A 41,307-nucleotide genomic window follows, 5' to 3' on the forward strand; every position below is an offset into this window, starting at 1 on the left:
GGCCGGTACGGCCATGCTGGCCCAGGCCAACCAGGTACCGCAGGGCGTGCTCAGCCTGCTGCGCTGATCCACGGCAAGAAGGTACCGCTGCCGCCGGTCGAACCGGCGGCAGCGGCAACCCGACAGCCACGGCGCACGCAGGCGCGGGCCATGCCCGGCCCGGGACGCTTCCCGAACCGGCTTGGCATCGCCCGCCCCTGCGGACCTCTGTTTCAGCGCTGTACCTTTGACTGTACGCACCGGGCGGCTTCGTCTCCCCCCGATTGTCAGTAGCCTGATCCCTCCCCTGCTTTGGGGGAGGGTTTTTTGCAGACTCCCGGCAGCCTGCGTCGTCGCGACCGCACCCTGCCCTGTCACTCCTGCAACCTGCATGCCAAACCTGCCGTCCGGCACTGGCACGGCGCATGCATCAACGAAGTCCTCAAGACCCAGCGGCGCAGGCCGCTATTTTCGTTGACGACGGGCGGCCGCAGCGCGGCGCCCGGATTACCAGGAGAAACGACGTGGCAGACTTTGGATACGGTGGCATCGGCTCGGGCCTGGACATCTCCAGCATCGTCAGCCAGCTGGTCGCGGCCGACCGCAAGCCCGCCGACAATGCGCTGAACCTGCAGCAGTCCAAGACCAAGATGCAGCTGTCGTCGATCGGCACCGTCACCGCGGCCTTCGACAAGCTGAAGACCGCACTCACTGCACTGAAGGCCACCACGGCCTTCGACACCCGCACGGTCACCGCCAGCAAGGGCGGCAGCGGCGGTACCGACGAGATCCTGACGGCCAGCGTGGCGCTGTATGACGTCGGCACCACCAAGGCGGCAGCGTCCAATGGCACGCACATCATCGACGTCAAGTCGCTGGCGACCGCACACAAGCTGATCGCCGACACCTCCGTGCCCAAGACCGATACGTTCGCCGCCGGAACCTTGACGTTGACCGTCGGCGTCGGCGACAAGGCCAAGACCATGAACGTGGAGGTCGAGGAAGGCGACACGCTGACCACGATCCGCAACAAGATCGACGCCGCCGGCCGCAAGGAAGGCGTGCAGGCCACCCTGATCAGCTCCGGCGACAACCAGTACCTGTCGATCGCACAGGAAAAGACCGGCGCGGCAAACGCGATCAAGCTCGAATACGCCGGCAGCGACCCGAAGTTGGGGGCGCTGGTCGGCAGCCTGAAGCAGAACACCGCGGCCGCCGATGCCAAACTGACCATCGACGGCGTTGAAGTGGTGAGCGCCAGCAACACCGTGGCCGACGCCGTGCCGGGCCTGACCCTGAACCTGAAGAAGGAAGGACAGAGCACGGTCACGATCAGCACCGACACGGCCGCGGCGACCAAGGTGATGCAGGATTTCGTGACCGCGTACAACGCGGCCATCGCCGCCATCAACACCGAAACCAAGTACGACGCCAAGACCAAGGAAGCGGCAGCCCTCACCGGCGACGCACAGATGCGCGGCGCCGCCAGCCAGCTGCGCTCGGTGATGTCGGGCGTGCTCAAGTCGTTGTCCGGCGATGGCCTGGACGCCAAGGCCATCGGCCTGCAGACCCGTGGCTACCCCAATGCCGATGGCAGCCTGGTGCTTGATACCACCAAGTTCGCTGCCGCGCTTGCCAGCCAGCCGGAGAAGATCCGCCAAGCGATCACCGGCGATGCCGGCGGTGCGGGCCAGCTGTACTCGCTGGTCGACGGCTACGTGAGCACGACGGTCGGCAAGGAGGGTGCGTTCGTTGCCCGCACCAAGGGCCTGAACAACACCCTGGACAGCATCGACAAGCGCCGCAAGGACCTGGATACACGCATGGTCGGCGTGGAGGCACGGTACAAGAAGCAGTTCCTCGCACTGGACAGCCTGATGGGCAAGCTGCAGCAGAGCAGTTCGGCGCTGCAGCAGCAGCTGGCGCAGTTGAACGGTTGACGGACGCGCGCGGCACTCAAGTTTGGTGCCGAACGCACCGATAACGGACGCAACAGCAATCATCGCGGTACTGCCGGCAGTGATCGTCACGATCCTGCTGCAGCACCCAGCGCAAGGAGAATCACGAATGTACGGTTCCAGCCGTCAGTACGCCGAGCAGTACCGCCAGGTGGGTGTGACCAGTGCGGTCACCGATGCCGATCCGCACAAGCTGGTGGCCCTGTTGCTGGCGGGCGCGCTGGAGCGCGTGCGGCGCGCACTGGCCAGCCTCGAGCGCGGCGACCATGCCGGCAAGGGCAAGGCGATCGGCGAGGTCTGCGCCATCGTCGGCCACCTCAACGGCTCGCTGGACCATGAGGCCGGCGGCGAAATTGCCGGCAATCTTTCGTCCCTCTACGACTACGTGCTGCAGCGCCTGACCGAGGCCAACCTGCACAACGACCGCGCCGCTCTGGACGAATCGCTGCAGCTGCTGGGCGAGATCGACAGCGCCTGGAACGCAATTCCGCACGAGCAGCGCCGTACGGCAGCGGTGGCACCATGAGCCTGCAGGCACTGCATGCGCAGCTGGATGCTTTCGAGAAGGCGCTGGGTGAAGATGCCTTCGACACCGCCGACAGTCTGCTCGAAGGCCATGACAGCAAGCTGCACGCGCTGTTGAGCCAACCGCTGGCGGCCGCCGACCATGCGCCCCTGACCGCGCTGTTCGAACGCCAGCAGAACCTGCTCACCCTGCTGCGCCATCGCCGCGACGCGGTGGCCGTGCAGCTGCACGATGGACGGCGCTCCCTTCGCGCCGCGCACGCCTACCTGCAGGCAGAATCGCTGGCATGACCCTCCTGCCGACCACGTCGCTGCATCACCCGGCCGAAAGCGAGCTGTTCGACGAGACGCTCAGCTGCGAACTGGCGCTGCCGGTCGAGTTCCAGGCCGGCAATGCGGCGGGACGTACCAGCAGCGCCGAAGGCCTGCTGCGCAGCCTGGCGCTGGTCGAGGACAGCCGTGTCGATGAACACGAGGAGCGCAGCGAGGCCAGCCTTCCGCTGCAGCGGCTGGAAGCCAAGCTGGATCTGGCCATGGTGCTGCTGGGCCGGCTCGTGCGCCAGCAGGGCCCGGCATTGACCCTGCGCCCGGTGCGCTGGTCCCGGCGCGGCATCCGCCTGCAGCTGGGCCCCCGCAGTGGCGCGGCCCCGGGCCAGGCCGGCGTGGTCCGCGTGCAGCCCAGCGACTGGCTGCCCGACCATATCGATCTGCCGGTGGAAGTGGTTGCCGAGGCCGCCGATGGCAGCGGAGGCCACTATCTCTGGCTGCGTTTCCATCGCCTCGGCGACGGGCTGGAAATGGCCATGGAGCGGCATCTGTTCCGCCTGCACAGACGTCAGGTGGCCGAAGCAAGGCGGGCGCGCTGAACCCTGGCACGCCCGCCCGCAACGGACGACGCTTGGCTCGCCCGTTCAGCTAAGTTAAGGTGGACTCCCCTCCCGGACCTCCAGCGTGCCTGTGCGAGTTCTCATCGTCGACGATCACACCCTGGTCCGCGCCGGCCTGGCGCGGCTGCTGCAGGGGTTTGCCGACGTGCAGCTCGTGGCCGAGGCCAGCAACGCCGAGCAGGCGCTGCAACTGGCCCTGCAGCACGCGCCGGACGTGGTGCTGATGGATCTGTCCCTGCCCGGACGCACCGGCCTGGAAGCACTCAGCGACATCCGCATGCGCGCACCCGGCACCCGGGTGGTGATGATGACCATGCACGATGATGCCGCCCACGTGCGCGACGCACTGGATCGCGGTGCCGTCGGCTTCGTGGTCAAGGATGCCGCTCCGCAGGAACTGGAACTGGCGCTGCGCGCTGCACACGCAGGCCAGGTGTTCCTGAGCCCGCAGATCTCGGCGAAGATGCTGGCGCCCATGCTGGGCCGCGAGAAGCCCACCGGCATCGCCGCGCTGTCACCCCGCCAGCGCGAGATCCTGCGCCGCATCGGCAAAGGCGAAAGCAACAAGGAAATCGCCGCCGATCTCGGCATCAGCGTCAAGACCGTGGAAACCCACCGCGCGCGCATGATGGAGTCGCTGGGGTGCCGCCGCGCCAACGACCTGCTGCTGCTCGCCGCCCGCCACCAGCACGAGCTGGAGTGACCAAGCCACCCGGATGACGGGTTCCCGTCACTCCCACAGGCACTGACGGAATCCCGTACACGCCGGCACGACGCCCCGACCGCGTACGCAACAGGAAATCAAGGACTTGCGACCGGGGAACGTCAACGTCCCGCGCCGATGTCGGGAAAACCCCTACACGCTGTCGGGTAATTCACCAACCATCTCAGGAACCCCCTGATTCCGCACCTGCCGGATCAGAAGCAAGATGCGTTCCACAAGGCGTCGGGGAGCGGCGCCGGGGAACCACGATGAAGGCTGCACTCTCGGCCCAGCTGGGCCAACAACTTCACCTCACCCCGCAGTTGCTGCAGTCGATCCGGCTGCTGCAGCTGGACGGGCTGCATCTGGAACAGGAAATACAGCGCCTGCTCGACTCCAACCCGATGCTGGACATCGAGGATGCCGAAGCGCCTGCGCCCGAACCCGTCGACGCCGGCGCCACCACGCTGGAAACCGCGGCGTTCGACGAGCTGCCCGAATCCTCGATGTGGGACGTTGCCGGCGCCAGCTGGCAGGACGGCGACGATGACCGCATGGCACGCATCGCGGCGGGCGAATCGAGCGATCCGCAGCTGCGCGTGCTGCAGCGGCTGGCACTGGACCTGGACGACTGCGAGCTGGCGGTCGCCGCCTTCTGGCTCGAGCATTGCGATGACGCCGGCTATCTGCAGGCACCGCTGGCACAGCTGCAGCTGCTGGCCAGCGCCCAGTTCGACATCGCCGCGGATGGCGTGGAAGCGGTCCGCCAGCGCCTGCTGCATGGCGAGCCCGCCGGCATGGCCGCGCGGGACCTTCGCGAAAGCCTGCAGGCCCAGCTGCGCAGCCTGGACGGCGTGGTTCCCGCGCGGCACCTGGCCACCCGCATCCTTGCCGGCGCGCTCGAGCCGCTGGCCGCGCACGACTACCCCGCCCTCGCCCGCCTGCATGACGCCGAGATCGGTGACGTGCGCGAAGCAGTGCGACTGATCCTCTCGCTGCAACCCCGCCCGGGTGACAACCTGCTGCCGGAACGCAATGCCGTGGTGGTACCGGATGTGGTCGCCTGGCACGCCGACGGCCAGTGGAAAGTGGCCCTGAATCCGGCGACCAGCCGCCGCGTATCGATCAACACGCAGTACGAACAGGCCCTGGCCGACAGCAACGAGGCTGCACCGGCGCTGCGCGAGATGCTGCAGGAAGCGCGCTGGTTCAGCCGTGGCCTGTCGATGCGCTATGACACCCTGCTGCGTACGGCGCGGGTGATCGTCGAGCGCCAGGCCGCGTTCCTGGTCCGGGGCGAGGAAGCGATGGCGCCGCTGACGCTTAAGGAAGTGGCGGAGGAGATCGGCATGCACGAGTCCACCGTCTCGCGCATCACCACCGGCAAGTACCTGCAGACCCCGCGTGGCACCTTCGAGCTGAAGCACTTCTTCGCGGTGCGCCTGGAAGGCGCCAGCGTCTCCGGCCAGGCGGTGAAGGCCATGGTGCGCCGCCTGATCGATGCCGAGCCGGCCGGTCGGCCGCTGGCCGATGAGGCCATCGCCGCCCTGCTGTCGCGCCAGGGGGTGAACATTGCCCGCCGAACCGTCGCAAAATACCGAGAACAACTGGATATCGCCCCGGCCCGCGAACGGCGCCGGCTCAGCGCCAGGCAACCGCAGCTGGCCCGGGTGGGCTGAAAAGGATGTTGGACATGAACACGCTCACGGTCCTGCTGGTCGACGACCACGAAGGTTTCATCAACGCAGCGATGCGCCATTTCCGCAAGATCGACTGGCTGCAGATCGTCGGCAGTGCCGGCAACGGCCTGGAAGCGATCGAGCGTTCGGAGACGCTGCGCCCGCAGGTGGTGCTGATGGACCTGGCGATGCCGGAAATGGGTGGCCTGCAGGCGACCCGCCTGATCAAGTCGCAGGATGACGCCCCGTACATCGTCATCGCCAGCCACTTCGATGACGCCGAGCACCGCGAGCATGCACTGCGCGCCGGCGCCGACAATTTCGTCAGCAAGCTGTCCTACATCCAGGAAGTGATGCCAATCCTGGAAGGCCTCAGGGAGGATCGATCGTGAGCGAGTCGCGCATCCTGGTGCTGGACAACGACGCCGTGCGTGCCGAACGCACCGTTGCCCTGCTGGAATTCATGGACTTCAATCCGCGCTGGGTTTCCGACGCGGCAGACTTCGACCTGGGCCGGCAGCGCCAGAGCGACTGGATGGCGGTGATCGTCGGCAGCCTCGACGACAGCGCCGCCAGCACCGCCCTCTACGCATGGCTGGGCGGCAGCAGCCTGCCGCCGCCGGTGCTGCTGGCCGATGGCGAGGCCAGTGCCTTCGCCCACCGCCACGGCCTGCATGAAGCCAACATCTGGCCGCTGGAGACGCCGCTGCGCCATGCGCAGATGGAAGCCCTGCTGCGCCGTGCCAGCCTCAAGCGCCTGGATGCCGAGCACCAGGCGGGCGCGGTGCAGGAGCAGGGACCCACCGGCAATGGTGCCGCTGTGAGCGCGCTGCGCACGATGATCGACCAGGTCGCGGCATTCGACACCACCGTACTGGTGCTGGGCGAGTCGGGCACCGGCAAGGAAGTGGTCTCGCGCGCCATCCACCAGCGCTCGCCGCGCCGCGACGGGCCATTCGTGGCGATCAACTGTGGCGCCATTCCAGCCGACCTGCTCGAGAGCGAACTGTTCGGCCACGAGAAGGGTGCCTTTACCGGCGCGCTGACCGCGCGCAAGGGCCGCTTCGAAATGGCGGAGGGCGGCACCCTGCTGCTGGATGAGATCGGCGACATGAGCCTGCCGATGCAGGTCAAGCTGCTGCGCGTGCTGCAGGAGCGCAGCTTCGAGCGTGTCGGCGGCAACCAGACCATCCGCTGCAACGTGCGGGTGATCGCAGCGACCCACCGCGATCTGGAGAGCCGGATCGCCGACGGCAAGTTCCGCGAAGACCTGTTCTACCGCCTCAATGTGTTCCCGATCGACGTGCCGGCCCTGCGCGAACGGCGCGAGGATCTGCCGGCACTGGTGGAAACCATTGCCGCGCAGCTGGCGCGCACCGGCCGCGGCGAAGTCCGTTTCACTGCCGAAGCCCTGCAGGCGCTGGCGGGCTACGAATGGCCAGGCAACGTACGCGAGCTGACCAATCTGGTCGAACGCCTGGCGGTGCTGCATCCGGGTGGTTCGGTCCGCGTGCAGGACCTTCCCGCGCGCTACCGGGGCGACGCCCTGCTGGCCCCCGTCAGCACCCCGGCGGCGGTACCGGCAGCACCCAGCGAAGAGCGATTGGACCTGCGCAGCTTCTCCTTCCACACCCCCGGCAGCGGCGGCCAGCCGTCGCTGGAGCACGGCATCGCGGTCAACCGCGCTGCGGCTGCCACGGCCCTGCCCGACGACGGCCTGGACCTGCGCAACCACATGGCCAGCATCGAGCTGGGCCTGATCAATGAAGCGCTGGAGCGGACGCAGGGGGTGGTCGCCCACGCCGCGCAGCTGCTGGGCCTGCGCCGAACCACCCTGGTGGAAAAACTGCGCAAGTACGGCATCGAACGCGAGCAGGCCGAACTGGCCAGCTGAGCGTGATCGCCAGCATGAAGGGGGCACGGACGCCTGGGCTTGCCCGGGCGTTCGTGTATCCGGCGGCCGCCGGCAAGGCCAAAAAACCGACGCCGGTTCACTGACACCGGCAGATGACGACAGCGTATCGGCACGCCAGCTCGCCCGTCCTCCGCCGAACGCAAACTTCCGTCACGTTTCTGAACCACTCAGGCGTTCCGGCACGGCACTTGCAGTGATCCCTGCAGATTCCCCATCCCTGTTCCTGGAACCGTTGCAGATGTCCCACTCCGTCACTTCGATCCTTTCGCAGATCCGCACCTACCAGTCCCAGATGGGACAGCCGGTGCTCAATCCGCTGGCTGAAGCGCCGCGCAGCAATGCCCTTCCTGGTGCGGTGCTGGATGCGCCGCAGGTGCAGCCGGCCAGCTTCACCGAGACCCTGCGCGGTGCGATTGCCGGCGTCAACAATGCGCAGCAGACGTCCGGCGCGCTGGCCAAGGCGTTCGAGATGGGCGAACCCGGCGCCGATCTGGCCAAGGTGATGGTCGCCTCGCAGCAATCCCAGATCGCCTTCCGCGCCACCGTGGAAGTCCGCAACCGTCTCGTCCAGGCCTACCAGGACGTGATGAACATGCCGCTGTAAGGAACTTGACGCATGGCACTGACGCTTTCCAAGGACAGCCTGAACGCCGAGAAGGCGGGGCAATGGTTCGACCGCCTGCAGAGCCTGCAGATCACCCGTCGGCTGGGGCTGATGGCGATGATCGCAGTGGCGGTGGCGGCGGGCCTGTTCGTGTTCTTCTGGTCGCAGAAGCCCGGCATGGTTCCGCTGTACACCGGCCTGGACCAGAAGGCCACCGCTGAAGCGACCGACCTGCTGCGTGCAGCGCAGATCCCGTTCGCCCTGGACCCGGCAACCGGTGGCATCACCGTGCCGGAGAAAAACCTGCATGACGCCCGCCTGAAGCTGGCCGGCTCCGGCCTGACCGACAGCGGCAAGCTGGGTTTCGAGCTGATGGAGCGCGACCCGGGCTTTGGTGTCAGCCAGTTCGTGGAAAGCGCGCGCTACCAGCACGCGCTGGAAACCGAGTTGTCGCGCACCATCAATACGCTGCGACCGGTGCGTGACTCACGCGTACACCTGGCCATCCCCAAGCCCAGCGCCTTCACCCGCCAGCGCGACGTCGCCAGTGCTTCGGTGACCCTGGAACTGCGCGGTGGCCAGCAGCTGGAACGCAGCCAGGTGGATGCGATCGTGCACATGGTCGCCGCCAGCATTCCGGACCTGTCGCCGGAACGGGTGACCGTGGTCGACCAGAGCGGGCGCATGCTCAGCATCAGCGACCCGAACAGCGAAGCGGCGGTCAACGCCGCCCAGTTCGAGCAGGTCCGCCGGCAGGAGACCTCCTTCAACCAGCGCATCCGCGAGTTGCTGGAACCGATGACCGGCCCGGGCCGCGTCAATCCGGAAGTCAGCGTGGACATGGACTTCTCGGTCACCGAGGAAGCGCGTGAGCTGTACAACGGCGAGCCGGCCAAGCTGCGCAGCGAACAGATGAGCGAGAACACCACCAGCACGCCCGGACCGCAGGGCGTGCCTGGCGCCACCAGCAACACGCCGCCGGGCCAGGCTGCGCCGCCGCAGACCGCGCAGACGCCGAGCGAAAGCAGCAAGAACGCGACGCGCAACTACGAGCTGGACCGTACGCTGCAGCACACCCGCCAGCCGGCCGGCCGCATCAAGCGCGTGTCGGTGGCGGTGCTGGTGGACAACGTGCCGCGCCCCGGCGCCAATGGCGCACTTACCCCGCAGCCGCTGTCGGCCGCCGAACTGACCCGCGTCGAGGCGCTGGTCAAGCAGGCCGTCGGCTTCAGCGCCGAGCGGGGCGATACGGTCTCGGTGATGAATGCCCCGTTCGTGCGCGAGACCACACCGGTGGAAGGCCCGGCTTGGTGGGAGCTGCCGTGGGTGCACGATGCCGGCCGCATGCTGCTGGGGGCCATTGTGGTGCTGGCGCTGCTGTTCGGCGTACTGCGTCCGGCGCTGCGTGCCATCACCGGCCAGGCGAAGAAGCACGACCCGCTGGCACTGGAACCGCATACCGCTGACGTACAGCTGGTCGATGACGATGGCAGCCCGCTGCCGGCCCTGGGTGCCGAGCGCGCTGGCCTGGGTGGACCGGAGGCGCTGGCCCTGCCGGTGGACTCCTACGAGGAACGACTGCGGATGGCCCGTGAAGCCGTGAAGACCGACTCCAAGCGCGTGGCCCAGGTGGTCAAGGGTTGGGTGGCCAATGACTGAGGTACCGTTGACCGGAGTGCAGCGCGCCGCCGTGCTGCTGCTGTCGCTGGGTGAACTGGACGCGGCCGAAGTGCTGCGCCACATGGAACCCAAGGAAGTCCAGAAAATCGGCATCGCGATGGCCACCATGTCCGACATCACCCGCGAACAGGTGGAACGGGTGATGGACCAGTTCGGCCAGGAGCTGGGCTCCAAGACCTCGCTGGGCGTGGGGTCGGACGACTACATCCGCAACATGCTGGTGCAGGCACTGGGCAGCGAGAAGGCCGGCAACCTGATCGATCGCATCCTGCTGGGCCGCAACACCACCGGCCTGGATGCGCTGAAGTGGATGGATCCGCGTGCGGTCGCCGACCTGGTCCGCAACGAGCACCCGCAGATCATCGCCATCGTCATGGCCCACCTTGAAACCGACCAGGCCGCCGATGCGCTGAAACTGCTGCCCGACCGCACCCGCGTGGACGTGCTGCTGCGCATCGCCACCCTCGATGGCATTCCGCCGAACGCACTCAATGAACTCAACGAGATCATGGAGCGCCAGTTCGCCGGCAACCAGAACCTGAAGTCATCCAACATCGGCGGCGTGCAGTGCGCGGCCAACATCCTCAACTTCATGGACAGCGGCCAGGACCAGGCGATCCTCGGCGAGATCGCACGCATCGACGCGCCCTTGAGTGGCCGCATCCAGGACCTGATGTTCGTGTTCGACGACCTGGTGGATCTGGACGACCGCGAGATGCAGCTGGTGCTGCGTGAAGTCAGCGGCGAGCGGCTGGGGCTGGCCCTGCGCGGCGCCGACATCAAGGTCCGCGACAAGATCACCCGCAACATGTCCCAGCGTGCCGCCGAGATCCTGCTGGAGGACATGGAGGCCCGTGGGCCGGTGCGTCTGTCCGACGTGGAAGGCGCGCAGCGCGAGATCCTGGCCATCGTCAAGCGCATGGCCGATGAAGGCACCATCACCATCGGCGGCAGCGCGGAGGCCATGCTGTGAGCACGGTCGTGCGCTGGCTCGCCCCTGACCTGCTGGCCCAGCCGGAACCCGTGCTGGAACAGGAGGACGCGTCCGGGCACGCCGGGCCGGATCCGGAGCACGAGCCGGAACCGCCGCTGCAGTTGCCGACCCTGGAAGAGATACAGGCCATCCAGGACAGTGCCGAGAAGGAAGGCTTCCAGCACGGCCATGCGGAGGGCTATGGCCAGGGCCAGGCCGAGGTGCGCCGGCTTGCCGCGCAGATCGAGGGCATCCTGGACAACTTCAGCCGCCCGCTGGTCCGCCTGGAGAACGAGGTGGTCGGTGCGCTGGGAGAGCTGGCGGTCCGCATCGCCGGTGCCCTGGTCGGTCGCGCCTACGAGGCCGAACCGGCGCTGCTGGCACAGCTGGTCGGCGAAGCCATCGATGCGGTCGGCGGCAGCACGCGCGAAGTGGAAGTGCGCCTGCACCCGGACGACATCGCTGCCCTCGCCCCCTTGCTCACCCTGCCACCGCAGCAGCGGCTGGTTGCCGACACCAGCCTCAGCCGCGGCGACCTGCGCGTGCATGCCGAGGCCGTGCGCATCGACGGCACTCTCGAAGCCCGCCTGCGTGGCGCGCTGGACGCAGTGATCCGCCAGACCGGAGCGAACGCATGACGGCCGAAACGCCACTGCCGCCGCCTGCGGCCGACTGGGCCCTGGCCCGCAATCTACGCTTGGCCCGTCGCCTGGACGGGCTGCGCGTGGACACCGCACACGGCCGTGGCCTGATCCGCGAAGGCGTGCTGCGCCGCGCGGTCGGGCTGACCCTGGAAGCGGTCGGCTGCGAAGCACCGCTGGGGGCCAGCTGCAAGGTCGAAGTGGTCGACGGTGGCTGGGTGGATGCCGAAGTGGTCGGCTTCGCCGGTGAGCGCACCTACCTGATGCCCAGCGCCGAACTGCATGGCCTGTTGCCCAACGCGCGGGTCGTGCCATCGGCACGGCGCGGCGGCGTGGAAGTGGGCGAAGGCCTGCTCGGCCGGGTGATCGACAGCGATGGCGTGCCGCTGGACGGCAAGGGCCCGATCCGTGCCGAAGGCCACGTCGGCATGGCCGGTGTGTCGATCAATCCACTCGCGCGCGAGCCGATCACCCAGCCACTGGATGTGGGCGTGCGCGCCATCAACGCACTGCTGCCGATCGGCCGTGGCCAGCGTGTCGGCCTGTTCGCCGGCTCCGGCGTCGGCAAATCGACACTGCTGGGCATGATGACCCGCTACACCGCTGCCGACGTCATCGTGGTCGGGCTGATCGGCGAACGCGGCCGCGAAGTGCGCGATTTCGTCGAAACCACGCTGGGCGAGGAAGGCCTGCGCCGCGCGGTGGTGGTCGCCAGCCCGGCCGACCGGCCACCGCTAGCGCGCCTGCATGGCGCCTACCGTGCAACCGCCATTGCCGAATGGTTCCGCGACCAGGGCCTGAACGTCCTGCTGCTGATGGACTCGCTGACCCGCTTCGCGCAGGCACAGCGCGAGATCGGCCTGTCGGTGGGCGAACCGCCGACCACGCGCGGCTACCCGCCGTCGGTGTTCGCCAAGCTGCCCGCGCTGGTCGAACGCGCCGGCAACGGCGCCAAGGGGCGCGGCTCCATCACCGCGTTCTACACCGTGCTGACCGAAGGCGACGATCCGCAGGATCCGATCGCAGACGCCGCACGCGCGATCCTCGACGGCCACATCCTGCTGTCGCGCCGGGTCGCGGACAGCGGCCTGTACCCGGCCATCGACGTGGAATCGTCCGTCAGCCGCGTGGTCACGGAAATCGCCGACGAACCGTGGCGCCTGCGCATCCGCAAGCTCAAGCGGCTGGTGTCGGCCTACTCGGCCAACCGCGACCTGATCGCCATCGGCGCCTACCAGCGCGGCAACGACGCAGCCACCGACGAAGCCCTGGAACGCTGGCCGGAAATCATGGAATTCCTGGGACAGGACGTGGCCAAGGCCGCGGATCTCCCGCACAGCCAGGCGGCGCTGCAGCGCCTGGTGGAAAACGAGGTGTAAGCGATGAACCAGTCCAAGCGTATCGACCCTCTGCTGAGGCGGGCACAGGAACATGAAGATGCGGTCGCCCGCGACCTGGCCGAGCGCCAGCGCCTTCTCGACACTCACCTGTCGCGTCTGGACGAACTGCGACGTTATGCCGAGGAGTACGCCAACGCACAGATGGCCGCGACCAGTCCCGCCCAGCTGTTGAACCGGCGTGCGTTCCTTGACCGCCTCGACAGTGCGGTGGAGCAACAGCAGCGCACCGTCGACGGCAACCGCGAGAAGGTCGAAGCCGAACGCGCGCGCCTGATCCTGGCCAGCCGCGACAAGGCGGTACTGGAGCAGCTGGCCGCCAGCTATCGCGCACAGGAAAAGGTGGTGACAGACCGCCGCGACCAGCGCGAGATGGATGACATCGGCGCGCGCCGCTCCCGCCTGGCGCAGGCCGAGGACCAGGACGGCGCAGACACCGGAGGCCGTTCGTGACGCCCGCCGCGCTTTCGGGCAGCAGCACGACGGCCACTCCGCCCGGCGTGGGCAGCAGCCCGTCGCGCACGGCACGCAGCGAAGGCGGCAAGGACTTCGGTCAGCTGCTGCAGGGCGGTGCGACCGTCCCGCCCGCGGACAGCCCCGCGCCGACCGGCGTTGCGGCCACCGGCAGCGATGACGCCGCCAGCGTGCGGCCCCCCGCCAGCGAGCAGGCTACGGGCGAGGCCGCTGCGCCACCGGCCGGCAAGGCTGCGACCGACCAGGACGCGACGACGGAAACCGACGAAGCGCCCTGGCCTCCATTTGGACTGGCCGGGCTGGTGCTGGCCACCCCACTGCCCGCCGACCCTGCGGCCAGCGTCCCACCGTCCGCAACGGGCACAGCGCCTCCGGCCCTGGCGGCGACCACCGCCCCCCCATCGCCGGTTGCCGCGTCGCCTGCCGCCGTGGTGCAGTCACCCGCCACGGGCGTCGATGGCGAGGACGGCGCACTGTCCCTGCCTGTGCTGCCGACGGGCGACGCCGCGCTGGAGCGCAGCGGTGACACCGACAGCACGTTGCAGGGTGATCGTGCCCCGCCTGCACCCCTGCAGGCGCCCCTGCCCGCCGCACTGCAGGATCTGAAGGCGGCGCTGTCCAGCAGCGCGGTCTTCAACGGTGAACCGACGCCGAAGCCGGTGCTTGGCGACGATGGATTCGACCAGGCCATTGGCGCCCGCCTGGGCTGGCTGGCCGACCAGAAGATCGGCCACGCCCACATCCGACTGAGCCCGGACGATCTGGGGCCGGTGGACGTACGCCTGCAGCTCAACGGCGACAAGGTCCACGCCAGTTTCAGCAGCCCGCACGTGGATGTCCGCCAGGCGCTGGAAAGCAGCCTGCCACGCCTGCGTGAACTGCTGGGCGAACAAGGCTTCCAGCTGGCCCACGCCGATGTCGGCCATCAGCCGGGCGGCGGTGGCGCACCTGCCGGCCAGGCCGGGCAGGAGGCAGGTCGGGGTGACGGAGAACCGACGCGGGGTGATGCCAGCCTGCCGGCCACCCCGTTGATCCGCCAGCGTGGCCTGCTGGACGCATACGCCTGACAGGTGTGCCAACCAAGGTTGGCACCCACCAGAGCGGAGCGGTTGGCACCCACCAGAGCGATGTGGTTGGCACCTGCCAGCATCGCGTTGGTGGGTGCGGAGCTTGCTCCGCACGGCCCCACCGGCACCCCGACGGAATTCCGTCGCACCCTGTTCCCGGTGCATCGGCACACCCCTTGCATATCCCGGTGAAGCAACCCTCAGGAGCTTCACCTCGTGGCCGCAGCCGCTGACAAAACCAAGAAGAACGTCGAAAAGGACAAGGCCCGCACGCCGCGCAGTCCGATCCTGATCACCGCGCTGGTGGCCGTACTGGCTGCCGCTGCCGCCGGTGGCGGCGTGTGGTTCTTCACCCAGTCCACGCAGGAAGAAAAGACCAGCCAGGCGCCGAAGAAGAAGAACGCCACGCCGGCACCGGCGCAGTACTTCGCGCTGGAGCCCGCGTTCGTGGTCAACCTCAATGGTCCCATCGACGGCCCGCGCTACCTGCAGCTGGAAGTGCAGCTGATGACCCGTGATCCGGCCGCGCTGGAGGCGATCAAGACCCACGCCCCGGCCCTGCGTGCACGACTGCTGATGCTGTTCTCGCAGGTCGAGCCGGCACAGATCGCCGATATCGCCGGCAAGAAGAAGCTGCAGGCCGATTCGCTGGCCGAGGTGCAGAAGGTGCTCAAGGCCGAGACCGGCAGCAATGGTGCCGACGATCTGCTGTTCACCAGCTTCGTGACCCAGTAAGGGCCCACCGATGAATGATCTGCTGTCCCAGGACGAGATCGATGCCCTGCTCCACGGCGTGGACAGCGGCGCGGTCGAGACCGACCCGGAGCCGCCCTCCGGCGAAGCCCGTTCATACGACTTCGCCAGCCAGGACCGCATCATCCGCGGCCGCATGCCGACGCTGGAAATGGTCCACGAGCGCTTTGCACGCCTGTGGCGCATCGGCCTGTTCAACCTGATCCGGCGCTCGGCCGAACTGTCGGTGCGCGGCATCGAGCTGATCAAGTTCAACGACTACATGCATTCGCTGTATGTGCCGACCAACCTGAACCTGATCCGTTTCAAGCCACTGCGCGGCACCGGCCTGATCGTGTTCGAGCCGACCCTGGTGTTCGCCATCGTCGACAACTTCTTCGGCGGCGACGGGCGCTACCCAACCCGGATCGAAGGCCGCGAGTTCACCGCCACCGAGATGCGCGTGATCCATCTGCTGCTGAAGCAGACCTTCGCCGACCTGCGCGAAGCGTGGGCACCGGTGATGGACGTGGAATTCGAGTACATCAACTCGGAGATCAACCCGCACTTCGCGAACATCGTGACCCCGCGCGAATACGTGGTGGTGTGCCGCCTGCATGTCGAGCTCGACGGCGGTGGCGGCGACATCCACGTCACCCTGCCGTACTCGATGCTCGAACCGATCCGGGAGCTGCTCGATGCCGGCATCCAGAGCGATCGCAACGACCGCGACGAAAGCTGGGGCCAGACCCTGCGCGAGCAGCTCAACATCGCCGAAGTGACCCTGTCCAGCGTGCTGGCCAGCAAGCGCATGACCCTGCGTGACCTGACCCGGTTGAAGGTCGGCGACATCCTGCCGATCGAGCTGAGCCCGCAGGTGCCGCTGTGTGTGGAGAACATCCCGGTGTTCACCGGCGAATTCGGCATCGCCAACGGCATGAATGCCGTGAAGATCACTGCTACCCATCCGCCGGGCACCCGCCCGCGCGTACCCGTCATCCAGGAAGACCCGCAATGAACGATACCGACGCCCTCGAACCGACTCCGGCCCAGTTCGGCACCCTGCACGCCGACGAGGCCTCCGGGGTCGATCTGAATCTGGACGTGATCCTCGACGTGCCGGTGACCCTGTCGCTGGAAGTCGGCCGCGCCCGCCTGCCGATCCGCAACCTGCTGCAGCTCAACCAGGGTTCGGTGGTGGAGCTGGAGCGTGGCGCCGGTGAATCGCTCGACGTATTCGTCAACGGCACCCTGATCGCGCATGGCGAGGTCGTGGTGATCAATGACCGCTTCGGCGTGCGCCTGACCGATGTGGTCAGCCCGAGCGAACGCATCCGGAGACTGCGTTGAGCCTGCTGGCGTCCACCCTGCTGGGCGTCGGCAAGGCCGCCGCCCCGGTCGGCCAGCACGCGGCCTCGGCACCGGGCCTGTTCGGCGCGGTGCTGGCGCTGCTGGCCGTGCTGGCCCTGGTGGTCGGCCTGGGCTGGCTGCTCAAGCGCCTGCCCGGCAGCGGCTTCCGCCCGGCCGACGGCATGAAGCTGGTGGCCAGCCTCAGCGTCGGCGCCAAGGAACGCGTCGTGGTGGTGGAGGTCAACGGCCAACAACTGCTGCTGGGCGTCACCGCCGGCAGCATCAACGCCCTGCACACCCTTTCCGAACCGCTGCCGCCGCCCGCGCCGGTGCGCGTGCCGGACCTGAAGAACCTGCCGAATTTCGCCCAGCTGCTGCAGCAGCGGCTGCGCAAGGACCCCTGACATGCGTGTCATCCGTACCCGTCCAGCTACCCTGATCGCGTGGCTGCTGCTGATTGCCCTGTGCCTGCTGCCCGCGCTCGCCTTTGCCGCGCCGGGCGCTGCTCCGACCACGCCACTGCCGGATGTCAACGTGGGCAGGATCGGTGGCCAGCCGGTCAGCCTGCCGCTGCAGACACTGCTGCTGATGACGGCGATCACCCTGATCCCGTCGATGCTGCTGGTGCTGACCTCGTTCACCCGCATCATCATCGTGCTGGGCCTGCTGCGGCAGGCACTGGGCACCGGCCAGACCCCGTCCAACCAGGTGCTGCTGGGCCTGGCCCTGTTCCTCACCGCGATGGTGATGATGCCCACCTGGGACAAGGCGTGGAGCAGCGGAATGGCGCCCTACCTCAACGGCCAGATCGACTTCCAGACCGCGTGGACGCTGACCACCCAGCCGCTGCGCGGCTTCATGCTGGCGCAGATCCGCGAGACCGACCTGATGACCTTCGCCGGCATCGCCGGGCACGGCACCTACGCCAGCCCGGATGCGATCCCGTTCCCGGTCCTGGTCGCCTCGTTCGTGACCAGCGAACTGAAGACCGCCTTCGAGATCGGTTTCCTGATCTTCATCCCGTTCGTGATCATCGATCTGGTCGTGGCCAGCGTGCTGATGTCGATGGGCATGATGATGCTGTCACCGATGCTGGTCTCGGCACCGTTCAAGATCCTGCTGTTCGTGCTCGTCGACGGCTGGGTGCTGACGGTGGGAACGCTGGCGGCCAGCTTCAATCCGGCGTGACCCGGACCGGCGTGATTGCAGGGGCCTCCCGCCATTGCCGGCGGCCGCATTGACCACCGCCGGGCAGGACCCGGCGCTACCGATGGAAAGACGATGTCTCCCGAACTTGCCCTGACCGAACTGCGTGGCGGCCTGATTGCCGTACTGTGGGTGGCTGGCCCGCTGCTGCTGACCGTACTGGTGGTAGGTGTGGTGGTCGGTGTCGTGCAGGCCGCGACCCAGCTCAATGAGCCCACCATCGCCTTCGTCGCCAAAGCGGCAGCGTTGACCGCCGTGCTGTTCGCCCTGGGCAGCCTGCTGATCGGCCATCTGGTCGAATACACCACGCTGCTGTTCCAGCGCATTCCGCACCTGATCGGCTAGGACGCGCACCGCGATGGATGCCGCCACCCAGATGGCTGCCGACGGCCTGCAGGCCTTCGGCATGATCGGCACCGTGCTGTGGACGATGCTGCGCATCGGCGCGGTAGCCATGGCCATGCCCATGGTCGGCACCCGTGCGGTGCCGGCGCGGATCCGCGTGGTACTGGCCGGTACCCTCGCCATCGCGCTCGCCCCGCTGCTGCCGCCCGTGCCGGAGTGGACCGGCTTCGATGCGGCCACCGTGCTGACCATCGCCCGTGAGCTGGCCATCGGCGTGGCCATCGGCTTCCTGCTGCGGCTGGTGTTCGAAGCTGGCGCGATGGCCGGCGAACTGGTGGCACAGGGCACCGGCCTGGCGTTCGCGCAGATGAGCGACCCCCTGCGCGGCGGCACCTCCGGCGTGATCGGGCAGTGGTTCTACCTGTTGTTCGGCCTGCTGTTCTTCACCGCGAACGGCCACCTCGCGCTGATCTCGCTGGTCGTGGACAGCTACCGGGCACTGCCGATCGGTGCGCCGCTGCCCGATCCGCACGCGTTCTTCAGCATCGCCCCGACGTTCCTGCTGACCGTGCTGCGCGGTGCGTTGACACTGGCCATTCCGTTGACGGTGGCGATGCTGGCGGTGAACCTGGCGTTCGGCGTGCTCGCCCGTGCGGCACCTGCGCTCAATCCGATCCAGCTCGGCCTGCCGGTGTCGCTGCTGCTGGGCCTGTTCCTGCTGGTCCTGCTGGCCGGCGAAATGGGGCCCCCGGTGCAACGACTGTTCGATGCGGCGTTCCAGGCTGCGGACGCGGTCACACACTGACGCTTCCATCACGCTTTGCTGCTTGCCGTCCCCCCGGGGACGCGCGTTAGAGTGAATACGCGGCAACCGGGGGGATGCCGCACCTGGCGGCCGCTTCTGGCTGCCTGCCACATGCATGCCCCACCGTAGTTTCCGTCGACAGGCAGGTCCGGGAGACTGACGAATGCTGGTAGGCACGTACAACGCATGGCTGGTGGCAGTCTCGCTGTTGGTGGCCGTGATGGCTTCCTACACGGCATTGGCGATGGCCGGACGCACGGTCACGGCACCCGGCAGGGGCGCGACCTGGTGGTGGCGGCTCGGTGGCGGCTTCGCGATGGGCCTGGGCATCTGGTCGATGCACTTCATCGGCATGCTGGCCTTCGACCTGCCCATTCCGCTGGGCTACGACCTGCCGATCACCCTGCTGTCGCTCGCCCTGGCCATCGCCTCGTCGGTGTTCGCGCTCTGGCTGGTCTCGCTGCCCACCCTGCCACATCCCCGCCTGGCAGGGGGCGCCTTGCTGATGGGCACCGGCATTGCCGGCATGCATTACGTCGGCATGGCCGCGATGCGCATGCAACCCGGCATCGACTACCACACGGGCTGGCTGCTGCTGTCGCTGCTGGTTGCGGTCGCTGCATCCTGGACCGCCCTCTACGTCGCCTTCCGCCTGCGCGCGCAGCGCACCCGGGTCGGTGACCGGCTGGCCGCCGCCGGCCTGCTCGGTCTGGCCATCGTGGGCATGCACTACACCGGCATGGCCGCCGCACGCTTTCCACAGGGCAGCATCTGCGGCGCTGCGGTGGGCGATGGCCTGCAGAGCACCTGGCTGGCGATGCTGGTGGTGGTGCTGACCGTCGCGATCCTGGCGGTGGTGCTGGTGGTGTCCTGGCTGGACCAGCGGGTGGAAGCGCAGCTGCTGCGCCTTCGCAACGCGATGCTGAGCACCTCGCTGACGGATGCGCAGGAGGAATTGACCCAGGCCGCGCTGCACGACCCCTTGACCCGCCTTCCGAACCGGCTGCTGCTGCAACGGCGCATCGTGCAGTCACTGGCCGAAGCCGAACAGGGCGGCAGCCGCTTCGCGGTGATGTTCATGGACCTGGATGGCTTCAAGCAGGTCAACGATGCCTATGGCCACCAGGCCGGCGATGCCCTGCTGGTGGCCGTCGCCGAGCGCACCCGCCAGCTGCTGCGGCCGAACGACCTGCTGGCGCGGCTCGGCGGCGACGAGTTCGTGCTGGTGGTGCGCATCGACCATGACGAGGACCTGCCGACCCTGGCCCGGCGCATCCTGCAGGCGGTGGGAGGCGGCCCGCTGCTGCCCGACAACGAACTTCAGGTGACTGCCAGCATCGGCATCGCCATCTGCCCCGACCACGCCGCCAGCGAACGCCAGCTGATGGCCTTCGCCGACGCTGCGATGTACCAGGCCAAGGAATCCGGCCGAAACTCCTTTGTCCTGTTTGCGGATTGGATGAACGACAGCGCCGAACAGCAGTTCCGCCTGCTGGCCGACCTGCGCAGGGCGATCGGCAGCGAACAGCTGTTCCTGCACTACCAGCCGAAGATCCGCGTGGCCACCCAGAAGGTCGCCGGCGCCGAGGCGCTGATCCGCTGGCGTCATCCGGAACAGGGCCTGATTCCACCGGATCGCTTCATCCGCCTGGCCGAGCGCAGCGGCGCGATCAACGAGATCGGCCGCTGGGCGCTGGACCAGGCGTGCCTGCAACTGCGGCACTGGCACGACGCCGGCCACGAGGGCTGGTCGATATCGGTCAACCTGTCGCCGGTCCAGTTCAGCTCGCCGCACCTGCTGCGCGATGTGCGCGACGTGATCGAGCGGCATCGCATCACGCCGCGCAACCTGGTGCTGGAGATCACCGAAAGCACCGTGATGCGCGACACCGACACCAGTTTGCGGCTGCTGCAGGCGTTGTCGGTGCTGGGGGTCGGCATCTCCATCGACGATTTCGGCACCGGCTACTCCAGTCTGCTGTACCTCAAGCGCCTGCCGGCCACCGAGATCAAGATCGACCACGCCTTCGTGCGCGATCTCGAACACAGCGCGGAGGACGTGGTGATCGTATCGGCGATCGTGGCGCTGGGCCATGCACTGGACATGGACATTGTTGCCGAGGGCGTGGAAACGGCTGCCCAGCGGGCCTACCTTGAGCGGCTGGGGTGCGATTACCTGCAGGGCTACCTGCTCGGCCGCCCGGTCGATGCGGGCCGTTTCATGCAACTGCACGACCTGCCGCGGCCACGGGTGGAGCTGGCGCAGACCCCGCCCCCACCGGCCCCGCCGGGGTAACGTCGGACTCTCCGCGGCGGGCGGCCACCCACCGTATGATGGCCACGCGCCCGCCATTGCAAGGAACACCCCGTGACCTTACGCGCTCTTCTTGCTGGCCTGCTGCTGGCGCTCACCTGCACCCGCGTGGCCGCCAGCGATCTGCGGTGGTCGCTGCCCCGCGATGCGCCGCCAGCACAGGTGGATACGGCACTGCAGGCGCTGGGTACGGAGCTGTTGCAGTCGGCAACGTTGACCGATGCACAGCGCTGCCATGCGCTGCTGGCCACGGGCCGCTACGCCGAGGCACGCGCCATGATCGAGAAGCTGCGCGCGACGCTGGCCGCTGCCGGCGATGGCGCGGCGGCCCAGCGCTGGATGCCGATGCTGCTGGCAAGCACTGGCGCGCGGGATGCGGAAGCGTATTCGCGCGCCTTCCATTCGGCCTTTGCTGGCCTGGATGATGTTGCCGCCGTGCAGGCCGATGCAGCGCTTGCCTTGCCTCCCGCTGCGGTACAGGCGCAGCTGACGCAGGCGCTTGCGGCACAGGCCGATGCCGCCACCGTGCCGCAGTCAGCCGCGCTGGAGCTGGTGCGCCTGCAGGCTGTGTTGCGCGCGCAGACCCTGGCTGCGGCACTCGCCCCTGCACTGCTTGACGCAGAACAGCAACGCCGCTTCGTGATCGACAGCGGATTGCGTATCCCCGTGGCCGAAGGGGTGGTGCTGTCCGCGCAGCTGGCACGGCCCCGCAGCGCGTCCGCGCCGCTGCCGACGGCCATGCTGTTCACCATCTACACCGACCCGCCCAAGAACCGTCTGAAGATGCTGCTGGCCGCAGCCCACGGCTACGCCGGCATCGTGGTCGACGCACGCGGAAAAGGTCAGGGTACCGGCACCATCGCCCCCTACGAACACGACGGGGTGGACGCCAATGCCGCGATCGACTGGGTCAGCCGCCAGCCCTGGAGCGACGGTCGGGTCGCCATGTATGGCGGCAGCTATGAAGGATTCACCGCATGGGCGGCAGCGCGCCATCACCATCCGGCACTGAAGACCATCGTGCCCTACGTGGCTGCCATTCCGGGCCAGGGCCTGCCGATGGAGAACAACGTATTCCTCAGCGCCAACTACGGCTGGGCCTTCTACGTGGCCAATGGCCCGATGCTGGATACCGACACCTATGGGCAGCAGGACCGGTGGTCACAGCTGCCCGGCCGCTGGTATGCCTCCGGCCGGCCGTACCGGCAGATCGACCAGATCGACGGCACCCCCAATCGCTGGCTGCAGCGCTGGCTCGCCCACCCGGCCTATGATGGTTACTGGCAGGCCATGGTGCCGTACGCCGAAGACTTCAGGGACATCCGCATTCCGGTGCTGACCATTACCGGCTACTACGACGACGGCCAGATTTCCGCGTTGCAGTACTTCACCGATCACATGCGCTACCGGCCGGACGCCGATCATGTCCTGCTGATCGGGCCGTATGACCACGGCGGTGCCCAGGCCGCCAGCAAGCCGATGCAGCTGCGCGGCTACACGGTGGACCCGGTCGCGCAGTTCGATACGCCTGCGCTGACCTTCCAGTGGCTGGACCACGTACTTCGCGGTGCCCCGCGCCCGGCGCTTCTGGCCGACCAGGTCAACTTCCAGCTGATGGGCAGCAACACCTGGGGGCATGCAGCCACCCTTGATGCCGCTGCGGGCGGCCACCGCACGTACTACCTGTCGGCAGCCGCTGAGGGCGACCATCACCCGTTGCAGGAACAGCGGCCAACGCCGGGAACACTGCGGCAGACGGTGGACCTCGCTGACCGCACGGAGGTCCGGCATGGCTACTATCCGTTCCCGATCGTGGCCGCCGGGGACGAGCCGGACACGGCACTGACCTTCCTCTCCGAGCCCTTCCCAGCACCGATGGACCTGATCGGACGCTTCTCGGGCGATCTGAAGGTCCGCATCAACAAGCGCGACATGGACTTCACGGTCACCCTGTACGAGCTGCTGCCCGATGGGCGCCGGATGCAGCTGTCCTACTACGTCGGCCGGGCCAGCCACGTACGCGACCCGACCACGCGGCAGCTGCTGGTGCCGGGGCGATGGACCGACCTGCCCTTCGATCGCACCCGCATGGTCGCCCGCCGTGTGGGCGCGGGCAGCCGGCTGCTGGTGAAGGTGGACGTGCTCAAGGACGCCATGCACCAGGTGAACCACGGCACCGGACGCGATGTCAGCGACGAGTCAGCCGCCGATGCCGGTGAGCCCCTGCAGGTGGACTGGCACAGCGACAGCACGCTGAGCATCCCGCTGCGGCCGGCCCTGCCCGGCTAGCGTCGGGCGTTGCCCCGGCGGTGAACCACGCGCCGCGGAACAGTTCTTGCAGGCAGCCCGGCATCCCCTGCCGCAGTGCCCGTGATGTCCGAGAACGAATCCGCCGGCGAAAAGACCGAACAACCCACCGAAAAACGCCTGCGCGAGGCCCGGGAACAGGGCAACCTGCCGCGTTCCCGCGAACTGGGGACCGCCGCGGTGTTCGGTGGCGGCGTGCTGGCGGTGATGGCCATGGGCGGCTCGATCGGCCGTGGTGCCACGCAATGGATGAAACAGGCGTTGAGTCCCGAGCAGGGGCTGCGGCAGAACCCGAAGGAACTGTTCGGCCACTTTGGCGACCTGCTGCTGCAGTTCATGCTGGTGATCACCCCGCTGGTGCTGGTCTGCCTGCTGGCCAGCTTCGTCGCCCCGCTGGTGATGGGCGGATTGCGCTGGTCGGCCAAAGCGATGATGCCCGACATCAATCGGCTGAACCCGCTGACCGGCCTCAAACGTCTGTACGGGCCGGAAGCCATCGCTGAATTCACCAAGTCACTGCTGCGCGTGGCGTTCGTGGGCGTCGCCGCCGGACTGGTGGTGTGGAGCGGCTTCGACACCCTGCGCGGGTTGATCCACCACCCACTGGAAACCGCCATCACCGATGGCCTGGGCTTCACCCTGCGACTGCTGCTGGCCACCGCCGGGGCAATGCTGGTGCTGGCGGCGATCGACGCGCCGTACCAGCGCTGGAACTGGATGCGCAAGCTGAAGATGACCCGCGAGGAACTGCGGCGGGAAATGAAGGAAAGCGAAGGCAGCCCGGAGGTGAAGGGCCGCATCCGCCAGCTCCAGCAGCAGATGGCCAACCGCCGGATGATGGAAGCGGTGCCCACCGCGGACGTGGTGGTGGTCAACCCGACCCACTACGCCGTGGCCCTGAAGTACGAGGGCGGCGCCATGAACGCGCCCACCGTGGTGGCGCTGGGCGTGGACGAGACCGCCCTGCGCATCCGTGAAGTCGCCGATGGCAACAAGGTCGCCATCGTCTCCGCCCCGCCTTTGGCACGCGCCTTGTATCGGGAAGGCCAACTCGGAAAGGAAATCCCCGTGAGACTGTATTCGGCCGTGGCCCAGGTCCTGTCCTACGTCTACCAGCTGCGCGCCTGGCGCACCGGCCCGATGCCGGGCGCCCCGCACATCGAGGTGGATGAATTCGGCAAGGGAGGCCGGGCATGAGCGCGCAGGCCTCGTCCGGATTCAACACCCGCCGGCTGCTGGAGATGATCCGCCAAGGCCTCGGCGCACCGCTGATCGTGCTGGCGCTGCTGGCGATGGTGGTGGTGCCGCTGGCGGCGCCCGTGCTCGATGCGCTGTTCACCTTCAACATCGCCATCTCGCTGATGGTGCTGTTGGCGGTGGTGTACGTGAAGCGCCCGCTGGATTTCACCATCTTCCCGATCGTGCTGCTGGTCACCACCATGCTGCGGCTGGCACTGAACGTGGCCTCCACCCGCGTCATCCTGCTCAATGGCCAGAACGGCCACGACGCGGCTGGCAAGGTCATCGCCGCGTTCGGTGAATTCGTGATCGGCGGCAACTATGCGGTCGGCATCGTGGTGTTCGCCATCCTGACCATCATCAACTTCGTGGTCATCACCAAGGGCGCCGGCCGTGTCTCGGAAGTGACCGCGCGCTTCATCCTCGACGCCATGCCCGGCAAGCAGATGGCCATCGATGCCGATCTCAACGCCGGCCTGCTGACGCGCGAAGAAGCCAAGCTGCGCCGCGAGGAGGTCCGCGAGGAAGCCGACTTCTATGGCGCGATGGACGGCGCCAGCAAGTTCATCCGGGGTGATGCGATTGCCGGCATCCTGATCCTGTTCATCAACATGCTCGGTGGCCTCGCCGTGGGCGTGCTGCAGCATGGCATGCCGTTCGGCGATGCCGCTGCGACCTACACCCTGCTGTCCATCGGTGACGGTCTGGTGGCGCAGCTGCCGGCCCTGCTGGTTTCCAGCGCAGTGGCGATGCTGGTCACCCGTGCCTCGCGCTCGCAGGACATGGCACAGGCGATGACCGGCCAGGTGTTCGGCCAGTACCGTGCCCTGGCCATCACGGCCGGCATCATCGGCCTGGTCGGCCTGGTGCCCGGCATGCCCAACCTCGCTTTCCTGACGCTTGCCTCCATTCTCGGCTTCATCGCCTGGAAGCTGTACCGGAAGGGACAGGCCCCGGCCCCGAGCGACGCTGCCGGCAGCGACCCCGGCGCGGTCAGTGCGCTGGGCCGACCGGCGGCGCCGGCCCCCACCGCGGAACTGAGCTGGGACGAACTGCGCCCGGTCGACCCGCTGGGGCTGGAGGTCGGTTACCGGCTGATTCCGCTGGTGGACAGCAATCAGGGCGGCGAACTCATGGCACGCATCAAGGGTGTGCGGCGCAAGCTGACCCAGGACGTGGGATTCCTGATTCCATCCGTGCACATCCGCGACAACCTGGAACTGCCGGCCAACGGCTACCGCGTGCTGGTGCATGGCGTGCCGGTGGCAACCGCCGAGATCCATCCCGACCGCGAACTGGCGCTGGACCCCGGCAGTGCGCTCGGCCCGCTGGACGGCATCGCCGGCAAGGATCCCGCCTTCGGCCTGGACGCTACCTGGATCCAGCCGCACCAGCGCGCCCAGGCCGAAACCATGGGCTACACCGTGGTCGACCCGGCCACCGTGGTCGCCACCCATCTTTCCCACCTCATCCGCGAGCATGCGCCGGAGCTGCTGGGCCACGAAGAGGTGCAGCACCTGCTGGCCAACCTCGCCAAGAGCGCACCCAAGCTCGTCGAAGATCTGACGCCCAAGGCGCTGCCGTTGTCGGCCGTGGTGCGGGTGCTGCAGAACCTGCTGGTGGAACGCATTCCGATCCGCCAGCTGCGCAAGATCGCCGAAGCACTGGTGGAGCACGCGCCGTCCAGCCAGGACCCGGCCACGCTCACCGCCGCAGTGCGCACCGCGCTCGGCCGCTTCATCGTGCAGGAGATCGCCGGAATGTCGGCGGAGCTGCCGGTGTTCACCCTCAACCCGCAATTGGAACGCGTCTTGCAGGAGTCCACGCAGGGCAACGGCGCCGCGCTGGAACCCGGGCTTGCCGAGCGACTGCATCAGAGTCTGGCCGAATGTGTCAGCAAGCAGGAAGCCCGCAACGAGCCCGCGGTCGTGCTGGTTCCCGGCCCGGTACGCGCCGCGTTGGCACGCCTGGTCCGTCACAGCGTTCCATCGCTGTCGGTACTGGCGTACAGCGAAGTGCCGGAGGACAAGCGCCTGAAGCTGGTCGGAACGATCAGCTGACGCCGCCCACCGATGCGTCAGAAAACAGACACCACCTTCGAACCACCGCAACAGACAGATGCCAAGGGGAACTCGTTCCGTGCAGACCACCGACCACCCGCGTTCTCCCACCCCCACCCCGCCGTCCCCGTCCCGTGACCACAGCATGAAAATCAAACGATTCGTCGCCGCCGACATGCGCTCGGCCATGAACCTGGTGCGCAAGGAACATGGTCCCGATGCTGTGATCCTGTCCAACCGCCGGATCGAGGAAGGCGTCGAGATCGTCGCCGCAGCCAACTATGACGAGAGCGCGGTGCAACGCGCGCTGGAAGCCTCGCGGCGCGACGTAGCTCCGCCGCCGCCGAAACCGCGCACCGCCGCGGATGCAGTGATCGCCGCGGTCACCCGTCGCCGCTCCGCGACACCTGCCCAGCAGCCGGTGACGGCCACCACATCGGCCGTGGCCGCCCTCGCCCGCGCGGCCGTCGGTGCCACCGGCCGCACCCTGGATAGTGCGGACGAGATCGTGCCCACCCGCGGCAGTTCCGGCTTCGCTGCCACCCTGGCGCGTGCCACCGTCAACGATCCGGCACTGCCGGAGCAGATCTTCGCGCCGTTCGCGAGCGCCGTCGTGGCTCCCGCACCGGCGCCCGCCAACCGCGCCCGTTTCCTGATCGACCCGCCGCAGGACGAGCATCACGAATCCCCCGCGCCGGCAGTGCTGCCGCCGCCGCTGCCGATCACCACTGCGGCCACTGCGCAGGCCGAGTCCGTGCACCCCGAGCCGCCGTACGCGCAGGACGTTGCCGAGACCACGCCAGCCCCTGCCGCTGCCGCTGAAGCGGAGACCGCGCCGGCCCCGGCGCCGCTCCTTGCCCCGGCGCCGGTACTGACGGTGGTTGCACAGGACGATGCCGAGATCCGCCAGCTGCGCCACGAAGTGGCCGGCATGCGCCAGGTCATCGAGCGCGAGATGAACCGCTTCACCGACGAGCGCCTGCGCGGCTGCCCGGTGCGGGCGACCGCCCTGGACCTGATGGACGAGTACGGATTCGATGCCGGGCTGGCCCGCGATGTGGCCATGCAGATACCGCTGGATACCGAAGCCCACCGGGGCCGCGGGCTGATGCTGGGCCTGATCTCGCGCAGGCTGCCGATCGCGCCGGTCGATCCGCTGGAAGAAGGCGGCGTGATCGCTCTGGTCGGTCCAACCGGGGCCGGCAAGACCACCACCATCGCCAAGCTCGCCTCGCGCTTCGCCGAGAAGCACGCGCCGCGCGATGTGGCCCTGGTCACCACCGACACACTGCGCATCGGTGCCCGCGAGCAGCTGTACGGCTATGGCCGCCAGCTCGGCATCGCGGTGCATGAAGCCAACAGCGGTACCGACCTGGACCAGCTGCTGGAGCGCCTGAAGGACTACAAGCTGGTGCTGATCGATACCGCCGGCCTGGGCCCGCGCGACCGCGCCCTGGCCGCCCAGCTGCAGTGGCTGCGTGCCGCCCGCCAGGTCCGCACCCTGCTGGTGTTGCCGGCCAATACCAGCTTCGGCGACATGGACGAGGTGGTGCGCCGCTTCGGCGCGGCCAACCTGCAGGGCCTGGTGCTTAGCAAGCTGGACGAGACCGGCCGCTTCGGCAACGCCCTGTCGGTCGCGGTGGACCACGCGCTGCCGATCACCTGGGTGACCGATGGCCAGGACGTTCCGGACGACCTGCACCGGGCCAGTGCGGCCAATCTTGTACTTCGCCTTGAAGATTTGCGCCGAGCGGCCGATATGCCCTGCAACCCGGAGTTGAACCATGCCGTCGCGTGAGTACGCCAAGCTGACCAAGACCTTCCCGCTGTCGGCCACCCGCAGCGAGCCGCTCGGCCCTGTGCGCACCATCGCCGTGACCGGCGGCAAGGGCGGCGTCGGCAAGACCAACGTCTCGGCCAACCTGGCCGTGGCGCTGGCCGGCATGGGCAAGCGCACGCTGCTGCTCGACGCCGACCTGGGCCTGGCCAACATCGACGTGATCCTGGGGCTGAATCCCACCCACACCCTGGCGGATCTGGTCGCCGGCCGCTGCTCGCTGGAAGACGTGATCGTCGAAGGTCCGAACGGCGTGCTGGTGGTGCCGGCCGCGTCCGGTCGGCGGCACATGGCCGAGCTGGCCCCGGCCGAGCACATCGGCCTGGTGAACGTGTTCTCCGAACTGGAACGCGAGCTGGACATCATGGTGGTGGACACCGCCGCCGGCATCACCGATGGCGTACTGACCTTCTGCCAGGCCGCACAGGACACCGTTGTCGTGGTCTGCGACGAGCCGGCCTCGATCACCGACGCCTACGCACTGATCAAGGTGCTGTCGCGCGAGCGCGGCGTGGACCGCATCCAGGTGGTGGCCAACATGGTGCGCGACCCCAACGAGGGCCGCGTGCTGTATGAAAAGCTGACCCGGGTCTGCGAGAAGTTCCTTGCCGATGTCTCGCTGAACTACCTGGGCTGCGTGCCGCAGGATGACTGGCTGCGCCTGTCGGTGCAGCGCCAGCAGCCGGTGGTGAAGGCCTATCCATCCAGCCCGGCGGCGCTGGCGATCACCGAGATCGCCCGTCGCACCGCCCGCTGGCAGGCCCCCACCGAGCCACGCGGTGGCGTTGAATTCTTCCTCGAGCGCATCCTCAAGCAACGCGGGGTGGCAGCATGAAAGGCGCGGCCCAGTACAGGGAAGTCCAGCGCTCGGCGGCGACCGAGGTCATCGCCCAGCACTCGGACCTGGTGCGGCGCATCGCCCATCACCTGGCCGCACGCCTGCCGGCCAGCGTCGAAGTGGACGACCTGATCCAGGCCGGCATGATGGGCCTGATCGAAGCCTCGCGCAGCTACGACGCCGACCAGGGTGCCTCGTTCGAGACCTATGCCTCGATCCGCATCCGCGGCTCGATGATCGACGAGATCCGCCGCGGCGACTGGGTACCGCGCTCGGTGCATCGGCGCGCCCGCGATGCGGCCGCCACCATCCGCCGCCTGGAGCAGACAACGGGCCGTGCAGCCAGTGCCACCGAGGTGGCGGCGGCCATGGACATGCCACTGCCCGAATACCTGCGGCTGATGGAGGACGCCTCGCGCGGCCAGGTGCTGAGCCTGGAATCGCGCATCGAAGACCAGGGCGAACTGGACACCGTCGCCCAGGGCGGACCGACACCGCAGCAGGTCCTGGAACGTGGCGAGTTCGGCCGCGAACTGGGCAAGGCCATCGGCCATCTGCCCGAGCGCGAACAGCTGGTGCTCTCGCTGTACTACGAGCAGGAGCTGAACCTGAAGGAGATCGGCGCGGTTCTCGGCGTGAGCGAATCGCGCGTCTGCCAGATCCACGGCCAGGCCGTGCTGCGCCTGCGCGGCCGGCTGAAGATCTTCGAGGCCGCGGATGCCGGGCTTGAAGAATGAACATGCCTGCGGCGGCCACGGCCACCGCGGGCGACTGAACAACAAAGGAACTCCGCTTTGAACAAGAACATGCGCATCCTGATCGTCGACGACTTCTCGACCATGCGCCGCATCGTCAAGAATCTGCTGGGCGATCTGGGCTTCACCAACACCGCCGAAGCCGAGGACGGGCATGCCGCACTGTCGATGCTGCAGAGCCAGCCGTTCGACTTCGTGGTCACCGACTGGAACATGCCGGTGATGACCGGCATCGAACTGCTCAAGGCGATCCGCGCCGATGCCAAGCTCAAGACCCTGCCGGTGCTGATGGTCACCGCCGAGGCCAAGCGCGAGCAGATCATCGAAGCGGCGCAGAGCGGCGTGAACGGCTACATCATCAAGCCGTTCACCGCGCAGACGCTGGAAGAGAAACTGGGCAAGATCTTCGAACGCCTGGCGGCCAGCGCCTGATGGACGCCACGGTCGACAAGAACGCCCTCGTCCTGCGCCTGCAGGAAGCCCTCGACGCGCTCGAATCCGGCGACGAGAGCGCCTGGCGCCAGCGCATCGACGCCCTGGTGGCCGCACGCACGCAGCCGATGATGAGCGGCCTGTCACGGCTGGCCCGCGAACTGGGCCAGGCCCTGGGCGAACTGCCGACCGTCCCCAGCGAGGCGGGCGAGCTGGACGACGCCTGCGCGCGCCTGGACCATGTGGTGGCGATGACCGAACAGGCCACGCACCGCACCCTGGACCTGGCCGAAGAGTGCCGCAGCCTCACCGAACAGCTGCGCGCCGAAGGCCTGCAGCCGGGGCAGGATGCGCAGCTGGAACGCATCCGCCACAACCTGACCGAGATTGCCCTGACCCAGAGCTATCAGGACCTGACCGGACAGATCATCCGTCGCGTGGTCGGCATCGTCCGCCGCGTGCACGAAGGCTTTGGCGCGCTGGGCCTGCCACCGGAGCAGCATCGCACCGATCCGGCGCTGGCCGGACCGGCACTGAAGGGACTGGACCGCCACGCGGTCTCTCAGAACGACGCCGACGACCTGTTGTCGGACCTGGGACTGTAAGCATGAGCGCGGTATCCGACGACATCACCGCCGATTTCATCATCGAGGCACAGGAAATCCTGGATCGCCTCGGCGAACAGCTGGTGTCGCTGGAACAGGCGCCGCAGGACGCCGACCAGCTCAACGCCGTGTTCCGTGGCTATCACACGCTCAAGGGCGGCGCCGGCTTCCTCGGCATCACCGCCATGGTCGAGCTGTGCCATGCCGCCGAAGAGGCACTGGGCGCCGCCCGCGCTGGCCAGGCGGTGCTGCAGCCGCATCACTTCGATGCCGCACAGCAGTCCCTGGACTACCTGCAATCGATGCTGGATGCCGTGTCTTCCGGCAACGAACCCGGCTATGCCCCGCCGGACCTGATCGCCCAGTTCGACGTGCACGGCACTGCTGCGCCGGCTGCTGTCGCCCCCACAGCAGCCGCACCCGCTGCCGGTGACCTGATCACCGACGACGAGTTCGAGGCCCTGCTCGATCAGCTGCACGGCAGCAACGCCCCCACCGCAGTGGCGACGCCGGTCAAGGCCGACGATGGCCTGATCAGCGAGGATGAGTTCGAAGCCCTGCTGGACCAGCTGCACGGCGGCGCCGCCCCCGGCGCGAAACCCGTGGCTGCTCCGCCGGCGCCTGCGCCTGCACTGCCCGCACCGCGCCCCGCGGCCGCCGCTGCCAAGCCCGCGGCCAACAAGCCGGTGGCCGAGGCCGAGCACACCGTGCGCGTGGATACCAAGCGGCTGGATGCGATCGTCAACCTGATCGGCGAGCTGGTGCTGTCGCGCAACCGGCTCAAGACCCTGCGTGCGCGCCTGCGCGACGAGGAACTGGACCGCGCCGTGTCGACCCTGGACATCGCCACCGCGCGCCTGCAGTCGGCAGTGATGCGCACGCGCATGCAACCGGTCGGCAAGGTGTTCTCGCGCTTCCCCAAGGTCGCCCGCGATGTTGCCCGCTCGCTGAAGAAGGAAGTGGACCTGGAGCTGGTCGGCGCCGAAACCGAGCTTGACCGCAACCTGGTCGAGGCCCTGGCCGACCCGCTGGTGCACCTGGTCCGCAACGCCATCGACCATGGTGTGGAGATGCCCGATCTGCGCGAAGCACAGGGCAAGCCACGCATGGGCCACGTGCGTCTGTCGGCCCAGCAGGAAGGCGACTACGTCAGCATCGAGGTGCAGGACGATGGCGCCGGCATCGATCCGGAAAAACTGCGCGCGAAAGCACGCGAAAAGGGCTTGATCGACCCGGAGGCGGCGGCCCGGCTGAGCAGCGAGGAATGCCTGCACCTGGTGTTCCTGCCCGGCTTCTCCACCAAGCAGCAGGTGACCGACATCTCCGGCCGCGGCGTCGGCATGGATGTGGTGCAGTCGCGCATCCGCGAGCTCAGTGGGCAGATCCAGATCCAGTCGGAACTGGGTCGGGGCAGCCGCTTCCTGATCCGCGTGCCGCTGACCCTGGCGATCCTGCCAACCCTGCTGGTGCAGGCCGGCGAGGACGTCTATGCGCTGCCGCTGGCGCGCGTGATGGAAGTGCTGCATGCACCGCGCACCTCGCTGGGCTGGTTCGATGGCCGGGCGGTGCTGGATCGTCGCTCGCACACCCTGCCGCTGGTCGATCTGCGCCAGTGGCTGGATGTGACGCCGGCCGCCTCGGCGCTGCTCACCATCGTGGTGCTGCAGGCCGGCGAGGCGCGCTTCGGCCTGGTCGTGGACCAGGTCCGTGGGCGCGAGGAAGTGGTCATCAAGCCATTGCCGAAGGCCCTGCGCGGCCTGCGCGGCTACGCCGGTGCGACGCTGATCGGTGATGGCCGGATGGCCCTCATCCTCGACGTGGATGGCCTGCGATGACGCTCGCCGGGCCATGCCTGGCGAACCAGAAACTGTGACTACCGTCTGTACGCGATCGACCGGTGTCTCAAGTCCCATTCACACACGCCGATACCGGACCCATGGATAGACTCAGCCTCATCGGACTCTTTCTCGCCCTGGCCTCACTGGTCGGCGGCAGCATCCTCAAGGGCGCCGGACTGGCGTCCCTGTGGTCGCCTGCGGCGTTCGTGATCGTCATCGTCGGCACCATCGCCGCGATCCTGCTGCACACCGCACCCGCCGTATTCAGGCATGCCTTCCGGATCGTGCGCTGGGTCGTGCGCCCGCCGCACAGCGATCGTCGCGAGCTGATCCAGCAGATCGTCGAGTGGAGCAACATCGCCCGCCGCCAGGGCCTGCTGGGCCTGGAAGCGCAGGTGGAAGCGCAGCAGGATCCGTTCCTGCGCAAAGGCCTGCAGCTGCTGGTCGATGGCGTCGAGCCCGAATCGATCCGGCACATGCTGGAGATCGAGCTGGGCAGCCAGGAACACCGTGACCAGGCCGCTGCCAAGGTCTTCGAGGGCATGGGCATCTATGCGCCGACGCTGGGCATCATCGGTGCGGTGCTGGGCCTGATCGCCGTCATGAAGAACCTGGCCGACCCCAGCAAGCTGGGGCATGGCATCGCCGCCGCCTTCACCGCCACCATCTACGGCATCGCGTCGGCCAACCTGCTGTTCCTGCCGATCGCCGCCAAGCTGAAGGGAGTGATCGCCCACAACAGCCGCGACCGCGAGATGGTCATCGAAGGCCTGATCTCGATCGCGCAGGGCGAGAACCCGCGGAACATCGAAACCAACCTGTCCGGCTTCCTGCACTGACATGGCCCGCCGCAGACACCACGAAGAGCACGCCAACCATGAAGCATGGGCGATCCCCTATGCCGATCTGATGACGCTGCTGCTGGCCTTCTTCGTGGTGATGTATGCGATCTCCTCGATCAACGAAGGCAAGTACCGGATCATGGCCGATGCGCTCACCGATGCCTTTGGTGGCGCGCCGCGCACCATCAATCCGGTGCAGGTCGGCAACAAGCAGGTGCAGGGGGGCGGCTGGGACAGTCCTTCGGTGATCAAGTCCGGCACCAAGATCGGCCCGTCCGCACCGGCACCCTCGCACGACCCTACCCTGCTGCCGGCCATGGCCTCGCAGATGCGCATGCCGGTCTCGGTGCACGACCAGCAGCAGATCGCCCGTGCCGAGCGCCAGCTCAGCAGCATCGCCGACCGGTTGACCGCCGCGCTGTCGCCGCTGATCGAGCGCGGCATGATCAGCGTGCGCCGCACCGAGCTGTGGATCGAAGTGGAGATCAACAGCGACATCCTGTTCCCGACCGGCTCGGCGGCGCTGGACGTGCACGCGCGCGGGACGCTGTCCAGCCTGGCCGGTGTGCTGCGCGACGTACCCAACAGCGTGCGGGTGGAAGGCCACACCGACAACGTGCCGATCGCCACCGCCACCTTCCCCTCCAACTGGGAACTGTCGGCCGCGCGGGCCGCCAGCGTGGTCCACCTGTTCGCCGACCAGGGCCTGCAGCCTTCGCGTCTGGCCATGGTCGGCTACGGCCAGTTCCGCCCGCGCGAGGACAACGACAGTGCGCAGGGTCGCAACCGCAACCGGAGGGTGATGGTCATCATCCTGGCCGACACCTCGCACTCGGTCGACCCGCTGGGCCAGCGCCTGAACGCCGCCAACGGCGCGGCCGACCCGTCCGCCGGGCCTGCGGCAACACCCGCCACAGTGCCCTCCCCGTCCCCCATCGCACCGGTGCAGTTGCCACCGGTGCCGGCTGGCAGCCGTGTCGGCGCCGCCGCTCCCCCGGCAATGAAGGAGTAAACCCATGCGCATCTGGGCAGTCGCCAACCAGAAGGGCGGAGTCGGCAAGACGACGACCACCCTGGCCCTCGGTCGCAACCTGGCCACGCAGGGCCATCGCGTGCTGCTGATCGATCTTGATCCCCACGCCTCGCTCAGCCGCGCCTTCGGCGTGCCGGTGGACCCGCCACCGACCGGCGTACTTGAGCTGTTCGGCGCACCTCCGGCCGAGCTGTCCAGCCTTTGCCACACCAGCAGCGTCAGCGGCCTAGACTACGTCTGTGCACAGCCGGCACTGGCCACGCTGGAGCGCCGCAGCGCCAACCAGCCGGGCCTTGGCCTGGCGCTGCAGAACGCGCTGGCACGGCACCAGGGCCAGCACGACTACATCCTGCTGGACTGCGCGCCCACACTCGGCCTGCTGATGATCAATGCGCTCGCGGCAGCGGACCGCCTGATCATTCCGACGCAGGCCGAGCCGCTGGCACTGCACGGGCTGGACGGCATGGTGCGCACCGGTGAGATGGTCGAGCGCTCGCGCCGGCGCCCGCTGCCGATCTCGATCCTGCCCACCCTGTTCGACCGCCGCACCCGCACCGGCAACGAATCACTGCGCAGCATGCAGGACCGTCACGGCGCACGCGTCTGGGAGGATGCGATTCCGATCGACACGCGGGTCAGCAACGCGGCCGGCCTGACCCTGCCGAGCGTCGGCGAGGACTATCCCGGCCGCGGGCTCGCGGCCTACCGTCGCGCGCTGAACTGGATCCTTGGCGAGGATGCGCGCGCGCTGGAGCAGGCCGCATGAACACCACCGGCGTGCTGGACGACTATCTGGACGAGCTGCTGGGCGAAGCGATCGCCCCGGTGGCGGCCAACCCCGATGCAGGCAACACGGCGCTTCCGGCGGCGATCGCCGAACGCGAGCCGACCTGGGACGACCTGCCGGCAGAGGTCATCTACGAAACCGGCAGCAGCGACGTGGTGCCCGTGGATGACGCCGCTCTGGCGGCCGCCTTCGAGGCCGCCAGCCAGTCCGCTGCACCGGCCGCTGCCGAACGCCAGCCGACCTGGGACGATCTGCCCGATGAGGTGATCTACGAGACCGACGGCGCGGAAAGCCCGTTGCTGGCCCACACCGACAGCCCCGCGCTGCAGGCTGCCTTCGAGGCCGCCGCCAGCGGCGAAGGGGTGGATCCGGTGGCGCCCGCGCGGATCGTGCCCCCGGCACCCGCCGCTGCGCCGCCGGCAGCGGCTGCACCGCCGCGTGTCGCCCTCGAAGCACCCGCCGCCAGCCGCCCTGCCAGCTGGCAGGAACTGCAGGCGCAGGCCCATCGACCCGCCAACAGCCCGCATCCGCAGCACCGCCGCGCGAACGAGCGCACCTCGCGCTGGCTGCGGATGCGCTGTGGCAGCCAGGCCTATGCACTGGAACTGCTGAAAGTGCAGGAGGTGGTACTGCCGGTACCCCTGCTGCCGCTGCGCGGCACTGCGCCGGCGATGCTGGGGATCATGAACCTGCGCGGCCAGGTGGTGCCCGTGATGGACCTTGGGCTGCACCTGGGCGCAGCGGCGGCCGAGGACGACGCACAGACCCGCATCGTGGTGCTGGAGGAAGACGGCGAGACCATCGGCCTGCGCGTCTCGGCCGTGGAAGACGTCGCCAATCTCACTGATTCGCAGATCGAGCCACCGGATACCGCCCGCATCTGCCAGATCTCCAACGACCTCTTCCGTGGTGTGGCCCGCGTCAGCCAACGGCCGATGATCCTGCTCGACGCCACCCGCCTGCTCAACTGAGGCGGGGTCCACGCGTGGCCCGGGCCCGTCGGAACGGGCACGCAGGGCCTCACCGCCCCCTAAAGAACCCCTGGCGGGTGCCGATATGGATGACGGAACCGTTTGTCCGGAGCAACGATGAGCACTGTCGAACTGGGTGAGGATCTCGGCATCGAGACCAGCACCGAGCTCAAGAACCGCCTCGCCCCGCTGGTAGCGCAGGTTGGCGAGCTGACCCTGGATGCAAGCCAGGTCGGCCGCGTCCACACCGCCGCCGTGCAGGTGCTGTGTGCATTCGTGCAGGCACGCCGCGAGGCGGGCCTGGACACCGGCTTCCACGGTTGCACTGCAACCTTCCGTGACGCCGCGCGCCTGCTGGGCGTCACCCAGGCCCTGGGCCTGGACGTACCCCATGACAACCTGAAATCTGTGGAGAACGCTGCATGAGCGCACGTATCTTGGTGGTGGACGATTCGGCGTCGATGCGCCAGATGGTGTCCTTCGCCCTCACCTCGGCCGGTTTTGCCGTCGAAGAAGCTGAAGACGGCGCGGTCGCGCTCGGCCGCGCGAAGGGACAGCGCTTCAACGCGGTGGTCACCGACGTCAACATGCCGAACATGGACGGCATTGCGCTGATCCGCGAGCTGCGCCAGCTGCCGGACTACAAGTTCACGCCGCTGCTGATGCTGACCACCGAGTCCGCCGCCGACAAGAAGTCCGAAGGCAAGGCCGCCGGCGCCACCGGCTGGCTGGTCAAGCCGTTCAACCCGGAACAGCTGGTCGCCACCGTGCAGAAAGTGCTGGGCTGATCGCCCCGCACCGTTCCCCTTCTTCGCTTCCGGATCACCACTGCATGAGCATGGACCTGCAACGCTTCCACGCCACCTTCTTCGAAGAGAGCCGCGAAGGCCTCGACGCGATGGAGGCCGGCCTGCTGGCCCTGGAGTCGGGGCAGCAGGACGCGGAGATCATCAACTCGGTGTTCCGCGCCGCCCACTCCATCAAGGGCGGTGCCGGTACGTTCGGCTTCGATGCCATCGCCGCGCTCACCCACGTACTGGAAACGCTGCTGGACGAGCTGCGCGCCGGCAAGCGCGCGCTGGAAGGCCACGCGGTCGATGCGATGCTGTCGTCCGTGGATGTGCTGCGCGCCCTGCTGCGCGAGGCCGAGCACGGCCAGGCAGCCGATCCGGCGGCCGTCGCCGCGGTGAAGGCGCGGCTGGAGGCAGTGCTGTCCGGCCAGCCGGCAGCCAGCGCCCCGGCCGCGGCTGCCGCCGCAGCACCGGTGGACGATACGCCCGAAGCCTGGCAGATCGGCTTCACCCCCGCGCCCTCACTGTTCATGAGTGGCAATGATCCGCTGCGCATCATCCGCGAACTGGAACATCTCGGCTCGCTGCAGGTCGCTGCGCGGCTCGAACGCCTGCCCGGCTTCGCCCAGCTTGACCCTCTCGAAGCCCATCTTGCGTGGGACCTCGGCCTGGTCGGCAAGGTGCCGCGCAGCAAGATCGAAGACACCTTTGCGTGGGTGCTGGACGACTGCGAACTGGACATCCGTCCGGCCGCGCCGCCGAGCCTGGCCACCCGCGCCCCCGATACAACAGCCAACGCCCCTTCCACGCCCGTTGCTGCAGTACCCCCCGTTGCCGCCGCCCCTGCCGCCAGTGGCACCCCTGGCACCAGCCAGGATGCGGAAACCTCGATCCGCGTCAGTGTCGACAAGGTGGACGCGCTGATCAATCTGGTCGGTGAACTGGTCATCACCCAGGCCATGCTCAAGCAGGTCTCGCATGCGCTGGATCCGGTGCTTGCCGAGAGCCTGTTCGCCGGCCTGGATCAGCTCGAACGCAACACCCGCGACCTGCAGGAAGCCGTCATCGGCGTGCGCATGCTGCCGGTCGACGCCGTGTTCCGCCGCTTCCCGCGCCTGGTCCGCGACCTCTCCACCCGCCTCGGCAAGCAGGTCCGCCTGCGCACCATCGGTGAAGGCACCGAACTGGACAAGGGCCTGATCGAGAAGATCGCCGATCCGCTCGTCCACCTGGTCCGCAACTCCATCGACCACGGGCTGGAAATGCCGGACGTGCGCAAGGGCGCAGGCAAGGACGAGACCGGCACCATCACCCTGGCGGCGTCGCACCAGGGAGGCCACATCGTCATCGAAGTCAGCGACGACGGACGCGGCCTGGATCGCGCCAGGATCCTCGCCAAGGCGGCCGAACGCGGCCTGAGCGTGCCCGACAATCCCACCGACTCGCAGGTCTGGGACCTGATCTTCCAGCCGGGCTTCTCCACCGCCGACGCCGTCACCGATCTCTCCGGGCGCGGCGTGGGCATGGACGTCGTCCGTCGCAATATCCAGGCGCTGGGCGGTGAAGTACAGATCGAAAGCAGCCTGGGCACTGGAACGCGTACCCTGATCCGGCTGCCGCTGACCCTGGCCATCCTCGACGGCATGACCGTGGCGGTGGCGGGCGAGACGTTGATCCTGCCGCTGGCCTATGTGCTGGAAGCCCTGCAGCCGCAGCCGGAGGACATCCGCAGCATGGCCGGCGAAGGGCGCGTGCTGCGCGTGCGTGGCGAGTACCTGCCGATCCTGTCCCTCAGCGAGTACTACGGGTACGGCGCCCGCATGCCCGGCAGCGAATCGCTGGTGGTGGTGGTGGAAGGCGACGGGCAGAAGATCGCACTGGAAGTGGACGAACTGGTCGGTCAGCAGCAGGTCGTGGTCAAGAACATCGAGAACAACTACCGGCGTATCGGCGGCGTGTCCGGCGCCACCATCCTCGGCGATGGCCGCGTTGCACTGATCGTCGACATCGGTGGGCTGGTGCGCTCGCTGCGCGTGCCGCAGGCCGCCTGAGTCCGAGCGCAGGTGATCCAGGGCCGCCGCCCCACACGGGCGGCGGCTTTCGTTTGTGTGCAGCCCGGTAGCAAGGCGAGTGTGCGCCTCCCGCTCCATTTCGTGAACTCCGTCGGCCCACGGCGCCGCAGGAAACCACCCGCGTGCAGGCCGGAACACGGCCCCTGCAACGCGTCCGCGCCGCCGTCCCTACGCATCCGGATGTGACGCCCATCCATAAAGTCCGCCGGCCGTGCGCCGCTATCTCGCAGTGACAGTCGTGACCGGACTCGCATCGGCTCCGGTTCACGCTGCACTCCCCGGCCGGCACGCACGCCCGCCACTCTGCCCACCTGGAGCACCTGCATGAAGTGGTTCCACGATCTGCCCATCGCCCGCAAGCTGGCCGTGGGGTTCACCCTCACCACCCTGATGACCCTGCTGCTGGGTGCGTTCGCACTGTTGCGCCTGAGCCAGGCCAACGACCAGCTGGGGGCGATGGCCAGCAACGATATTCCGTCGGTGCAGCATCTGGGCGAAGCCCGCTCGCAGCTTGGTGAATTCCGTACCTACGAGCTGGCCCAGCTGACCATGCTGGACCAACCGGACAAGGTGGCCGACTACAACAAGCGCATGGACGCCACCGCCAAAGCCGTACGCGATGAACTGGCGGCCTATGCCGCCTTGCCGGCCCAGGACAAGGAACGCGAACTGTATCGCGCCGCCTCGGCGCAGGTGGATCGCTACTTCGCCGCCAACAAGGCCATGCGTGACGCAGTGGCCGCCGGCGACGGCATCATGGCGCAGCAGATTTCCGACGAGCAGTCGCGCCCGGCACGGCGTGAACTGTTCGACGCCCTGAAGGCACTGGGTGCCCACATCGCCGGCCTGATGGACGCGCGGATCGCCGATGCCAACGCCACCCATCGCGCCAGCATGATCGCCATCATCGGCTGCATCGTACTGCTGTCGTTGCTGGCCGCCGCGCTGGCCACGGTCATCTCGCGGGCCGTGACCGGTCCGCTCGGCAAGGCCGTGCAGGCCATCCAGGCAGTCGCCCGCGGTGACTTGAGCGTCAGCACCCGCGCCACCAGCAACGACGAGGCCGGCCAGATGCTGTCCGCCACCGCGGAAATGACCGCAATGCTGCGCCGTTTCTCCGAGCAGACACAGCTGATGGCGCAGATGCATGCCGGACCGGATATCAGCCATCGCATCCCGGAAGACTTCCCGGGTGTCTACGGCCAGCTCGCCAGCGGCATCAATACGGTCATTTTCGAGCACCTGGACGCGATCCGCGATGCGATCGACGTACTCAACCAGTATGCCGTCGGCAATCTCGCACCGGACGCGCGCCGCCTGCCCGGCAGCCGCGCCATCCTGCATGAGTCGATGGATGCGGCCAAGTCCAGCCTGCTGGCGATCAATACGCAGATCCAGCAGCTCGCGGTCGCAGCCGCCGCGGGCGACTTCAGCCAGCGCGGCGACGCACAGCGCTTCCAGCATGATTTCAAGGTGATGATCGATCACCTGAACACCATGATGGAAGTCGCCGACAGCAATCTCGGCCAGCTCTCGCAGCTGCTGCAGTCGATCGCTGCCGGGGACCTCACCGCGCGCATGGACGGGCAGTTCAACGGCGTGTTCGCACGGATGCGTGACGATGCCAATGCCACCGTCACCCAGCTGACCCGCATCGTTGGCCAGA

The 41,307-nt window shown here is 68.1% G+C and carries 40 protein-coding genes and 1 pseudogene; all 41 read left to right on the plus strand.

The genetic code is table 11. The annotated features are described in order from the left end of the window. Window positions 1–67: flagellin (locus QMZ25_RS19225; RefSeq protein ID WP_154582915.1), on the plus strand; the 67-nt coding region annotated here is incomplete at its 5' end. Between the two features lie 436 nt (window positions 68–503). Next, entirely contained in the window at window positions 504–1,919 is a 1,416-nt protein-coding gene (fliD, locus tag QMZ25_RS14240) for a flagellar filament capping protein FliD (RefSeq protein WP_053519585.1), read from the plus strand. Between the two features lie 127 nt (window positions 1,920–2,046). Continuing rightward, window positions 2,047–2,463 carry a flagellar export chaperone FliS gene (fliS, locus tag QMZ25_RS14245; RefSeq protein WP_053519586.1) on the plus strand — a complete coding sequence of 139 codons (417 nt, stop codon included), beginning with the start codon at window positions 2,047–2,049 and terminating at the stop codon, window positions 2,461–2,463. Further along, a complete protein-coding gene (locus tag QMZ25_RS14250; RefSeq protein ID WP_111186089.1) occupies window positions 2,460–2,753 on the plus strand; it encodes a hypothetical protein in 294 nt (97 codons plus the stop codon). Before fliS ends, QMZ25_RS14250 begins: the two co-directional genes overlap by 4 nt. After that, window positions 2,750–3,328: a PilZ domain-containing protein gene (locus QMZ25_RS14255; protein ID WP_111186090.1), complete on the plus strand. Its 579-nt coding sequence runs from the start codon at window positions 2,750–2,752 to the stop codon at window positions 3,326–3,328. The genes QMZ25_RS14250 and QMZ25_RS14255 overlap by 4 nt, the downstream gene beginning before the upstream one ends. Before the next feature lie 91 nt (window positions 3,329–3,419). Further along, entirely contained in the window at window positions 3,420–4,052 is a 633-nt protein-coding gene (locus tag QMZ25_RS14260; protein WP_053519589.1) for a response regulator transcription factor, read from the plus strand. A 269-nt stretch (window positions 4,053–4,321) separates the two neighbouring features. Further along, window positions 4,322–5,731 (plus strand): RNA polymerase factor sigma-54, encoded by a 1,410-nt coding sequence (gene rpoN / locus QMZ25_RS14265; protein WP_283219834.1) that lies wholly within the window; start codon window positions 4,322–4,324, stop codon window positions 5,729–5,731. A gap of 14 nt (window positions 5,732–5,745) precedes the next feature. Then, window positions 5,746–6,123 carry a response regulator transcription factor gene (locus tag QMZ25_RS14270; protein WP_053519591.1) on the plus strand — a complete coding sequence of 126 codons (378 nt, stop codon included), beginning with the start codon at window positions 5,746–5,748 and terminating at the stop codon, window positions 6,121–6,123. After that, window positions 6,120–7,625: a sigma-54 dependent transcriptional regulator gene (locus tag QMZ25_RS14275; protein WP_053519592.1), complete on the plus strand. Its 1,506-nt coding sequence runs from the start codon at window positions 6,120–6,122 to the stop codon at window positions 7,623–7,625. The genes QMZ25_RS14270 and QMZ25_RS14275 overlap by 4 nt, the downstream gene beginning before the upstream one ends. 259 nt (window positions 7,626–7,884) lie before the next feature. Further along, entirely contained in the window at window positions 7,885–8,250 is a 366-nt protein-coding gene (gene fliE / locus QMZ25_RS14280; RefSeq protein WP_053519593.1) for a flagellar hook-basal body complex protein FliE, read from the plus strand. A gap of 12 nt (window positions 8,251–8,262) precedes the next feature. Further along, complete coding sequence (gene fliF, locus QMZ25_RS14285; RefSeq protein WP_065176166.1) at window positions 8,263–9,909, plus strand: flagellar basal-body MS-ring/collar protein FliF; 1,647 nt, start codon at window positions 8,263–8,265, stop codon at window positions 9,907–9,909. Window positions 9,910–9,916: 7 nt separating this feature from the next. Next, complete coding sequence (gene fliG / locus QMZ25_RS14290; RefSeq protein WP_053519595.1) at window positions 9,917–10,903, plus strand: flagellar motor switch protein FliG; 987 nt, start codon at window positions 9,917–9,919, stop codon at window positions 10,901–10,903. After that, complete coding sequence (locus QMZ25_RS14295) at window positions 10,900–11,541, plus strand: FliH/SctL family protein (RefSeq protein WP_053519596.1); 642 nt, start codon at window positions 10,900–10,902, stop codon at window positions 11,539–11,541. The genes fliG and QMZ25_RS14295 overlap by 4 nt, the downstream gene beginning before the upstream one ends. Then, the gene (locus tag QMZ25_RS14300; protein WP_053519597.1) at window positions 11,538–12,923 is read left to right on the plus strand and encodes a FliI/YscN family ATPase; all 1,386 of its coding nucleotides are present in this window, start codon (window positions 11,538–11,540) and stop codon (window positions 12,921–12,923) included. The genes QMZ25_RS14295 and QMZ25_RS14300 overlap by 4 nt, the downstream gene beginning before the upstream one ends. A gap of 3 nt (window positions 12,924–12,926) precedes the next feature. Next, the gene (fliJ, locus tag QMZ25_RS14305; RefSeq protein ID WP_065183030.1) at window positions 12,927–13,394 is read left to right on the plus strand and encodes a flagellar export protein FliJ; all 468 of its coding nucleotides are present in this window, start codon (window positions 12,927–12,929) and stop codon (window positions 13,392–13,394) included. Beyond that, window positions 13,391–14,482, plus strand: coding sequence for a flagellar hook-length control protein FliK (locus QMZ25_RS14310; protein WP_283219835.1), 1,092 nt, complete (start codon window positions 13,391–13,393; stop codon window positions 14,480–14,482). Before fliJ ends, QMZ25_RS14310 begins: the two co-directional genes overlap by 4 nt. A gap of 216 nt (window positions 14,483–14,698) precedes the next feature. Then, window positions 14,699–15,217 carry a flagellar basal body-associated FliL family protein gene (locus QMZ25_RS14315; RefSeq protein ID WP_053519600.1) on the plus strand — a complete coding sequence of 173 codons (519 nt, stop codon included), beginning with the start codon at window positions 14,699–14,701 and terminating at the stop codon, window positions 15,215–15,217. A gap of 10 nt (window positions 15,218–15,227) precedes the next feature. Then, window positions 15,228–16,232: a flagellar motor switch protein FliM gene (fliM, locus tag QMZ25_RS14320; RefSeq protein ID WP_065176161.1), complete on the plus strand. Its 1,005-nt coding sequence runs from the start codon at window positions 15,228–15,230 to the stop codon at window positions 16,230–16,232. Beyond that, entirely contained in the window at window positions 16,229–16,564 is a 336-nt protein-coding gene (fliN, locus tag QMZ25_RS14325; RefSeq protein ID WP_053519602.1) for a flagellar motor switch protein FliN, read from the plus strand. The genes fliM and fliN overlap by 4 nt, the downstream gene beginning before the upstream one ends. Next, complete coding sequence (fliO, locus tag QMZ25_RS14330; RefSeq protein ID WP_053519603.1) at window positions 16,561–16,968, plus strand: flagellar biosynthetic protein FliO; 408 nt, start codon at window positions 16,561–16,563, stop codon at window positions 16,966–16,968. Before fliN ends, fliO begins: the two co-directional genes overlap by 4 nt. 1 nt (window position 16,969) lies before the next feature. Then, a complete protein-coding gene (gene fliP / locus QMZ25_RS14335) occupies window positions 16,970–17,752 on the plus strand; it encodes a flagellar type III secretion system pore protein FliP (RefSeq protein WP_053519604.1) in 783 nt (260 codons plus the stop codon). A gap of 93 nt (window positions 17,753–17,845) precedes the next feature. Continuing rightward, complete coding sequence (locus tag QMZ25_RS14340) at window positions 17,846–18,115, plus strand: flagellar biosynthetic protein FliQ (RefSeq protein ID WP_053519605.1); 270 nt, start codon at window positions 17,846–17,848, stop codon at window positions 18,113–18,115. 13 nt (window positions 18,116–18,128) lie between these two features. Then, on the plus strand, window positions 18,129–18,920 hold the full coding sequence (gene fliR / locus QMZ25_RS14345; RefSeq protein WP_053519606.1) for a flagellar biosynthetic protein FliR: 792 nt from the start codon (window positions 18,129–18,131) through the stop codon (window positions 18,918–18,920). Between the two features lie 163 nt (window positions 18,921–19,083). Continuing rightward, complete coding sequence (locus QMZ25_RS14350) at window positions 19,084–21,216, plus strand: bifunctional diguanylate cyclase/phosphodiesterase (RefSeq protein WP_111186092.1); 2,133 nt, start codon at window positions 19,084–19,086, stop codon at window positions 21,214–21,216. Window positions 21,217–21,288: 72 nt separating this feature from the next. Next, window positions 21,289–23,523, plus strand: a complete 2,235-nt coding sequence (locus QMZ25_RS14355; protein ID WP_283219836.1) for a CocE/NonD family hydrolase — start codon at window positions 21,289–21,291, stop codon at window positions 23,521–23,523. Between the two features lie 84 nt (window positions 23,524–23,607). After that, entirely contained in the window at window positions 23,608–24,738 is a 1,131-nt protein-coding gene (flhB, locus tag QMZ25_RS14360) for a flagellar biosynthesis protein FlhB (protein ID WP_053520068.1), read from the plus strand. Beyond that, the gene (flhA, locus tag QMZ25_RS14365; protein WP_283219837.1) at window positions 24,735–26,840 is read left to right on the plus strand and encodes a flagellar biosynthesis protein FlhA; all 2,106 of its coding nucleotides are present in this window, start codon (window positions 24,735–24,737) and stop codon (window positions 26,838–26,840) included. The genes flhB and flhA overlap by 4 nt, the downstream gene beginning before the upstream one ends. 145 nt (window positions 26,841–26,985) lie before the next feature. Continuing rightward, the gene (flhF, locus tag QMZ25_RS14370) at window positions 26,986–28,638 is read left to right on the plus strand and encodes a flagellar biosynthesis protein FlhF (protein ID WP_253118435.1); all 1,653 of its coding nucleotides are present in this window, start codon (window positions 26,986–26,988) and stop codon (window positions 28,636–28,638) included. Then, window positions 28,625–29,512 (plus strand): MinD/ParA family protein, encoded by an 888-nt coding sequence (locus tag QMZ25_RS14375; protein WP_053520065.1) that lies wholly within the window; start codon window positions 28,625–28,627, stop codon window positions 29,510–29,512. The genes flhF and QMZ25_RS14375 overlap by 14 nt, the downstream gene beginning before the upstream one ends. Continuing rightward, window positions 29,509–30,252, plus strand: a complete 744-nt coding sequence (locus QMZ25_RS14380) for an RNA polymerase sigma factor FliA (RefSeq protein ID WP_053520064.1) — start codon at window positions 29,509–29,511, stop codon at window positions 30,250–30,252. The genes QMZ25_RS14375 and QMZ25_RS14380 overlap by 4 nt, the downstream gene beginning before the upstream one ends. A 57-nt stretch (window positions 30,253–30,309) precedes the next feature. After that, complete coding sequence (gene cheY, locus QMZ25_RS14385; protein WP_053520063.1) at window positions 30,310–30,702, plus strand: chemotaxis response regulator CheY; 393 nt, start codon at window positions 30,310–30,312, stop codon at window positions 30,700–30,702. Further along, a complete protein-coding gene (locus QMZ25_RS14390) occupies window positions 30,702–31,307 on the plus strand; it encodes a protein phosphatase CheZ (RefSeq protein ID WP_197571592.1) in 606 nt (201 codons plus the stop codon). The genes cheY and QMZ25_RS14390 overlap by 1 nt, the downstream gene beginning before the upstream one ends. Window positions 31,308–31,309: 2 nt before the next feature. Beyond that, window positions 31,310–33,142, plus strand: a complete 1,833-nt coding sequence (locus QMZ25_RS14395; protein WP_253118434.1) for a chemotaxis protein CheA — start codon at window positions 31,310–31,312, stop codon at window positions 33,140–33,142. A gap of 101 nt (window positions 33,143–33,243) precedes the next feature. Continuing rightward, on the plus strand, window positions 33,244–33,984 hold the full coding sequence (locus QMZ25_RS14400) for a flagellar motor protein (RefSeq protein WP_053520060.1): 741 nt from the start codon (window positions 33,244–33,246) through the stop codon (window positions 33,982–33,984). Window position 33,985: 1 nt separating this feature from the next. Beyond that, window positions 33,986–34,831, plus strand: a pseudogene (gene motD / locus QMZ25_RS14405) (flagellar motor protein MotD); the annotation flags it as partial. Window positions 34,832–35,003: 172 nt separating this feature from the next. Next, on the plus strand, window positions 35,004–35,786 hold the full coding sequence (locus QMZ25_RS14410; RefSeq protein WP_065176153.1) for a ParA family protein: 783 nt from the start codon (window positions 35,004–35,006) through the stop codon (window positions 35,784–35,786). Continuing rightward, a complete protein-coding gene (locus tag QMZ25_RS14415; RefSeq protein WP_283219838.1) occupies window positions 35,783–36,778 on the plus strand; it encodes a chemotaxis protein CheW in 996 nt (331 codons plus the stop codon). The genes QMZ25_RS14410 and QMZ25_RS14415 overlap by 4 nt, the downstream gene beginning before the upstream one ends. Before the next feature lie 117 nt (window positions 36,779–36,895). Beyond that, window positions 36,896–37,204: an STAS domain-containing protein gene (locus QMZ25_RS14420; protein WP_053520056.1), complete on the plus strand. Its 309-nt coding sequence runs from the start codon at window positions 36,896–36,898 to the stop codon at window positions 37,202–37,204. Next, window positions 37,201–37,566, plus strand: coding sequence for a response regulator (locus tag QMZ25_RS14425; RefSeq protein ID WP_005409521.1), 366 nt, complete (start codon window positions 37,201–37,203; stop codon window positions 37,564–37,566). Before QMZ25_RS14420 ends, QMZ25_RS14425 begins: the two co-directional genes overlap by 4 nt. Window positions 37,567–37,610: 44 nt before the next feature. Further along, on the plus strand, window positions 37,611–39,620 hold the full coding sequence (locus QMZ25_RS14430; protein WP_053520424.1) for a chemotaxis protein CheA: 2,010 nt from the start codon (window positions 37,611–37,613) through the stop codon (window positions 39,618–39,620). A 345-nt stretch (window positions 39,621–39,965) separates the two neighbouring features. After that, a partial coding sequence (locus tag QMZ25_RS14435; RefSeq protein WP_283219839.1) for an MCP four helix bundle domain-containing protein occupies window positions 39,966–41,307 on the plus strand: 1,342 nt, incomplete at its 3' end.

The sequence above is a fragment of the Stenotrophomonas sp. RS-48 genome (assembly GCF_030053245.1).
Classification (GTDB): Bacteria; Pseudomonadota; Gammaproteobacteria; order Xanthomonadales; family Xanthomonadaceae; genus Stenotrophomonas; species Stenotrophomonas maltophilia_P.

Coding starts and splice junctions, on each gene's coding strand:
- fliS (WP_053519586.1), top strand. CDS start 2,047: ATGTACGGTTCCAGCCGTCAGTACGCCGAGCAGTACCGCCAGGTGGGT.
- QMZ25_RS14250 (WP_111186089.1), top strand. CDS start 2,460: ATGAGCCTGCAGGCACTGCATGCGCAGCTGGATGCTTTCGAGAAGGCG.
- QMZ25_RS14255 (WP_111186090.1), top strand. CDS start 2,750: ATGACCCTCCTGCCGACCACGTCGCTGCATCACCCGGCCGAAAGCGAG.
- rpoN (WP_283219834.1), top strand. CDS start 4,322: ATGAAGGCTGCACTCTCGGCCCAGCTGGGCCAACAACTTCACCTCACC.
- QMZ25_RS14270 (WP_053519591.1), top strand. CDS start 5,746: ATGAACACGCTCACGGTCCTGCTGGTCGACGACCACGAAGGTTTCATC.
- fliE (WP_053519593.1), top strand. CDS start 7,885: ATGTCCCACTCCGTCACTTCGATCCTTTCGCAGATCCGCACCTACCAG.
- fliF (WP_065176166.1), top strand. CDS start 8,263: ATGGCACTGACGCTTTCCAAGGACAGCCTGAACGCCGAGAAGGCGGGG.
- QMZ25_RS14300 (WP_053519597.1), top strand. CDS start 11,538: ATGACGGCCGAAACGCCACTGCCGCCGCCTGCGGCCGACTGGGCCCTG.
- fliJ (WP_065183030.1), top strand. CDS start 12,927: ATGAACCAGTCCAAGCGTATCGACCCTCTGCTGAGGCGGGCACAGGAA.
- fliM (WP_065176161.1), top strand. CDS start 15,228: ATGAATGATCTGCTGTCCCAGGACGAGATCGATGCCCTGCTCCACGGC.
- fliN (WP_053519602.1), top strand. CDS start 16,229: ATGAACGATACCGACGCCCTCGAACCGACTCCGGCCCAGTTCGGCACC.
- fliP (WP_053519604.1), top strand. CDS start 16,970: ATGCGTGTCATCCGTACCCGTCCAGCTACCCTGATCGCGTGGCTGCTG.
- QMZ25_RS14340 (WP_053519605.1), top strand. CDS start 17,846: ATGTCTCCCGAACTTGCCCTGACCGAACTGCGTGGCGGCCTGATTGCC.
- fliR (WP_053519606.1), top strand. CDS start 18,129: ATGGATGCCGCCACCCAGATGGCTGCCGACGGCCTGCAGGCCTTCGGC.
- QMZ25_RS14350 (WP_111186092.1), top strand. CDS start 19,084: ATGCTGGTAGGCACGTACAACGCATGGCTGGTGGCAGTCTCGCTGTTG.
- flhB (WP_053520068.1), top strand. CDS start 23,608: ATGTCCGAGAACGAATCCGCCGGCGAAAAGACCGAACAACCCACCGAA.
- flhA (WP_283219837.1), top strand. CDS start 24,735: ATGAGCGCGCAGGCCTCGTCCGGATTCAACACCCGCCGGCTGCTGGAG.
- flhF (WP_253118435.1), top strand. CDS start 26,986: ATGAAAATCAAACGATTCGTCGCCGCCGACATGCGCTCGGCCATGAAC.
- QMZ25_RS14375 (WP_053520065.1), top strand. CDS start 28,625: ATGCCGTCGCGTGAGTACGCCAAGCTGACCAAGACCTTCCCGCTGTCG.
- QMZ25_RS14380 (WP_053520064.1), top strand. CDS start 29,509: ATGAAAGGCGCGGCCCAGTACAGGGAAGTCCAGCGCTCGGCGGCGACC.
- QMZ25_RS14390 (WP_197571592.1), top strand. CDS start 30,702: ATGGACGCCACGGTCGACAAGAACGCCCTCGTCCTGCGCCTGCAGGAA.
- QMZ25_RS14395 (WP_253118434.1), top strand. CDS start 31,310: ATGAGCGCGGTATCCGACGACATCACCGCCGATTTCATCATCGAGGCA.
- QMZ25_RS14400 (WP_053520060.1), top strand. CDS start 33,244: ATGGATAGACTCAGCCTCATCGGACTCTTTCTCGCCCTGGCCTCACTG.
- QMZ25_RS14410 (WP_065176153.1), top strand. CDS start 35,004: ATGCGCATCTGGGCAGTCGCCAACCAGAAGGGCGGAGTCGGCAAGACG.
- QMZ25_RS14415 (WP_283219838.1), top strand. CDS start 35,783: ATGAACACCACCGGCGTGCTGGACGACTATCTGGACGAGCTGCTGGGC.
- QMZ25_RS14420 (WP_053520056.1), top strand. CDS start 36,896: ATGAGCACTGTCGAACTGGGTGAGGATCTCGGCATCGAGACCAGCACC.
- QMZ25_RS14425 (WP_005409521.1), top strand. CDS start 37,201: ATGAGCGCACGTATCTTGGTGGTGGACGATTCGGCGTCGATGCGCCAG.
- QMZ25_RS14430 (WP_053520424.1), top strand. CDS start 37,611: ATGAGCATGGACCTGCAACGCTTCCACGCCACCTTCTTCGAAGAGAGC.